The 56,765-nt window shown below is 69.5% G+C and carries 48 protein-coding genes, 5 tRNA genes and 8 pseudogenes (2 of these 61 cut by a window edge); 40 read left to right on the top strand and 21 right to left on the bottom strand.

The window, feature by feature from the left end; translation table 11 throughout:
• Positions 1–340 carry the end of a 3-deoxy-D-manno-octulosonic acid transferase gene (locus tag B1L07_03295; protein AUZ54304.1) on the top strand. The gene continues 956 nt to the left of window position 1, outside the view, so the window shows 340 of its 1,296 coding nt (coding positions 957–1,296); its start codon lies off the left edge, out of view; it ends in the stop codon at positions 338–340.
• A 108-nt stretch (positions 341–448) separates the two neighbouring features.
• Here the strand turns inward: B1L07_03295 and B1L07_03300 are convergent, their stop codons facing one another.
• From B1L07_03300 to B1L07_03310, 3 genes are all read right to left on the bottom strand, one after another.
• Positions 449–1,807, bottom strand: coding sequence for a hypothetical protein (locus B1L07_03300; GenBank protein AUZ54305.1), 1,359 nt, complete (start codon positions 1,805–1,807; stop codon positions 449–451).
• On the bottom strand, positions 1,804–2,478 hold the full coding sequence (locus tag B1L07_03305) for a protein-L-isoaspartate O-methyltransferase (GenBank protein AUZ54306.1): 675 nt from the start codon (positions 2,476–2,478) through the stop codon (positions 1,804–1,806). Before B1L07_03305 ends, B1L07_03300 begins: the two co-directional genes overlap by 4 nt.
• Before the next feature lie 130 nt (positions 2,479–2,608).
• On the bottom strand, positions 2,609–3,274 hold the full coding sequence (locus tag B1L07_03310; GenBank protein AUZ54307.1) for a TetR family transcriptional regulator: 666 nt from the start codon (positions 3,272–3,274) through the stop codon (positions 2,609–2,611).
• 114 nt (positions 3,275–3,388) lie between these two features.
• Here B1L07_03310 and B1L07_03315 point away from each other — a divergent pair.
• The 4 genes and pseudogenes from B1L07_03315 to B1L07_03330 all read left to right on the top strand — a co-directional run bounded on the left by B1L07_03315 (position 3,389) and on the right by B1L07_03330 (position 11,783).
• Positions 3,389–4,509, top strand: a pseudogene (locus B1L07_03315) (efflux transporter periplasmic adaptor subunit).
• Positions 4,510–4,512: 3 nt separating this feature from the next.
• Positions 4,513–7,674 (top strand): multidrug transporter AcrB, encoded by a 3,162-nt coding sequence (locus tag B1L07_03320; GenBank protein ID AUZ54308.1) that lies wholly within the window; start codon positions 4,513–4,515, stop codon positions 7,672–7,674.
• Between the two features lie 115 nt (positions 7,675–7,789).
• On the top strand, positions 7,790–10,762 hold the full coding sequence (locus tag B1L07_03325) for a hypothetical protein (GenBank protein ID AUZ54309.1): 2,973 nt from the start codon (positions 7,790–7,792) through the stop codon (positions 10,760–10,762).
• Positions 10,763–10,842: 80 nt separating this feature from the next.
• A pseudogene (locus tag B1L07_03330) lies at positions 10,843–11,783 on the top strand (prolyl aminopeptidase).
• A 41-nt stretch (positions 11,784–11,824) separates the two neighbouring features.
• Here B1L07_03330 and B1L07_03335 read toward each other — a convergent pair.
• Genes B1L07_03335 through B1L07_03350 form a run of 4 tightly spaced genes read right to left on the bottom strand, consistent with a single transcriptional unit; the run spans position 11,825 to position 14,691 of the window.
• Entirely contained in the window at positions 11,825–12,640 is an 816-nt protein-coding gene (locus B1L07_03335) for an N-formylglutamate amidohydrolase (GenBank protein ID AUZ54310.1), read from the bottom strand.
• Positions 12,637–13,131, bottom strand: a complete 495-nt coding sequence (locus B1L07_03340) for a DNA mismatch repair protein MutT (protein AUZ54311.1) — start codon at positions 13,129–13,131, stop codon at positions 12,637–12,639. Before B1L07_03340 ends, B1L07_03335 begins: the two co-directional genes overlap by 4 nt.
• Positions 13,132–13,180: 49 nt before the next feature.
• Positions 13,181–14,128, bottom strand: coding sequence for an exodeoxyribonuclease IX (locus B1L07_03345; GenBank protein AUZ54312.1), 948 nt, complete (start codon positions 14,126–14,128; stop codon positions 13,181–13,183).
• Positions 14,116–14,691, bottom strand: a complete 576-nt coding sequence (locus B1L07_03350) for a nitroreductase (GenBank protein AUZ54313.1) — start codon at positions 14,689–14,691, stop codon at positions 14,116–14,118. The genes B1L07_03345 and B1L07_03350 overlap by 13 nt, the downstream gene beginning before the upstream one ends.
• 309 nt (positions 14,692–15,000) lie before the next feature.
• Between B1L07_03350 and B1L07_03355 the strand changes: the two are divergent.
• A pseudogene (locus B1L07_03355) lies at positions 15,001–17,306 on the top strand (thymidine phosphorylase).
• 57 nt (positions 17,307–17,363) lie between these two features.
• A pseudogene (locus B1L07_03360) lies at positions 17,364–18,428 on the top strand (NAD(P) transhydrogenase subunit alpha).
• Between the two features lie 644 nt (positions 18,429–19,072).
• Here the strand turns inward: B1L07_03360 and B1L07_03365 are convergent.
• Genes B1L07_03365 through B1L07_03375 form a run of 3 tightly spaced genes read right to left on the bottom strand, consistent with a single transcriptional unit; the run spans position 19,073 to position 20,387 of the window.
• Positions 19,073–19,480: a hypothetical protein gene (locus tag B1L07_03365; GenBank protein AUZ56437.1), complete on the bottom strand. Its 408-nt coding sequence runs from the start codon at positions 19,478–19,480 to the stop codon at positions 19,073–19,075.
• Between the two features lie 5 nt (positions 19,481–19,485).
• Entirely contained in the window at positions 19,486–19,839 is a 354-nt protein-coding gene (locus B1L07_03370) for a hypothetical protein (GenBank protein ID AUZ56438.1), read from the bottom strand.
• 5 nt (positions 19,840–19,844) lie between these two features.
• A complete protein-coding gene (locus tag B1L07_03375) occupies positions 19,845–20,387 on the bottom strand; it encodes an RNA polymerase sigma factor (protein AUZ54314.1) in 543 nt (180 codons plus the stop codon).
• Positions 20,388–20,518: 131 nt separating this feature from the next.
• Between B1L07_03375 and B1L07_03380 the strand changes: the two genes are divergently transcribed.
• From B1L07_03380 to B1L07_03395, 4 genes and pseudogenes are all read left to right on the top strand, one after another.
• The gene (locus tag B1L07_03380) at positions 20,519–20,821 is read left to right on the top strand and encodes an NAD(P)(+) transhydrogenase (GenBank protein ID AUZ54315.1); all 303 of its coding nucleotides are present in this window, start codon (positions 20,519–20,521) and stop codon (positions 20,819–20,821) included.
• A 38-nt stretch (positions 20,822–20,859) separates the two neighbouring features.
• Positions 20,860–21,105 (top strand): hypothetical protein, encoded by a 246-nt coding sequence (locus tag B1L07_03385; protein AUZ54316.1) that lies wholly within the window; start codon positions 20,860–20,862, stop codon positions 21,103–21,105.
• Entirely contained in the window at positions 21,090–21,314 is a 225-nt protein-coding gene (locus B1L07_03390; protein ID AUZ54317.1) for a hypothetical protein, read from the top strand. The genes B1L07_03385 and B1L07_03390 overlap by 16 nt, the downstream gene beginning before the upstream one ends.
• Positions 21,311–22,749, top strand: a pseudogene (locus B1L07_03395) (NAD(P) transhydrogenase subunit beta). Before B1L07_03390 ends, B1L07_03395 begins: the two are co-directional and overlap by 4 nt.
• Positions 22,750–23,157: 408 nt before the next feature.
• Here the strand turns inward: B1L07_03395 and B1L07_03400 are convergent.
• Positions 23,158–23,580 (bottom strand): hypothetical protein, encoded by a 423-nt coding sequence (locus tag B1L07_03400; protein AUZ54318.1) that lies wholly within the window; start codon positions 23,578–23,580, stop codon positions 23,158–23,160.
• A 107-nt stretch (positions 23,581–23,687) separates the two neighbouring features.
• On the opposite strand from B1L07_03400, the pseudogene B1L07_03405 reads away from it, so the two are divergent.
• Positions 23,688–24,238: pseudogene (locus tag B1L07_03405) on the top strand (putative Fe-S cluster assembly protein SufT).
• Between the two features lie 66 nt (positions 24,239–24,304).
• Positions 24,305–25,402 carry a branched chain amino acid aminotransferase gene (locus B1L07_03410; GenBank protein ID AUZ54319.1) on the top strand — a complete coding sequence of 366 codons (1,098 nt, stop codon included), beginning with the start codon at positions 24,305–24,307 and terminating at the stop codon, positions 25,400–25,402.
• 210 nt (positions 25,403–25,612) lie between these two features.
• Here B1L07_03410 and B1L07_03415 read toward each other — a convergent pair whose 3' ends face one another.
• From B1L07_03415 to B1L07_03430, 4 genes are all read right to left on the bottom strand, one after another.
• The gene (locus tag B1L07_03415) at positions 25,613–26,089 is read right to left on the bottom strand and encodes an aminoacyl-tRNA deacylase (protein AUZ54320.1); all 477 of its coding nucleotides are present in this window, start codon (positions 26,087–26,089) and stop codon (positions 25,613–25,615) included.
• Positions 26,090–26,575 (bottom strand): asparaginase, encoded by a 486-nt coding sequence (locus B1L07_03420; protein ID AUZ56440.1) that lies wholly within the window; start codon positions 26,573–26,575, stop codon positions 26,090–26,092.
• 110 nt (positions 26,576–26,685) lie between these two features.
• On the bottom strand, positions 26,686–27,030 hold the full coding sequence (locus tag B1L07_03425; protein AUZ54321.1) for a hypothetical protein: 345 nt from the start codon (positions 27,028–27,030) through the stop codon (positions 26,686–26,688).
• On the bottom strand, positions 27,027–27,620 hold the full coding sequence (locus B1L07_03430; protein AUZ56439.1) for an NAD(P)H:quinone oxidoreductase, type IV: 594 nt from the start codon (positions 27,618–27,620) through the stop codon (positions 27,027–27,029). The genes B1L07_03425 and B1L07_03430 overlap by 4 nt, the downstream gene beginning before the upstream one ends.
• A gap of 77 nt (positions 27,621–27,697) precedes the next feature.
• Between B1L07_03430 and B1L07_03435 the strand changes: the two genes are divergently transcribed.
• Together B1L07_03435 and B1L07_03440 are read left to right on the top strand one after the other, a co-directional pair.
• The gene (locus tag B1L07_03435; protein AUZ54322.1) at positions 27,698–28,972 is read left to right on the top strand and encodes a hypothetical protein; all 1,275 of its coding nucleotides are present in this window, start codon (positions 27,698–27,700) and stop codon (positions 28,970–28,972) included.
• Complete coding sequence (locus B1L07_03440) at positions 28,969–29,559, top strand: thioredoxin (GenBank protein AUZ54323.1); 591 nt, start codon at positions 28,969–28,971, stop codon at positions 29,557–29,559. The genes B1L07_03435 and B1L07_03440 overlap by 4 nt, the downstream gene beginning before the upstream one ends.
• Positions 29,560–29,977: 418 nt before the next feature.
• Here B1L07_03440 and B1L07_03445 read toward each other — a convergent pair whose 3' ends face one another.
• Positions 29,978–30,757, bottom strand: a complete 780-nt coding sequence (locus B1L07_03445) for a polyphosphate kinase 2 (protein ID AUZ54324.1) — start codon at positions 30,755–30,757, stop codon at positions 29,978–29,980.
• Between the two features lie 211 nt (positions 30,758–30,968).
• Here B1L07_03445 and B1L07_03450 point away from each other — a divergent pair, with 211 nt between their 5' ends.
• Genes B1L07_03450 through B1L07_03460 form a run of 3 tightly spaced genes read left to right on the top strand, consistent with a single transcriptional unit; the run spans position 30,969 to position 33,724 of the window.
• A complete protein-coding gene (locus tag B1L07_03450) occupies positions 30,969–32,108 on the top strand; it encodes a virion core protein (lumpy skin disease virus) (GenBank protein ID AUZ54325.1) in 1,140 nt (379 codons plus the stop codon).
• Positions 32,109–32,129: 21 nt separating this feature from the next.
• Entirely contained in the window at positions 32,130–33,479 is a 1,350-nt protein-coding gene (locus B1L07_03455) for a hypothetical protein (GenBank protein AUZ54326.1), read from the top strand.
• The gene (locus B1L07_03460) at positions 33,476–33,724 is read left to right on the top strand and encodes a hypothetical protein (protein AUZ54327.1); all 249 of its coding nucleotides are present in this window, start codon (positions 33,476–33,478) and stop codon (positions 33,722–33,724) included. Before B1L07_03455 ends, B1L07_03460 begins: the two co-directional genes overlap by 4 nt.
• A 123-nt stretch (positions 33,725–33,847) precedes the next feature.
• Here the strand turns inward: B1L07_03460 and B1L07_03465 are convergent, their stop codons facing one another.
• The 3 genes from B1L07_03465 to B1L07_03475 form a co-directional block, all read right to left on the bottom strand.
• Entirely contained in the window at positions 33,848–35,551 is a 1,704-nt protein-coding gene (locus B1L07_03465; GenBank protein AUZ54328.1) for a UDP-N-acetylglucosamine-peptide N-acetylglucosaminyltransferase, read from the bottom strand.
• A 92-nt stretch (positions 35,552–35,643) separates the two neighbouring features.
• Positions 35,644–36,729, bottom strand: coding sequence for a peptide chain release factor 1 (locus B1L07_03470; protein AUZ54329.1), 1,086 nt, complete (start codon positions 36,727–36,729; stop codon positions 35,644–35,646).
• The gene (locus B1L07_03475) at positions 36,707–37,990 is read right to left on the bottom strand and encodes a glutamyl-tRNA reductase (protein AUZ54330.1); all 1,284 of its coding nucleotides are present in this window, start codon (positions 37,988–37,990) and stop codon (positions 36,707–36,709) included. The genes B1L07_03470 and B1L07_03475 overlap by 23 nt, the downstream gene beginning before the upstream one ends.
• Positions 37,991–38,058: 68 nt before the next feature.
• Here B1L07_03475 and B1L07_03480 point away from each other — a divergent pair.
• The 8 genes and pseudogenes from B1L07_03480 (at position 38,059) to B1L07_03515 (ending at position 44,952) form a co-directional block, all read left to right on the top strand.
• Positions 38,059–39,743, top strand: a pseudogene (locus B1L07_03480) (hypothetical protein).
• Positions 39,740–40,390 (top strand): outer membrane lipoprotein LolB, encoded by a 651-nt coding sequence (locus B1L07_03485; GenBank protein AUZ54331.1) that lies wholly within the window; start codon positions 39,740–39,742, stop codon positions 40,388–40,390. The pseudogene B1L07_03480 and the gene B1L07_03485 overlap by 4 nt, the downstream one beginning before the upstream one ends.
• Complete coding sequence (locus tag B1L07_03490) at positions 40,387–41,268, top strand: 4-(cytidine 5'-diphospho)-2-C-methyl-D-erythritol kinase (protein AUZ54332.1); 882 nt, start codon at positions 40,387–40,389, stop codon at positions 41,266–41,268. Before B1L07_03485 ends, B1L07_03490 begins: the two co-directional genes overlap by 4 nt.
• A gap of 3 nt (positions 41,269–41,271) precedes the next feature.
• Positions 41,272–41,348, top strand: a tRNA-Gln gene (locus B1L07_03495).
• Positions 41,349–41,481: 133 nt separating this feature from the next.
• The gene (locus tag B1L07_03500) at positions 41,482–42,441 is read left to right on the top strand and encodes a ribose-phosphate pyrophosphokinase (protein ID AUZ54333.1); all 960 of its coding nucleotides are present in this window, start codon (positions 41,482–41,484) and stop codon (positions 42,439–42,441) included.
• Positions 42,442–42,548: 107 nt separating this feature from the next.
• The gene (locus B1L07_03505) at positions 42,549–43,151 is read left to right on the top strand and encodes a 50S ribosomal protein L25/general stress protein Ctc (GenBank protein AUZ54334.1); all 603 of its coding nucleotides are present in this window, start codon (positions 42,549–42,551) and stop codon (positions 43,149–43,151) included.
• A gap of 51 nt (positions 43,152–43,202) precedes the next feature.
• Positions 43,203–43,784 carry an aminoacyl-tRNA hydrolase gene (locus B1L07_03510; GenBank protein AUZ54335.1) on the top strand — a complete coding sequence of 194 codons (582 nt, stop codon included), beginning with the start codon at positions 43,203–43,205 and terminating at the stop codon, positions 43,782–43,784.
• Positions 43,785–43,860: 76 nt separating this feature from the next.
• A complete protein-coding gene (locus B1L07_03515; protein AUZ54336.1) occupies positions 43,861–44,952 on the top strand; it encodes a redox-regulated ATPase YchF in 1,092 nt (363 codons plus the stop codon).
• Between the two features lie 297 nt (positions 44,953–45,249).
• Here B1L07_03515 and B1L07_03520 read toward each other — a convergent pair whose 3' ends face one another.
• Positions 45,250–48,045: a TonB-dependent receptor gene (locus B1L07_03520; GenBank protein AUZ54337.1), complete on the bottom strand. Its 2,796-nt coding sequence runs from the start codon at positions 48,043–48,045 to the stop codon at positions 45,250–45,252.
• Positions 48,046–48,224: 179 nt separating this feature from the next.
• On the opposite strand from B1L07_03520, the pseudogene B1L07_03525 reads away from it, so the two are divergent.
• The 11 genes and pseudogenes from B1L07_03525 (at position 48,225) to B1L07_03575 (ending at position 54,637) form a co-directional block, all read left to right on the top strand.
• A pseudogene (locus B1L07_03525) lies at positions 48,225–49,246 on the top strand (peptidase).
• Positions 49,247–49,400: 154 nt separating this feature from the next.
• Complete coding sequence (locus tag B1L07_03530) at positions 49,401–50,420, top strand: isoaspartyl peptidase/L-asparaginase (GenBank protein AUZ54338.1); 1,020 nt, start codon at positions 49,401–49,403, stop codon at positions 50,418–50,420.
• 137 nt (positions 50,421–50,557) lie between these two features.
• A tRNA-Tyr gene (locus tag B1L07_03535) sits at positions 50,558–50,643 on the top strand.
• Positions 50,644–50,670: 27 nt separating this feature from the next.
• Positions 50,671–50,744, top strand: a tRNA-Gly gene (locus B1L07_03540).
• Positions 50,745–50,781: 37 nt separating this feature from the next.
• Positions 50,782–50,857: transfer RNA gene (locus B1L07_03545), tRNA-Thr, on the top strand.
• Positions 50,858–50,904: 47 nt separating this feature from the next.
• Entirely contained in the window at positions 50,905–52,095 is a 1,191-nt protein-coding gene (locus tag B1L07_03550; protein AUZ54339.1) for a translation elongation factor Tu, read from the top strand.
• 107 nt (positions 52,096–52,202) lie between these two features.
• A tRNA-Trp gene (locus B1L07_03555) sits at positions 52,203–52,278 on the top strand.
• A 47-nt stretch (positions 52,279–52,325) separates the two neighbouring features.
• Entirely contained in the window at positions 52,326–52,733 is a 408-nt protein-coding gene (locus B1L07_03560) for a preprotein translocase subunit SecE (GenBank protein ID AUZ54340.1), read from the top strand.
• Positions 52,734–52,743: 10 nt separating this feature from the next.
• Positions 52,744–53,304, top strand: a complete 561-nt coding sequence (gene nusG / locus B1L07_03565) for a transcription termination/antitermination protein NusG (GenBank protein AUZ54341.1) — start codon at positions 52,744–52,746, stop codon at positions 53,302–53,304.
• Positions 53,305–53,505: 201 nt separating this feature from the next.
• Positions 53,506–53,934: a 50S ribosomal protein L11 gene (locus B1L07_03570; GenBank protein AUZ54342.1), complete on the top strand. Its 429-nt coding sequence runs from the start codon at positions 53,506–53,508 to the stop codon at positions 53,932–53,934.
• Positions 53,935–53,938: 4 nt separating this feature from the next.
• Entirely contained in the window at positions 53,939–54,637 is a 699-nt protein-coding gene (locus B1L07_03575) for a 50S ribosomal protein L1 (protein ID AUZ54343.1), read from the top strand.
• Positions 54,638–54,827: 190 nt separating this feature from the next.
• Here B1L07_03575 and B1L07_03580 read toward each other — a convergent pair whose 3' ends face one another.
• Positions 54,828–55,031 (bottom strand): hypothetical protein, encoded by a 204-nt coding sequence (locus tag B1L07_03580; protein ID AUZ56441.1) that lies wholly within the window; start codon positions 55,029–55,031, stop codon positions 54,828–54,830.
• Between B1L07_03580 and B1L07_03585 the strand changes: the two genes are divergently transcribed.
• The 3 genes from B1L07_03585 to B1L07_03595 form a co-directional block, all read left to right on the top strand.
• Positions 55,021–55,554 (top strand): 50S ribosomal protein L10, encoded by a 534-nt coding sequence (locus B1L07_03585; GenBank protein ID AUZ54344.1) that lies wholly within the window; start codon positions 55,021–55,023, stop codon positions 55,552–55,554. The genes B1L07_03580 and B1L07_03585 overlap by 11 nt on opposite strands.
• 63 nt (positions 55,555–55,617) lie before the next feature.
• Positions 55,618–55,986: a 50S ribosomal protein L7/L12 gene (locus B1L07_03590; protein AUZ54345.1), complete on the top strand. Its 369-nt coding sequence runs from the start codon at positions 55,618–55,620 to the stop codon at positions 55,984–55,986.
• 308 nt (positions 55,987–56,294) lie between these two features.
• On the top strand, positions 56,295–56,765 hold the 5' end (the start) of the coding sequence (locus B1L07_03595; GenBank protein AUZ54346.1) for a DNA-directed RNA polymerase subunit beta. The gene runs 3,723 nt beyond the window's last position; 471 of the gene's 4,194 nt are visible here — the first part of the coding sequence; its start codon is at positions 56,295–56,297; its stop codon lies beyond the right edge, outside the window.

Consider the following 56,765-nt stretch of genomic DNA (forward strand, 5'->3'; position numbering starts at 1 on the left):
GATGCCGTTCTTCGCCTGCGCGCAGGTGGCTTTCGTCGGGGGCAGCCTGCAGGCGATCGGCGGGCACAACCTGCTGGAGCCGGCGGCGATGGGCACGGCGGTGATCACCGGCCCGCACCTGCACAACTTCGCGGAGATCTCGCGGCGCATGAGCGAAGCCGGGGCGCTGAGCATCCGCGACGATGTCGCCCAGCTCGGCGACGAACTGCTGCGCCTGCTGGGCGACGCGGCGGCGCGCCAGCAGATGGTGCAGGCCGGTGCGGCGCTGGTGGCCAATGGCCGCGGCGCGCTGGAGCGGACCCTGGAACTGATCGGGCCGCGGCTGCCGGCACCGGAGTAGGGCGCCGGCAGAACCCCGGCCACCGCTACGGGCGGTGGCCCATGCAGGAACGCGAAAGGCGGGCCGGGGCCCGCCTTTCGCACATCCACGCCGGTACAGCGGCGGGGCTTACTGCATGCTGCCCGGCGCCAGCTGCGCCTCGGCATCCTGGGTCAGCAGGCGGTTGATGTCCTGCACCTCGGCCACGTCCAGCGCGCCGATGGCCTGGCTGAGCTGCAGCCGGCTGAGCAGGAAGGTGTAGCGGGCCTGCGCATAGTCCAGCTTGGCCTGGAACAGGGTGCGCTGGTTCTGCACCACGTCCAGCACGGTGCGGGTACCGACTTCCAGCCCCACCTGCGAGGCGTCGTACGCGCTCTGCGCCGACACCACGGCCAGGCGCCGTGCCTCGACCTCGCTGATGCCGGCCACCACGGCCTGGTAGGCATTGCGGGTGTTGCGGTCCAGCGCGCGCTTCTGCTGCTCGTAGCCATCCTGGGCGATGTCGCGCTGGGCCAGGGCCTGGCGCACGTAGGACTGGGTGGCACCACCGGAGAAGATCGGCACGTTCAGGGTCAGGCCGATCGAGTTGGTGGTCGCGTCCGGGCCGAACGAGGAGCCGCCGACGCTGTCGCCCCAACTGGCGCTCTTGCCCCAGGTGCCGCCCAGCGACAGGGTCGGGTAGTGCCCGCCGCGGGCGGCCGAGACGCTGGCCACGGCGGCGTTGACCTTCAGCTCCTGCGCCTTCAGCGCCGGGTTCTGCGCGATCGCATCGGCCACCAGCTTGTCGACGTCGCCACGGTTGGCCGGCAGCGCCGGGCGGAAATCCTCCGGCAGGCTGCGCAGGCCCTGCACCGGCTGCCCGGTCAGTTCGCTCAGCGCCTGGTAGGCATCGGCCAGGGTGTTGCGGGCGAGAATGGTATTGGCGCGCGCCTGGTCGTACTGGGCGCGCGCTTCGTGCACGTCGGTGATCGGGGCCAGGCCGACTTCCAGGCGCTTGTCGGCATAGTCGAACTGCTTCTTGGCGGCCGCCTCGTTGGTCTGCGCGGCGCTGAGCGATTCGATCGCCACCAGCACGTTGAAGTAGGTGGTGGCGGTGCGCACGATCAGGTCGTCGTTCGCCGATTCCAGGTCGAAGTCGGCTGCCTTGCTGATTTCGCGCTGCGCGCGCAGGTTGGCGAACTGGGTCCAGTTGAACAGGGTCTGCTCACCGCTGATGCCGTACTTGCGCGAGGTGGCGGTGGTCGAGCCGCTGACCCCGTCCTGCGAGGTGCGGGTGCGGTTCAGCGATGCCGAGCCGCCCAGCGAGGGCAGCAGGGCCGCGCGGGCCTGCACCTGGCCTTCCTTGGTGTACAGCCGGCTGGACTCTGCGGAGGCCAGCTGCGGATCGCCGTTGCGGGCCATTTCGTAGACCTGCAGCAGGTCGGCGGCGTTGGCCGCCAGCGGCGAGAGGGCGACAGCCAGCGCAAGGGCGAGGGATCGGCGGATCATTGCGGCTTCCTTGGATGTAGCGGATCAGAGTTGGAACTGCGGGCCGGGGCGGCGCCCTGCAGATAATCGATGTCGGTTTCGAACAGGGACTGCACGCTGCCGTCGGCCTTCACCAGCACCGCTTCCATCACCGGCGAGCGGCCCTGGATCACGAACAGGCGGCCGCCGGGGCGCAGCCACTTGAGGATGTGCGCCGGCACGGTGTCCACCGCGCCGGTGATGCAGATGGCGTCGAAGTGGCGCTGGGTCTGCCAGTGCAGCGCATCGGCGACTTCGATGCGCACGTTGGAGCCGAGCTTGGCCGCGTCCAGGCTGGCGCGCGCGCGCTCGGCCAGTTCCGGCTGGATCTCCAGGCTCAGTACTTCGCGGGCCAGTTCGCCCAGGCAGGCGCTGATGAAGCCGCTGCCGGTGCCGATCTCCAGCACCTCGTCGCCCGGCTGCAGGTCCAGCGCCTGCAGCATGCGGCCTTCGACCACCGGCTTCATCATCTTCTGGCCATGGCCCAGCGGCAGCTCGATGTCGGCATAGGCCAGCGCCTTGTGCGATTCGGCCACGAAGGCCTCGCGCGGCAGCCGCGCCAGGACGTCCAGCACGCGCAGGTCCAGCACGTCCCAGGGACGTACCTGCTGTTCGACCATCAGTTCGCGGGCGTGGGAGTAATCGATCGTCATGGTGTCTCGTCAATCCGGCGCAGTGGGCCGGCCATTTTACCGGTTGGCGCGGGCAGTGCGGGGCAAGCATCGCCGTGCCCGCGGCAGGTCCGCAGTGCCGGAAGTCACCACGACCTCCGGTTCGTTCAGGTTAAGGGCGGGGCGCATAGGCGCGGATGAAGAAGTCGACCGTGGTGGCGATGTGGGCCTCGGCGTCGGGCTGCTCCGGGGCCGCGCACAGCCCGCACATCATGTGCGCGTGCAACTCGCCCTTGATCAGGCAGAAGAACTGGCGCGCGGCCAGGCGCGGGTCGTCGATCGCCAGCTCGCCACGTGCCGCGCGGGCCTCCAGGAACTCGGCCAGCGCGCTTTCGGTGCGCTTGGGGCCGGCCTGCCAGAACATCTCGCGGATCCGGTCGTCGGTTTCCGGGGTCATCATCATGCGTTGGGTGGCGATGGCCTCGTCACTGCTGATCAGGGCGAAGAAGGCGTGGCCGATGCCGCGCAGCTGTTCGCGCAGCGGGCCTTCGCTGTCGGTCACGAACAGGTCGTCGGGCATCATTTCCACGCACTTGGCCTGGATCGCCTCGAAAAACAGCGTCTCCTTGTCGCCGAAATGGCTGTAGACGGTGAGTTTGGAAACGCCGGCGCCGGCGGCGATGCCGTCCATGCTCACGCCGTTGAAACCCAGTTCGATGAACATTTCCTTGGCCGTTTCCAGGATCGCGGCACGCTTGCCCAGGTCCTTGGGGCGGCCGGGACCGGCGCCGCGCGGAGTCGGCTTGCCGGTGGGTGGGGAAGGATGATGCGCGGACATTCGACAATACTAGACCAGCTGGTTCGATATTTATACTATACCGGCTCGTTCAGTAATGGCGCTGAACCGCCAACCTTCCCCCCTCATCTCTTTCCTCACCTGCGATCCTCACCCATGAACATTGCCCGATGGATTGGCGGTTCCCTGCTGGTGGCCGTGCTGGCTGCCTGCGGTAAATCCGAACCTGCTCCCGCACTTGCCGTACCGGTTCTGGTCGTCCACCCCAGGACGGCGGCCAGGCCATCAGCGCGTACCCCGGCGAAGTGCGGGCGCGCGAGGAAACCGTGCTGTCGTTCCGGGTGGGCGGCAACCTGCTGCGGCGCGAGGTCGATGCCGGCCAGCGGGTGCGCGAGGGCCAGCTGCTGGCCGAACTGGACGTGGCCGACTACGCGTTGCAGGCGCGGGCGGCGCAGGCGCAGTACGCCGCCGCCGAGGCCGATCTGGTGCGCGCGCGCGACGAGCACAAGCGCTATGCCGCGCTGGCCGCGCAGCAGCTGGTCAGCCGCTCGGCGCTGGATGCGCAGACCGCCGCGCTGAAGGCGGCGCAGGGCCAGGCCGATGCGGCCCGTTCCAACCTGGACGTGGCCCGCAACCAGGCGGCCTACGCGCAGCTGCGCGCCCCCGCCGATGGCGTGATCGCCAGCCGCCAGGCCGAGGCCGGGCAGGTGGTCGCCGCCGGCCAGGCCATTTATACGCTGGCCGCCGACGGCGCCCGCGAGGTCGCCATCGCCCTGCCGGAGAGCGGGATCCGCGATTTCGCGGTGGGCCAGGCGGTGGAAGTGGAACTGTGGAACCGTCCCGGCAAGCGCTGGCCCGGCACCATCCGCGAGATCGCCCCGGCCGCCGATGCCCAGGCGCGCACCTATGCCACGCGCGTGAGCCTGGCGGCCGAAGCGCTGGATGCGGTGGAACTGGGGCAGAGCGCGCGCGTCTACGTGGCCCACGCCAAGGGCGGCGCGCTGAGCGTGCCGCTGGCCGCGGTGCAGCCGGGCAAGACGCAGCAGCAGGCCGGTGTGTGGGTGGTGGACCCGGCCAAGGGCACGCTGCAGCTGCGACCGGTGACGCTGGGCGCCTACGGCGCGGAGCGCGTGCCGGTGCTGGCGGGCCTGAAGCGCGAAGACTGGGTGGTCGCCGCGGGCGGCCACCTGCTGCGCGAGGGCCAGCCGGTGACCGCGGTGGACCGGGCCAACAAGCCGGTACTCGCCGCGCCCGCGTCCGCCAAGCGGGAGGACTGAGGCGTGCGCCGCTTCAATCTTTCCGAGTGGGCCCTGGGCAACCGCGCGCTGGTGCTGTTCATGATGATCGCGCTGGCGGTCATCGGCGCCTGGTCCTACAAGCACCTCGGCCAGTCCGAGGATCCGCCGTTCACGTTCAAGGCGATGGTGGTGCAGACCGCGTGGCCGGGCGCCACCGCCGAGCAGGTCTCGCGGCAGGTGACCGAGCCGATCGAGAAGGCGCTGATGAACACCGGGCAGTTCGAGTTCATCCAGTCGTACTCGCGGCCGGGCGAATCGCAGGTGATCTTCATGGCGCGCGATTCGATGCGCTCCAAGGATGTGCCCGAGCTGTTCTACCAGGTGCGCAAGAAGGTCGGCGACATCCGTTCGCAGCTGCCGGCCGAGGTGGTCGGGCCGTTCTTCAACGATGAGTTCGGCGACACCTTCGGCAACATCTATGCGCTGACCGGCAAAGGCTTCGACTACGCGCTGATGCGCGACTACGCCGACCGCATCCAGCTGGAGCTGCAGCGCGTGGCCGACGTCGGCAAGGTCGACCTGCTCGGCCTGCAGGACGAAAAGGTGTGGATCGAACTGTCCAACACCAAGCTGGCCACGCTGGGCGTGTCGCTGCAGCAGGTGCAGCAGGCGCTGGCCGACCAGAACGCGGTGACCCCGGCCAGCTGGTTCGAGACCGGCAGCGACCGCGTGCAGCTGCGCGTCACCGGCCAGTTCCAGTCGGTCGAGGACATCGCCGCGTTCCCGATCCGCGCCGGCGACCGCACCGTGCGCCTGGGCGACATCGCCCAGGTCAAGCGCGGTTTCGCCGACCCGGCCTCGCCGAAGATGCGCTTCATGGGCGAGGACGCCATCGGCATCGCGGTGGCGATGAAGGACGGCGGCGACATCCTCAAGCTCGGCAAGACCCTGGACGACGCGTTCGCGCGGCTGCAGAAGACGCTGCCGGCGGGCATGGAGCTGCGCAAGGTCTCCGACCAGCCGCACGCGGTCGAGGATTCGGTGGGCGAGTTCGTCAAGGTACTGACCGAGGCGGTGGTGATCGTGCTGCTGGTGAGCTTCTTCTCGCTGGGCTGGCGCACCGGGCTGGTGGTGGCGGTGTCGATCCCGCTGGTGCTGGCGATGACCTTCTTCGTCATGCACCAGTTCGACATCGGCCTGCACAAGATCTCACTGGGCGCGCTGGTGCTGGCGCTGGGCCTGCTGGTGGACGATGCGATCATCGCGGTGGAGATGATGGCCACCAAGATGGAACAGGGCTACGACCGCCTGCGCGCGGCCAGCTTCGCCTGGGAGTCGACCGCGTTCCCGATGCTGACCGGCACGCTGATCACCGCCGCCGGCTTCCTGCCCATCGCCACCGCCGCCTCCAGCACCGGCGAGTACACCCGCTCGCTGTTCCAGGTGGTGACCATCGCCCTGGTGGTGTCGTGGATCGCCGCGGTGCTGTTCATCCCGTACCTGGGCGACAAGATGCTGCCGGACCTGCACAACCCGCAGCCGCCACGGCCGGGCAGTCTGGCCGGCCGCTGGCATGCGCTGCGGCTGCGCTGGGCCGACCGCAACCCGGCGCTGGCCAACCTGATCCGGCCGCGGCAGCTGGAACACGACCACGACCCCTACAAGAGCGCGTTCTACCAGCGCTTCCGGCGTTTCCTCGATGCCTGCCTGCGCCGCCGCTGGCTGGTGATCTTCGCCACCATCGGCCTGTTCGTGTTCTCGCTGGCCATGTTCCGCTTCGTGCCGCAGCAGTTCTTCCCGGACTCGACCCGGCCGGAGCTGATGGTGGACATCGAGCTGGCCGAAGGCGCGTCGCTGGCCGCCACCCAGGCGCAGGCGCACAAGCTGGAGGCGTTGCTCAAGCAGCGCCAGGACATCGCCAACTACGTCGGTTACGTGGGCAGCGGTTCGCCGCGCTTCTACCTGCCGCTGGACCAGCAGCTGCCGGCGACCAATTTCGCCCAGTTCGTGGTGCTGGCGCAGGACATCCACGCCCGCGAAGCGGTGCGCGACTGGCTGCTGAAGGAGGTGGTGCCGCGCTTCACCGACGTGCAGCTGCGCGTGACCCGGCTGGAGAACGGGCCGCCGGTGGGCTACCCGGTGCAGTTCCGCGTGTCCGGCGAGCACATCGACCGGGTGCAGGCCATCGCCCGCGAGGTCGCCGCCAAGGTGCGGCAGAACCCGCACGTGGCCAACGTCAACCTCAACTGGTCCGAGCCGAGCAAGGTGGTGCGGCTGGTGGTGGACCAGGAGCGCGCGCGCGCGCTGGGGGTGAGCAGCGCGCAGATCGCGCACTTCCTGAGCAGCTCGCTGTCGGGCATGCAGGTGAGCACCTACCGCGAGGGCAACCGCCAGATCGGCATGCTGCTGCGCGGCCCGGACGACGAGCGCGCGCGGCTGGACATGCTCGCCAGCCTGGCCATTCCCACGCCCAGCGGCACCGCGGTACCGCTGGCGCAGGTGGCCCGGCTCGAGTACGTGTTCGAGGACGGCATCATCTGGCACCGCAACCGCCTGCCCACGGTCACCGTGCGTGCCGACATCGCCGACGGCCTGCTGCCGCCGGAGGTCACCGGGCAGATCCTGCCGACCCTGGACGGCATCCGCGCCGCCCTGCCTGACGGCTACCTGCTGGAAGTCGGCGGCACGGTGGAGGATTCGGCGCGCGGGCAGAACTCGATCAAGGCCGGCATGCCGCTGTTCCTGATCGTGGTGGTGACCCTGCTGATGCTGCAGCTGCGCAGCTTCTCGCGTGCGGCGATGGTGCTGGTCACCGCACCGCTGGGCATCATCGGCGCGACCCTGTTCCTGCTGATCTTCCGGGTGCCGTTCGGCTTCGTCGCGCTGCTGGGCACCATCGCCCTGGCGGGCATGATCATGCGCAACTCGGTGATCCTGGTGGACCAGATCCAGCAGGACATCGACGCCGGGCATGACCGCTGGCACGCCATCATCGATGCCACCGTGCGCCGCTTCCGGCCGATCGTGCTGACCGCGCTGGCCGCGGTGCTGGCGATGATCCCGCTGTCGCGCAGCGCCTTCTATGGCTCCATGGCGATCTCGATCATGGGCGGGCTGATCGTCGGCACGGTACTGACCCTGGTGTTCCTGCCGGCGCTGTACGCGGCCTGGTTCCGGGTGCGGCCGGACGAAGCGGCAAGCTGAACCGCTCAGCCGCCGGCGCTGCCGGCGGATGGCCGCGCCCCGGCGGTGGTAGATTGGTCTGGCGCGGCGGGCCTGGGTGGCCGGCCGCGCCAGACCGCGAAGGGGGGCGGTTCCGTTGGCCCGTAGTATCGACATCGCCCGGGGCACCGTTTCCCGCGAGCGCAGCGCATGGCCGCCGTCCTGGTGCTGGTACGCGGTCCTGGTACTTGCCTGCCTGGCCTGGCTGCCGGCGGCGCGGGCGGCGGACGGCCGCCACTACATGGTCAGCGACTGGACCATGGCCGACGGACTGCCGCACAACCTGGTGCATGCGCTGGCGCAGGACCGCGACGGCTTCATCTGGGCCGGAACCTGGGAGGGCGTGGTCCGCTTCAACGGGCGCCACTTCACCGTGTTCGACCGCCAGAACACCCCGGGCGCGGAGCTGTCCGGCGTGTTCTGCATCCTTGCCGAGGCCGATGGCGGGGTGCTGTTCGGGACCGCCGCCGATGGCGTGTTCCGCTACCACCGCGGGCGCTGGCAGCACCTGGGCGAGCCCGGCGCGCGCCGCCTGCCGGTGACCGCGCTGCTGCGCGAAGCCGGCGGCGACCTGTGGATCGCCTCGGCCAACCGCCTGCTGCGGATGGACGCCCATGGCCGGATCCACGCCGCCGGTGCCGCGGCCGGCCTGCCCGCGGTGCGCGTCAACGCGCTGGCGCACGGCGACGCGGGCGCGGTACTGGTGGCCACCGACGCCGGTGCCTACCGGTTGCAGGGGCGCCATGCCGTGGCCTGGGCGGAGTGGGCCGGGCGGCATGCCGTGCGCGGGATCGCGGCCGACGGCGCCGGCGGTTGGCTGCTGGCCACCGACAATGGCGTGTACTGGCGCGATGCCGCCGGCAAGGTCACCCACCTGCAGCCCGGCCGGCGGGTGGACGCGGTCCTGCGCGACCGGCTCGGGGCGATCTGGATGAGCCTGTCCAGCAGCAGCGGCGAGCTGCTGCGGCATGCCGGCGACGGCGACGAGCGGCTGCCCACCCCCGGCCCGGTCAGCGCGGCGCTGCTCGCCGACCGCGAGGGCCTGGTATGGAGTGGCAGCACCCATGGCCTGCACCGCGTGGCGGAAGTGGCGGCGGTCGGTTTCACCCGCGCCGATGGCCTGCGCAGCGATTACGTGCGCGTGGTCCTGCAGAGCGGGGACCGCGCGCTGTGGATCGGCCACGCCGAGGGGCTGGACCGCTGGTACCAGCGGCGCATGCACCCGGTGCGGTTGGCCGCGGGAAGCGGCCGCGACCCGTCGGTGCTGGCGCTGGCCTGGCGTGACGACACGCTGTGGGCGGGGACCTTCGACCAGGGGGTGTTCGGGCTGGATGCGCAGGGCAGGGTGAAGCAGCGGATCCGCGTCGGCGGGCAGCGCGAGCCGATCGTGCGCGCGCTGCTGGCCGACCCTGACGGCGGCCTGTGGATCGGCGGTACCCACGGCCTGAGCCATTACCGCGATGGACGCCTGCAACTGCGCCTGGACAGCAGGGACCAGCCCGGGGCCACGGTGCAGGCGCTGTACCGCGACCCGGACGGCACGCTGTGGATCGGCACCACCGGCGGCATGGCCGCGCTGGGGCCCGACGACGTGCTGCGCACCTGGAGCGCCGAGGGCGACATCCCCGCGCAGTACGTGTTCGATTTCCTGCGCGACCCGGATGGCGACCTGTGGATCGCCAGCGACCGCGGCCTGCTGCGCATGCGCAACGGCAGCTTCCGGGTCTACGACCATCGCCATGGACTGCCGCGCGACAAGCTGTTCCGGATCATCGACGACCAGGCCGGCAACCTGTGGTTGCCCAGCAATATCGGCGTGTTCCGCGTCGCCCGCGCCGAACTGGACCAGATCGACGCCGGCACCCGCAGGCAGCTGGCCGTGCACGTGCTGGACCACAGCGACGGCATGCCCGGCAGCCAGGGCAACGGCGCCTCCATGCCCGCCGGCTGGCGTGTCCACAACGGCGCGCTGGCGTTCCCGACCTCGGCCGGGCTGGGCCTGATCGACCCGCGGATCGCGGGCCGCTACGACGGCAGGGCGTCGCCGGTGGTATTCGAGTCGGTATCGGTGGACGGCGTCGCCCGGGCCCCGGCGGCGCAGCTGCGGCTGGAGCCGGGCGCGCGCCGGGTGGCGGTGGCCTATGCCGCGCTCAATTTCCGCGCGCCGGACAAGATGCGCTACCGCTACCGCCTGCGGGGCTTCGATGCCGGGTGGGTGGAGGCGGGCAGCGATACCGAGGCCGTGTACACCAACCTGCCGCCCGGCCGCTACCGGCTGGAAGTGCAGGCCATGGCGTTGCCGCGGGACTGGGCACGGCAGTCCGAGGTGGGCACCGCGCAGATGGCGCTGGAGGTGGTGCCGCCGCTGTGGAAGCGCACGTCCTCGCGGGTGCTGCTTGGCCTGGCGCTGCTCGCGGCCGTGGTGCTGGGGTTCTGGCTGCGCACCGCCAGCTACCGGCGCAGCCAGCGCCGGCTCAGCCGGGTGATCGCCGCGCGCACCGAGGAGCTGAGCGACAAGAACCGCGCGCTGGAGCTGGCCGGGATCGAACGCGACCGCCTGCTGCAGCGGCTGGAGCACCAGGCCACCCACGACGTGCTGACCGGCCTGCCCAACCGGCGTGCGGCCGAGTTCCACCTGCGCCAGGCGCTCGAGCGCGCCGGCGACCGCGGCGAGCCGCTGTGCGTGGCACTGATCGACATCGACCATTTCAAGCAGATCAACGACCGCCACGGCCACCACGGCGGCGACCGGGTGCTGCGCGAAGTGGCCGAGCTGCTGCGCCAGCACCTGGACGGCGAGCAGTTCGTGTCGCGGCATGGTGGCGAGGAATTCCTGGCGGTGCTGCGCGGCCTCACCCTGGAGCAGGCGCTGCAGCGGCTGCAGGCACTGCGCCTGGCCCTGGCCCGCGCGCGCATGGACGAGGTGGACCCGGGCCTGGTGGTCACCGCCAGCATCGGCGTGGCCGAGTGCCGTCCCGGACAGGAATCGCCGCGCACGCTGCTGGCGGCGGCCGACCGCCAGCTCTATCGCGCCAAGCGCGAGGGCCGCAACCGGGTCTGCGCCGCATAGCGGGCCGCGCCCCGGGGGCGCGACCCGGCCCGGCCGCCGCGCTCTACAATCGGGCGTTCTCCCAGCCAGTGAGTCCGCGCATGCGCACGCTTTACCCCGCCATCACGCCCTACGACACCGGTACGCTCAAGGTCGACGAGCGCCACACGCTGTACTACGAACAGTGCGGCAACCCCGACGGCAAGCCGGTGGTGATGCTGCATGGCGGCCCGGGCGGCGGCTGCACCGCCAAGATGCGCCAGTTCCACGACCCGGCGAAGTACCGGATCATCCTGTTCGACCAGCGTGGCGCCGGCCGCTCCACCCCGCACGCCGACCTGGTGGACAACACCACCTGGGACCTGGTGGCCGACATCGAGAAGCTGCGCGTGCACCTGGGTGTCGACCGCTGGCAGGTATTCGGCGGCAGCTGGGGCTCGACCCTGGCGCTGGCCTATGCGCAGGCCCATCCGCAGCGCGTGACCGAGCTGGTCCTGCGCGGCATCTTCATGCTGCGCCGCTGGGAACTGGAGTGGTTCTACCAGGAAGGCGCCAGCCGCCTGTTCCCCGACGCCTGGGACCACTACGTCAACGCGATCCCGGCGGTGGAGCGGCACGACCTGATCTCGGCGTTCCACCGGCGCCTGACCAGTGACGACGAGGCGACCCGGTTGGCCGCGGCCAAGGCCTGGAGCGTGTGGGAGGGGGCCACCAGCTTCCTGCACGTGGACGACGATTTCATCAACAGCCACGAAGACCCGCGGTTCGCGCTGGCCTTTGCCCGCATCGAGAACCACTACTTCGTCAACGGCGGCTTCTTCGAGGTCGAGGACCAGCTGCTGCGCGATGCGCACCGCATCGCCGACATCCCGGGCGTGATCGTGCACGGCCGCTATGACGTGGTGTGCCCGCTGGCCAACGCCTGGGACCTGCACAAGGCCTGGCCGAAAGCGCAGCTGCACATCACCCCGGCCTCGGGCATTCGGCGTTCGAGGCAGAGAACGTCGACGCGCTGGTACGCGCCACCGACAGCTTCGCCTGAACCTGGCGGCGGTGCCGGCCGCGTGCCGGCACCGCGCCGCGCTAGCCGGCGGCGGCGTGCGCCAGCAGCGTCGGCTGCAGGGCGTGAAAGATGCGCTGCAGCCGCGCCGCCCAGGCCTGCTGGCCGGCGGCATCGGCGATCAGGTCCTGGCGGATTTCCAGCTCCACGTGCACCAGTCCGCGGCCCTCGCCGTGCACCGGCACCGCGTAGTCGCTGGTACTGCTGACCGCATACGGCTGGTTGTCGCCGACCACCAGGTCGCCTTCCTCGCGCAGCGCCTGCAGCAGCGCCTGCGCGAACCGCGCGTCGCGGTGGTAGAGCACGCCGGCATGCCATGGGCGGGCGGCGCCGTTCATCACCGGGGTGAAGCTGTGCATCATCACCAGCAGTGTCGGCATGCCGGCATCGCGGCGGCGGTCCAGTTCGGTGGCGATGCGGGCGTGATACGGCGCGTGGATGGCGCCGATGCGTTGCTGCCGTTGCGACCGGCTCAATCCAGCGTTGCCCGGGATGGCGGTGCCATCGCTGGTTTCGGGGATCAGCGTTGGCGAGGCCAGCGGCCGGTTGCAGTCGATCACCAGCCGCGAATAGGTCTGCTCGATGGCGAAGGCGTCCAGCTGCCGCGCCAGTGCCCGGGTGGTGCCGGCGATGCCGATGTCCCAGCCGATGTGCCGGTCCCGTTCGGCCGGCGCCACGCCCAGGTCGCCGAGCGCGGCGGGAACCCGTTGCCCGGCGTGGTCGGCCAGCAGCAGGAACGGCGAACGGCCGTACGGGTTGTGCACGGTGAACGGCGGCGGGTCCTGCGGGCCCAGCAGCGGCGGGGCGAGGATGTCGGCGGGGGCGTCGAGCCGGCTCATCGCGGGCGGCCATCCAGGTGGTGTTCGATCATCCACAGCCCGGCCCAGAGCTTGGCGTCCAGCTCGTAGCCCTGGCCCATTTTCTCCACCAGCCATGCCGCGGCGCGCGCGCGCGGGACGCTGTGCACGGTGATGTCCTCGCTGTCGTCGCCGCCGCCGTCGCCCACCCGGCGCAGGCCGGTGGCGCGCACGAAGGCGATCTTCTCGCTGCTGGCGCCGGAGGAGGTCGGGCCGATCATCAGCACTTCGGCATGGTCGGCGGTCCAGCCGGTTTCCTCTTCCAGTTCGCGCACCGCCGAGGCCTCGATCGATTCGCCGGCGGTGATGTCGCCGACCAGCCCGGCCGGCATTTCGATCGTGCGCGCCTGCAGCGGTACCCGGAACTGCTCGACGAACAGCACCTCGTCGTCGGGGGTGACGGCGATGATGATCGCGGCCAGGCCGCCGGCGTGGGTGCGTTCGCTGTATTCCCAGGTGCCGCGCACCACCATGCGCTGGTAGCGGCCTTCGTAGACGACGCGGGGGCTGCGGTGTTCTGGCTCATGCGGGTTCGTAGGTGGAAGGGAAGGCGGTTTCCAGGCCGGCGGCGGCCCGCAGCCGGCGCCGGGTCAACGGGCCGAAGCGCAGCGATCCGCACAGGCCGTCGAGCATGTCGGCGTCGGCCGCCAAGCGGGTGAACCCGGGCGTGGCCGGGGCCAGCGGCGCATCCACGGCGATGGTGGTCAGTTGCCGGAACAGCAGCGCCAGTTCGCGCTGCTGGCGCAGCCGCACGGCCATCTGCGCGGCGCCGCGCAGGCGCAGGAACGGGATTTCGTCGATCCGCTCCAGCAGCGCGTCGAGGCTGCCGAAGTGGGCCAGCAGCACCGCCGCCGACTTGGCGCCGATGCCGCTGATGCCGGGGATGTTGTCCACCGCGTCGCCGCACAGCGCCAGGTAGTCGGCGATCTGGTGCGCATGCACGCCGTGGCGCGCCTTGACCCCGTCCGCGCCCCAGCGCTGGTTGCGCGCGTAGTCCCACTGCTCGTCGTGATCGAGCAGCAGCTGCGACAGGTCCTTGTCGGCCGAGACGATCACCCCGCGCAGCGCCTGGCCACGGCCCGCGTGCAGCGCGCTGCCGATCAGGTCGTCGGCCTCGTAGTCGCGGTCGGCCAGCACTTCCAGCCCCAGCGCCGCGCACAGCGCCTTGCAGTGCGCGAACTGGCGGCGCAGCGCCTCCGGCGCCGGCTCGCGGTTGGCCTTGTAGGCCGGATACAGGCGGTGCCGGAAACAGCTGTCCAGCGCCTCGTCGAAGGCAATGGCGATGTGCGCCGGGCGCTCGCGTTCGAGCAGCTCCAGCAGGAAGCGGGCGAAGCCATGCACGGCGTTGCTGGGCCAGCCCTGCGCGTCCTGGAAGCTGTCGGGCATGGAGTGCCAGGCGCGGAACACGTACAGGCTGGCGTCGACCAGGTACAGCGGCCGCGGGGCCCCGGCATCGCTCACGGCTGCCAGTCCTGCAGCAGGCCGGCCGGATCCGGCCGCGCGCGCTCGGGCACCTGCAGCTTCGGCGTGCCGATATGGATGAAGCCGACGATGCGTTCGTTCGCGGCCAGCCCCAGGTGGCGTGCCACGCCTTCGTCATAGGCCATCCAGGCGGTCAGCCACTGCGCGCCGAAGCCGAAGCCCTGCGCGGCCTGCAGCAGGGCGAAGCAGACGCAGCCGGCGGTCAGCAGCTGCTCCTGCGCGGGCACCTTGGGGTTGTCCTGCAGGCGCGCGACCACTGTCAGCACCAGCGGCGCATGCGAAAAGCGCTGGCGGTCCTTCTCGATCACCGCCGGCGCGGCATCCGGGGTGCGCTCGCGGCTGCGCCGGGCCAGGTACTCGCCCAGCGCGTGGCGGGCCTCGCCCCGCACGCGGAGCACGCGGAACGGCACCAGTTTGCCGTGGTCGGGCACGCGCGTCGCGGCCGCCAGCATGGCCAGCACGGTGGCGTCGTCCGGACCCGGTTCGGCCAGTTGCAGGGACGGGACCGAGCGGCGCTGGTCCAGCGCTTGCAGGAAGCAGGAATCGGACATGGGGCATTCGTGGGAAAGACGGCCATGGATTATAGACACCGGGGTGCGCAGGGCCGTCCGGCGGGGGCGGGCGAATCTGAGCACTCGGTCGAAGCCCCCGCCTGGCGGATTTCTCGCCAATTCACCGCGGTACGCTTAGCATGGCGCGACATGCCGGGTTGCCGGTGGCGAGGTACAAAGTGCGGACTGCATCACTGGCCCTGTTCAGCTTCTCCCCCTACCATGCGTGGGCGGAGACCGGGGGCTGTCCGCTTTCTTCCATACGATCCTTACAGGAGCAGCGCCTGCGAAGGTGCGGAGCCACTGCGCATGATGTCCCAGCCGCATCCTCCAGAGCGCCCCGGCCATAACCCGGACCTGCTGGCGCTGGCGCGCGAAGCCGCGCTGCCCCCGCTTTCGGCCACGTTTGCCCGGGTATTGGCCGGGTTCGACGATGCCCTGTTCGACCGCGCCGAGACCGCGGGCGCGTCGCAGCTGGTGTTCCTCGACGGCATGCGCGAGCTGCGCCGGCGCCGCGACGACATCACCGCGCGTTTCAGCGCGCACCTGCGCCAGGCGTGGAGCGCGCTGGAGGCCGCCGCGCCGCTGTCGGCCGAGGCCGCGCTGGCGCAGGCCGGGCAGGGCGATGGCGGGCTGAGCCTGGTCTCCGAACACGACCTGGAATCACGGCTGGCGGTGCGCAATTTCGCGGCGGTGGTGCTGCGCGAATGGAAGCCGGTGCTGGCGCGGCTCGACCGCCGCCTGGCCTGGATCAGCGGCGTGGACGGGCTGGACATCGATCTCAATCCGATCGGCCCCGAACATATCGGCGTGGCGGTGCACGAGGCGTTCGGCGTGTGCGACCTGGCCGCCGAAGTGCGGCTGGTGCTGATCAAGCTGTGCGAGCGGGAATTCGCCGTGCAGGTGGGGCGCATCTACCGCGATGTCGACGAACGCCTGGCGCAGGCCGGGGTAATGCCGGGCATTTCGCAGCCGCCGCCGCGCCCGGCACCCGCCGCGCGCCCACCGCGCCCGGCCGATGCCGATCCCGGCATGGCGCAGGGCGACGACGAAGACCTCTCCGATCCCCAGCACGCGCCGGCCTGGGCGCGCCGCTTCACCGAGCGCTGGGCGCGGCACCGCAGCGAACTGCAGGCCGGCCACCCGGGGGCTATGACGGCGCCCCGTCGGCGAGCGGGCAGAACATGATCCTGGAAGCGCTGCACGAGCTGCTGGCGCAGACCCGGCATGTGCGCGAGGACGCCACCGCCGCCGCGCAGGTGGCGGTCGGCCAGCAGCGCCCGCTCAGCCAGCACGAAATGATGTCGGTGCTGTCGCTGCTGCAGGCCACGCCCACGGCGACGCTGCGCGCGGCGGTGGGCGACCAGAGCGAATCGCTGGCGCAGCGGCTCAAGAACGAAGTGATTTCAGGCGCCACCCGGCTCGGCGTCGATCCCGGGCAGGCGCGGCTGGACCCGCAGGACGAGGACGCCATCGACCTGGTCGGCATGCTGTTCGACGTGATGCTCGACGAGCGCGAGCTGGAAGGCCGCTCGCGCGAACTGATCGGCCGCCTGGTGGTGCCGTTCGTCAAGGTCGCGCTGCTGGACCGGCGCATGTTCGTGCAGAAGACCCACCCGGCGCGGCGCCTGCTCAACTCGCTGGCCGAGGCCTGCGAGGGCAACGCCGGCGAAAGCCAGGCCGAGCGCGCGCTGATGGGCAAGGTCGAGGAGATCATCGACCGGCTGATCGCCGAGTTCAACGAGAACCTGGCGATCTTCCTGACCCTGGAAGAGGAGTTCCGCGAGTTCCTCGCCCAGCACCGGCGCCGCATCGAGATCGCCGAGCGCCGCGCGACCGAGACCCAGCGCGGCCAGGAGAAGCTGGAGCTGGCCCGCAGCCGTGCGCTGGCCGAACTGGAGCGGCGGCTGCAGGGCGCGCCGCTGCCGGCGGCCATCGAAGGCTTCCTGCGCCAGCCCTGGAACCACCACCTGACCATGAGCCTGCTGCGCGAAGGCGACGACGGCGAGTCGGTGGCCGAGGCGCTGGGGCTGGCCGACGTGCTGCTGGAGGAAGTGGCCGAGGCGCGCCGGCATGTGGTCGGCAAGCCATGGCTGCAGTCCCTCCAGCCGGGGCTGCGCAAGGTGTTCGCCAGCGTCGGCCTGCATGGCGAAGGCAGCGTCGGCGCGATCGACGCGCTGCACGACACGCTGCAGGCCATCGCCGAGGCCCGCCCGGAGCTGGAACGGGCACTGCCCGAGCTGCCGCAGGTCAGCCTGCCGACGCCGCCGGCGCAGGAATCGGCGGCGCTGGACCTGGGCGCCGAGGCGCGCCCGGAGAGCGTGGACCACGCCGATGCCGCCCGCTACCGTGCCATGGATATCGGCACCTGGCTGGATTTCATCGACAAGGACGGCAAGGTGCAGGCCGGCAAGCTGTCCTGGGTCAGCCCGATCTCCTCGCGCCTGCTGTTCGTCAACCGCCGCGGCATCCGCTTCTGCGTGGCCTCGCCGGAGGAGCTGGTGGTGATGGAGCGGCTCGGCCGCCTGCGCCCGCACGTGGATGACGGCGCGTTCGACAGCGCCATGCAGGGCGTGATCGACCGGCTCGACCCGCAGACCCCCACGGTGCACTGAGGCCCGACCCGCTTTGCTACGATCCCCGGCGTATTCCACTGCGCATCGGGGACGGGCATGGCCGTTGAGGTACGGGTGTTGAAGGAAGCCGCGGCGGGCGAGCGGCGCGTGGCGGCCACGCCGGAAACGGTGAAGAAGCTGCTGGCGGCCGGGGCGAAGGTGCAGGTGCAGGCCGGTGCCGGGTTGGCCGCCGGGTTCACCGACCAGGCCTACCGCGACGCCGGCGCGCAGATCGACGAGGCCGTGGACGCCGCCGACCTGGTGCTGTGCGTGCAGGCGCCGTCGTCGCAGCTGATCGGGCAGCTCAAGCCCGGTGCGGTGCTGGTCGGCACCCTGCAGCCGCAGGCCGATGCCGCGCGTGCCGCCGCGCTGCAGGCGCGGCAGCTGCTGGCGTTCCCGCTGGAACGGCTGCCGCGCACCACCCGCGCGCAGGCCATGGACGTGCTCAGCTCGCAGGCCGGCATGGCCGGCTACAAGGCCACCCTGATCGCCGCGCAGCTGGCGCCGCGCTTCTTCCCGATGCTGACCACCGCTGCCGGCACCATCCGCCCGTCGAAGGTACTGGTGGTCGGCGCCGGCGTGGCCGGCCTGCAGGCGATCGCCACCGCCCGGCGCCTGGGCGCGCAGGTGGAGGGCTTCGACGTGCGCCCGGAAACCCGCGAACAGATCGAGTCGCTGGGTGGCAGGTTCCTGGACCTGGGGGTCAGCGCCGCCGGCGAGGGCGGCTACGCGCGCCCGCTCACCGATGCCGAGCGCGCCGAGCAGCAGCGGCGCCTGGCCGAGCACCTCAAGGGCGTGGACGTGGTGATCTGCACCGCCGCCGTGCCCGGCCGCCCGGCACCGAAGATCGTCACCGCGGCGATGGTCGCGGGGATGCGCCCGGGCAGCGTGATCGTCGACCTGGCCGCCGAAACCGGCGGCAACTGCGAGGCGACGCGGCCGGGCGAAACCCTCGACGTGGGCGGGGTGACCGTGGCCGGCCCGCTCGACCTGGCCAGCATGGGCGCCATCCACGCCAGCGAGATGTACGCGCGCAACGTGCTCAATTTCGTCTCGTTGTTCCTCAAGGATGGCGCGCTGGCCTTCGACTGGAACGACGAACTGCTGGCCAGGACCGTGTGGCCCGAGCGCCCGGCCGCGGGGAGATCCCGCCGGTATGAAGCTGCACACTGGGGTTGTCGTCGCGTGGTTGGCGGCAAGCGGCCCGGGTAGTGGGCCTGCCTTCGCCGACGAACCGTTACGGATTGCGTACCGGCACTTGGCCGAAAGCCCGGAAAAATATGCGGGCAGGCATGTGCAGGTGCCGGCCTGTGTCGCGACGGCCATGCACCATGGTGTCTATCTGTATGACTGCGATGATTCGCATGTGCGGATCATTACGCTGGCAGGCCCTCCCGTGATTCTGGAAGAGCTGTTCGGCACGCGTGACGTGTTGCGGGCGCGGCGGGCGGCGGCCACGGTTTCGGGCGTGTTCGAGTGGCGGCCCGAGGCGCCGCCGCAATGCTGTGCGGACAACCGCGTCCTGCTGCATGCCGACTCGGTATCCGGGGTGACACGGCTGCCGCCTCTGTCAAATGAATGATGGCACGCGGGTTGGGCTGAACAAGAAAGCCCGACATTGTCCTGCGGATTTCCACGGTGCCGGGCCGTGTAGCGCTCAGCCCGTCCGCGCGCTCCATCAAGCACCATGGCATGACGCGGACCTGTCCGGATGGGCGCGCGCCGGTAACCGCAGGGGCGCCGGCCGTGGTGCTTGCCGCCCCCCTTCAATCGGCCGGATTGGCCTCCAGCCACTGCCGGCGCTGTTCCGGCGTCATCCGGTGCCACTGCTCGCGCAGTTGCTGGCGCTGGGCCTTGTCCAGGGTGCGCATCTTCGCGAACAGGGCGCGGGCCTCGCGCTGCTGCTGCGGCGACATGTTCTGGAAGCGGTGCATGCCGCGGCGCGCCTGCGAGCGCTGCTCGGGGCTCATCTGCTGCCAGCCGCGGGCATGCTCGTACATGCGCTGGCGGTGCTCGGGCGAGGCGTTCCAGCGGTCGCGCATCGGCGCGATCAGGGTTTCGCGCTGGGCCGGGGTGAGCTGCTCCCACTCGGGCAGCGACGGCTGCGACGGCTGGGAGAATGCCGGCGCGGCGACGGCCAGCAACAGTGGCAGCAGGCAAAGGCGGATGTTCATGATCATCACTCCATCGCCACCGCGTCCGAACCGAGCCACAGGTACAGCTCCGGGCTTTCGTCGAACAGCAGGGCATCATCGGACAGGTCGGTGGCGGGGTCGGCCGCCACGCTGGGAGGCAGTACCGGCGCGGTGCGGTTGAACTGCACCGCCACCGTCACCGCCAGTACCGCCGAGCAGGCGGTGGCCAGCCACCAGCCGCGGCGACGCCACGGCGAGGCGCCGGCGTCGGCGCCGGCGGTGGCGTGCCGGCGCGCCTGGCGCAGGCGTGCCAGCGTAGCGGCGGAAACCGCGCCTTCGGCATGCTGTTGCAGCTGCCGCAGCGAGCGGTCGAAGTCGTCGTTGCGGGATGTGGGCAGGCGGTTCACCGCGTGGCCTCCAGTTGTTTCTGCAATGCGTCGCGCGCGCGCGACAGATGGGTTTTCACCGAACCTTCCGAGCAGCCCATGATCCGGGCGGTGGTCGCCACGTCCAGCTCCTGCAGCACGCGCAGGCCGAACGCCTCGCGCTGGCGTGCCGGCAATTGCCGCAATGCCTGCACCAGCCGCGCGTAATCCTCGCGCTGCTCATGTTCCTGCGCCGGCCCCGGGCGGTCGTCGGCCCAGTCGATCGGGCCGTCCTCGTCCTGCGCCGGCGCCCAGAACTTCAGCCGGAAGCCGCGTCGGCGCTGCAGGTCGATGATGCGCCGGCGCAGTATGCTCCAGAACAGCGGCGTCCATTCCTCGGCCGGGTGGTCGCGGTAGCCGAGCATCCGTTCCATCGCGTCCTGCACCGCGTCCAGCGCATCGTCGCGCTGGCGCAGGCCGGCCTCGGCGAAGCGGAACGCACGCGGCCCGACGCCGGCCAGGAAGGCGTCCAGCGAGGCGGGGGCGGCAACGGGCGTCAGCGGCGGCGGGGTCACCAGCACAGGGTAGCGTTCCGGGGGTTCTGGCATCGATAACGCGCGGCGGGCGGATCGGTTGACGGCAACGGTCGCGCCGGCGTTCATCGCATGGTTATGATGCGGGACGGGCAGTTCCGGCCTCGGAGAGGGCAGCAATGAACGACGGGTTCGTGGCGTTGTACATCTTCATGCTGGCGGCCATCGCCGGCCACGTGATCATCTCGCGGGTGCCGGTGATCCTGCACACCCCGCTGATGTCCGGTTCCAACTTCATCCACGGCATCGTGCTGATCGGGGCGATGGTGGTGCTGGGCCATGCCGATACCACGCTGGAGAAGGCCATCGGCTTCATCGCCGTCGCCCTGGGCGCGGGCAACGCCGCCGGCGGCTACGTCGTCACCGAGCGCATGCTGGAGATGTTCAAGAGCTCCAGGGCGGCGCAAGGGCCGGGCAAGTGAGCGCACGGGTAGCCCCGCCGCCGGCGCGGCGGATCGAGGTGCGGCAGCTGTTCCAGTGGCTCAGCTACCTGCAGTATCCGGCGCTGCTGGTCGCGCTCGGCCATGCCGCGCTGCCCCTGTTCAGGGGCCTGGATGGCCTGCTCGATGCCTTCAACAACGCCCTGCTGTATGCCGGCGTCGGCATCGGCCTGTCTTCGCTGCAGGACCCGACCCGCACCAGAACCGGCTCTCGCGCCGGGTCTGGGAGGACCCGCGCAAGGGCGGCTGGATGCTCTGGCTGCTGACCGCCGAGGCGCTGCTGCCGATCGTGCTGGGGCTGGTGGGCGCGGCGCTGGCGGACACCGCGGCGTTGTCGCAGCTGTCGCTGGGGCTGGTGGCGTTCGGGCTGGGCATGATCGGGCTGCTGAAGACCGCGATCGAGATGCGCGAGCATCACCGCCGCGATCGTCACGCCGGCATTGTGGAAACCCGGGTTCAGGAGGAAGCGGCATGAGCATGGCGTTGCTGGTCAAGGCGAGTTACCTGGTGGCCGCCACCTTGTTCCTGCTGGGCCTGCAGCGCATGGCCTCGCCCAGGACCGCGCGCAGCGGCATCCACTGGGCGGGCGTGGGCATGCTGCTGGCCACCGTCGCCACGTTCTTCCTGCCGGGGCTGCACAACATCGCGCTGATCCTGGTGGCGCTGGTGCTGGGCACCGCGCTGGCCTGGGTGTCGGCCAGGAAGGTCGCCATCACCGACATGCCGCAGATGGTGGCGCTGTACAACGGCATGGGCGGCGGCTCGGCCGCGGCCATCGGCGCGGTGGAACTGCTGCGTTTCGCCGACGTCGCCGGCCGCGACACCAGCCACTGGAGCGCGGAAGCCATCGCCGCGCTCGCGGCACGGCAGCCGTCGGCCACGGTGCTGGCCCTGGCGGTGGTCGGCGCGGCCATCGGCGCGGTGTCGCTGTCCGGTTCGGTCATCGCCTGGGCCAAGCTCGACGGCCGCCTGGACAAGCGCGTCACCTTCCCCGGGCAGCAGGCGTTCAACCTGCTGGTGGCCGTGGCGATGGTGGCGCTGGGGTGTGGGCGGCGCTGAGCCTGCAGCCGCTGGCGATCATCGCCTTCTTCGTGGCGGCGCTGGCGCTGGGCGTGCTGATGACCCTGCCCATCGGCGGCGCCGACATGCCGGTGGTGATCTCGCTGTACAACGCCTTCACCGGGCTGGCGGTGTCCTTCGAAGGCTACGTGCTGGGCAACGAGGCGCTGATCATCGCCGGCATGATGGTCGGCGCGGCCGGCATCCTGCTGACGCGGCTGATGGCCAAGGCGATGAACCGGCCGATCAGCGGCGTGCTGTTCTCCAACTTCGGCGGTGGCGGGCAGGGCGCGGCGGAAATCAGCGGCAGCCAGAAGCCGATCGAGGCCGCCGACGTGGCGGCGATGATGGCCTTCGCCGAGCGGGTGGTGATCGTGCCCGGCTACGGCATGGCGGTGGCCCAGGCCCAGCACAAGATATGGGAGCTGGCGCAGCGGCTGATCGAACGCGGGGTCAAGGTGAAGTTCGCCATCCACCCGGTCGCCGGGCGCATGCCCGGGCACATGAACGTGCTGCTGGCCGAGGCCGGCGTGCCCTACGACCTGATCGCGGACATGGACGACATCAATCCCGAGTTCGCCAGCACCGATGTATCGCTGGTGATCGGCGCCAACGACGTGGTCAACCCGGTGGCGAAGACCGACCCGTCCAGCCCGATCTACGGCATGCCGATCCTGGACGTGGTCAGCAGCCGCAACACCATCGTCATCAAGCGCGGCAAGGGCACCGGCTTCGCCGGCATCGAGAACGCGCTGTTCTATGCCGACAACACGCGCATGCTGTACGGCGATGGCGCCGAGATGGCGGGCGCGCTGGTCAGTGAGCTCAAGGCGCTGGACGGCGGGCATTGAGGCAGTGCCGGCCGCTAGCCGGCAATCTCGCATATCTGGAACCCCGTAGATGCGGGGCTTGCCCCGCATGAAGTCTTGCCGATGAAGCCCCGTGCCGGGCAAGCCCGGCACCTACGGCGCGATCCGAATCCGGCAAACCCGCGTTTCTGTAGATGCGGGGCATGCCCCGCATGAATCCTTGCCGGTGAAGCCGCGTGCCGGGCAAGCCCGGCACCTACGGCGTGATCCGGCAACCCCCGCGCTTCCGTAGATGCGGGGCTTGCCCCGCATGAATCCTGCCCGGTGAAGCCCCGTGCCGGGCAAGCCCGGCACCTACGGACGCGATCCGGCAACCCCGCGTTTCTGTAGATGCGGGGCTTGCCCCGCATGAATCCTGCCCGGCACCTGCGCGGCACCGGGCAGTTCAATTCAGCGCGCCAGCCACCATGCCACCGCCAACCCGGCCAGCAGCCACAGGATCTCGGTGGTGCCGTTGGCCAGTCCGATCAGGGTCCAGGCCAGGTGCGGGCCCAGGCGCAGCGCCGATTCCCAGGGCGCCAGGCCCATCGGGCCGCCGATATAGGCCGCGGCGATGCCCCAGTTGGCGGCCAGCGCGATCAACAGCGTGGCCAGCATCGCCAGCGCGATCCGGGTCCTGCCGGCGGCCAGCGTGCCCAGGCGCAACATCCAGGCGGCCTCTGCGGCCGCGGCGACCGCCATCCAGCCGGCCTGCGAGCCGGTGGCCAGTGCGACCATCAGCCAGGCGATGGCCAGGGTGGCGCTGCCCAGCAGCAACAGCAGGGGCCAGAGCCAATGCTGGGGGCGGCCGGGCGGGCGTGGGGCAGGTGGCATGGGCATTTCCGAAAAGGTCACGCAGCATAGCCCTTCAGCGGCCGGCGCGCCCAGTCGGCTAAAATGGCCGTCTTGCGGGTAGCGTCCGCGTCCCCATATCGATCCACATGTACTCCCGCAGCAGCGAACCCGTCCATTTCGAACGCGATTGCCCGGCCGTCATGGTGCCCCAGGGCGACAGCGTGACCCTGCCGGCCGGCAGCTACGGCTACATCACCCAGGCGCTGGGGGCAGCTACACCGTGTTCGTCGAAGGCAACCTGTTCCGCATCGCCGGCAAGGACGGTGATGCCATCGGCAAGGAGCCGCCGCCGGGGCTGGAACTGCCCGAGGGCGCCGGCGACGAGGACGTGGAAAAGCTGGTATGGGAGCAGCTGCGGACCTGTTTCGACCCGGAAATCCCGTTCAACATCGTCGATCTCGGGCTCATCTACGAGGTCGACATCAAGCACCTGGACGCTGGCCGGCGCGAAGTGGACGTGCGCATGACCCTCACCGCGCCCGGCTGCGGCATGGGCGAGATCCTGGTCGACGACGTGCGCAGCAAGCTGGAGATGATCCCGACCGTGGCCGCCGCCGACGTCGAACTGGTGTTCGACCCGCCGTGGGGCAAGCACATGATGTCCGAGGCGGCACGGCTCGAAACGGGCATGCTGTAAGGTGTCCCACGCGCTGGCCCGGGTGCGGGCCGGCTTCAAAACCCGCAATCTGGAAGGAAACATCCGGTGTCCCAGTCTCTGAGCTTCCACGTCACCCGTTCGGACCACCCGCGCAGCGCCGCCGAGCGCGCCAAGATCCTGGAGAAGCCGGGTTTCGGCCTGCACTTCACCGACCACATGGTGGCCGTGCGCTGGGACAAGGACACCGGCTGGCATGACGCGGCGGTGATGCCGTACGGCCCGATCGCGCTGGATCCGGCCGCGGCGGTGCTGCACTACGGGCAGGAGATCTTCGAGGGCATCAAGGCCTACCGCCATGCCGACGGGTCGGTGTGGACGTTCCGTCCCGAGGCCAACGGCCGCCGCCTGCAGCGGTCGGCCGCGCGCCTGGCGCTGCCCGAGCTGCCGGTGGAAATCTTCGTCGAGTCGCTGAAGCAGATGATCGCGGTGGACAAGGACTGGGTGTCCGGCGCCGACGAGGCCAGCCTGTACTTCCGCCCGTTCATGATCGGCGACGAGGCGTTCCTTGGCGTGCGCGGCGCGCACAAGGCCAGCTACTACGTGATCGCCAGCCCGGCCGGCCCGTACTTCGCCAAGGGCGTGGCGCCGGTGGCGATCTGGCTGTCCACCGACTACGCGCGTGCGGCCAAGGGCGGCACCGGCGCGGCCAAGTGCGGCGGCAACTACGCCGCGTCGCTGCTGCCGCAGCAGCAGGCACAGGCGCAGGGCTGCTCGCAGGTGCTGTTCCTCGACCCGGTCGAGGGCAAGTACCTGGAAGAGCTGGGTGGCATGAACGTGTTCCTGGTCTACGGCAAGGAAAACAGGCTGGTCACCCCGGCGCTGTCGGGCTCGATCCTGGAAGGCATCACCCGCGAATCCATCCTGCAGCTGGCGCGCGACCGCGGCATGACCGTGGAAGAGCGCAAGGTGTCCATCGATGAGTGGAAGCAGGGCGTGGCGTCGGGTGACATCACCGAGGTGTTCGCCTGCGGCACCGCCGCGGTCATCACCCCGATCGGCCAGCTCAAGGGCGAGGGCTTCACCGTCGGCAACCTGGACGCGCCGGCCGGCGAGGTGACCATGTCGCTGCGCAAGGAGCTGACCGACATCCAGTACGGCCGCCTGCCCGACCGCCACGGCTGGCTGGTGCGCCTGGACGGCTGAGTCCCCGGGCCAGGCCGCAGACGGAAAGCCCCGCGCAAGCGGGGCTTTTCATATTAAGTGGCCACCGTTCCTGCCGCGCCGGCTGCCTGGCGTGGCGGTGCCGTTGCCCGCGCGCGTCCGGCAGGTGTTGCGGGGGGGGGGCGCCGTCGTGTGTGCGGTTGCGGGTTCAGGCGGGCCGCCGCGGGTGCCGCGCCCGCGGCAGCGGCGCGGTCATTCTTCGCACAGGTCGGCGCAGCGTGCCTGCAGCACGCGCTGCGCGTCGTCCGGGGCGATGTCCAGCAGCAGTCCGCGCTGGCCGGCGTTGATCCAGATGCGGGCGTGCCGCAGCGCGGCGCTGGCGAACAGCACGACGGCCGGGCGCTGCTGCGCGAACGGGCTGATGCCGCCGACCTTGTAGCCGCTGCGGCGCTCGGCCTCGGCCACTTCCATCATCTGCGCGTGCTTGCCGCCACAGGCGGCGGCAAGCTTCTTCAGCGACAACCGCTGGTCGCACGGGATCACCGCGACCACCGGCTGCCTGTCCACCCACGCCATCAGCGTCTTGAACACCAGTTCCGGCGCGATGCCCAGCGCCTGCGCGGCGGCCATGCCCTTGCTGTCCACCTCGGCGGCGTAATCGTAGGCATGCAGTCCGTGGGCGACCCCGGCCTTGTCCAGCGCGGCGGTGGCGCGGGTACCGCGGGCCACTCAGAGCGACTCGAAACGGTTGGCCTCGACGTTCTTGCGCACCTTGTCCGGGTTCCAGACGCGGCCGTTCATGGCGATGTAGACGCCTTCGGGCAGCGACTGCACCGCGCCGATCGCGCAGCCGATGTTGAACTCGGCGTCCGAGCCGCGGAAGCGCGCCGGGCTGAGCGCGCCGGTCATCACGATGGTCTTGCCGGGGATGGTCTTGAGCACCTTGCCGGTGGCCACCATCGAATCGGTGCCGTGGGTGACCAGCACGTGGCGGGTGGGCTGGGCGGCGATGGTGGCGCGGATCAGTTCGCGGTCGGCGTCGGTGATGTGCAGCGAATCCTTGCGCAGGATCGGGATGACGTTGAAGCGGAAGGTCACGCCCAGTTCGCGCAGGATCATGCCGATCTGCGGATCGCCGATCTGGTAGTCGGACTTGTCGTCGAAATAGATCTTGTCGATCGTGCCACCGGTGGTGACGATCAGGAGGTCTTCCATCATGGCGGTGAATCCAAACGGTGATGGTGCAAATGATAAGCCGCGCCGCGGACCGGGTCCGCCCGCATGGGGTTTTTGCCGGCAGTCCCCGTGCGGGGCGGGCCCCGCCTTTACGGGCGCTTCCTGGCGAAGCGCGCGCGCAGGCCCGGCAGGCTGGCCAGTGTGATCACCAGCAGCGACAGCGCGATTTCCAGCCACGCCAGCGGCGCGGTCTCCGGGTGGCTCCAGGCGCTCATCACGCCATGGCTGAACCAGCCCAGCGCGAACACGCCCGACCAGAACGGCGCCAGCCGCCAGCCAAGGCGCAGGGCGATGGCCAGCAGCAGCGGCGGCCCGGTGAACACCAACTGCGTCGCCAGCCAGTGCTTGTCGTCCAGGAACCACCAGGTGTAGAGCGCGGCCAGCGCGATCAGCGCCAGCAGCAGGGTCGGGTGCCGTCGTGTCGCCGTGCTCATCGCGCCAGCCTCCGCGCGATGTCGGCCACGCGCCGGCCGAGCACGCGCGCCAGGTGGGCTTCGTCGTCGCTCGGCTGCGGGTCGTCTTGGGCGCCGGCCACATGGCTGGCGCCGTATGGCGTGCCGCCGCTGGTGGTGTGGCTCAGCGCCGGTTCGGTGAACGGAATGCCGACGATCAGGCAGCCGTGGTGCAGCAGCGGCAGCTGCATCGACAGCAGGGTCGATTCCTGCCCGCCGTGCATCGACGCGGTGGAGGTGAACACCGCCGCCGGCTTGCCGGACAGGGTGCCGTTGACCCACTCCGCGCCGAGGCCGTCGAGGAAATGCTTGACCGGCGCGGCCATGTTGCCGAAGCGGGTCGGGCTGCCGAGCACGATGCCCGCGCATTCGGCCAGGTCGGCGATCTCGACATAGGGGGCGCCGTCTTCCGGCACCGGCGGCGCGCTGGTCTGGGTGACGGCGGCGACCGGCGGCACCGTGCGCAGGCGCGCGCCCATGCCCGGCACCTCGCCGATGCCGCGGGCGATCTGCCGCGCCAGCCGCGCCACCGAGCCGCCGCGGCTGTAGTACAGCACCAGGATTTCCGCCATCGCACCATCCACTCATCACACGGGAGGCGGCAGTATCGGCGATGCGGGCCGCGCTTTGCATCGGGTACCCTTGCCGAATGGAACCCCTGGATTCGCTCAATCTATGGATGGAACGGGTCCGTGACAGCGGGCGCCGGGCCAGTTTCGCCCGTTTCCTGTGGCACCGTTTCCTCGACGACCGCCTGTTCGAGGCGGCCGGCGCGCTGGCCTACACCACCGTGTTCGCGCTGGTGCCGCTGGCGATCGTGGTGTTCGGGGTGCTGTCGGCGTTCCCCATGTTCGACCGCTGGAGCGAGGCGCTCAGCGATTACGTGTTCTCCAATTTCGTGCCCTCGGCCGCGCGCGCGGCCGAGGGCTACCTGCGGCAGTTCTCGGCCAGCGTCGGCCAGCTCACCGCGGCCGGCTTCATCGCGCTGGTGGCGTCGCTGCTGATCACCCTCAACAGCATCGAGCAGATCTTCAACCGCATCTGGCGGGTGGCCTCGGCGCGGCCGCGGTTGACCCGCTTCCTGGTGTACTGGACCGTGCTGACCCTGGGCGCGATGCTCGCGGCGGCCTCGCTGGCGGTGTCGGCCAAGGTGTTCGCGCTGCCGCTGTTCGGCACTGTCGAGGGCCGCTGGCTGGCCGACCTGGCGCTGCGCCTGGCGCCGGTGCTGATCGAGTTCGCCTGCGTGATGCTGGTCTACCGGGTGGTCCCGCACCACACCGTGAAGTGGCGCCATGCCATCCCCGGCGCCCTGCTGGCGGTGGTGATGCTGGAACTGGTGAAGTGGGGCATGGGCCTGTACCTGGGCAGCTTCCAGTCCTACCAGAAGCTGTACGGCACGGTGGCGTTCGTGCCGATCCTGCTGCTGTGGATCTACCTGGGCTGGGTGTCGGTGCTGCTGGGCGCCTCGCTGGCGTCGTCGATCGCCGCGTTCCGCTACCAGCCGGTCGCCCTGCGCCTGCCGCAGGGCTGCGAGCTGTACGGCCTGCTGCGCCTGCTCGGGCGCTTCCGCGAGGCGCGCGCGCAGGGGCGTGGGCTGGACGAAGAGGAACTGCTGGCGCTGGAGCCGATGCTCACCGATTCGCTGCTGCAGGAACTGCTGTGCCAGATGGAGGCGATCAACCTGCTGCGGCGCGACGAACGCGGCCAGTGGCTGCTGGCGCGCGACCTGGACGGCATCACTCTGCGCGAGCTGTACGAGAGCTCGCAGCTGCGCATTCCGATCGCCGAGGAATACCTGCCGTTCCGCGAGGACGCGCTGGGCCAGGCGGCCTGCCGCGCGCTGGACGAACTGCGCGTGCCGCTGCGCGAGCTGCTCAAGCGCCGCGTCGGCGACATCTATGCCATTACCGGAGACGAACGATGACCCGATTGCTTCCCTTCGCGCTGCTGGCGCTGGCATTGGCCGGCTGCAGCGCGCCCGACGCCGGTGCGCCCGCCGGGGCCGGGACCCAGAGCCAGCCCGCGGCCGCGCCTGCGTCGAAGCCGGCCGAAGCGCCTGCCGCCGGCGCCAACCCGGGCGTGGTGGCACAGACCGCGGCACTGCCGCGGCTGCAGGCCAGGACCGTGGCCGGCGAGGACTACGACCTGGCCGGCCATCGCGGGAAATGGGTGGTGGTCAACTTCTGGGCGACCTGGTGCGCGCCGTGCCTGCAGGAAATGCCGGAACTGTCGGCGCTGCACGCCATGCGCGACAACGTCGAGGTGGTCGGCCTGGCCTACGAGGACATCGAGCCGGACGACATGCGCGCCTTCTTGGAGAAGCACCCGGTGGCCTATCCGATCGTCATCCTCGACCCGTACGACCCGCCGCAGGACTTCGCCACGCCGCGCGGTCTGCCCATGACCTACCTGATCGCGCCCGATGGCAAGGTCGCCCACCAGTTCCTGGGCCCGGTCGATGCCGGCAAGATCGAGCAGGCCATCGTCGAGGCTGGCGGCAAGGTGGGCTGAAACCCCGCCGCCTGCCGCGCGGCGCATGCCCGGCGTGACCCCCATGCGGGGCAAGCCCCGCATCTACGGAAAGCGGTTGCGGACCATGTAGGTGCCGGGCTCGCCCGGCACAGCCTTCCCCGACGCCCCCCATGCGGAGCAAGCCCCGCATCCACGCAAGGCGGTTGCGGGCCATGTAGGTGCCGGGCTCGCCCGGCACACGCTTTCCCGCCACGCCTCAATACGGGGCAAGCCCCGCATCCACCCAAGGCGGCTGCGGACCATGTAGGTGCCGGGCTCGCCCGGCACACGCTTTCCCGCCACGCCCCCATGCGGGGCAAGCCCCGCATCCACCCAAGGCGGCTGCGGACCATGTAGGTGCCGGGCTCGCCCGGCACACGCTTTCCCGCCACGCCCCCATGCGGGGCAAGCCCCGCATCTACGTCGCGGGGTAGGGCGGCAGCGGCTTCACCATGCCGTACTTTTCCTTCTTCGGCTCGTCCGGCAGCGGCGGCAGGTCGATCAGCGCCTCGTCCAGGCGTGTTTCCGGCAGGCGGTCGAGCAGGTCGCGGATCAGGGTCAGGCGGCCGCGCTTCTGGTCGTTGAAATCCACCAGCGTCCACGGCGCATGGTGGGTATGGGTCGCCTCGAGCATGGCTTCGCGGGCATGGGTGTAGGCGTCGTACTCCACCCGCGAGCGGAGGTCCACCGGCGACAGCTTCCAGCCCTTGAGCGGGTTCTCGCGACGCTCGGCGAAGCGCTTTTCCTGCTGCGCCTGGTCCACGCACAGCCAGTACTTGAACAGCAGGATGCCGTCATCCACCAGCAGCCGCTCGAACACCGGTGCCTGGGTGAGGAACGCCTGGTACTGGGCGTCGGTGCAATAGCCCATGACCTTTTCCACGCCGGCGCGGTTGTACCAGCTGCGGTCCATCAGCACGATCTCGCCAGCCGCCGGCAGATGCGCCACATGGCGCTGGAAGTACCACTGCGTGCGCTCGCGGTCGGTCGGCTTGGGCAGGGCGACGACGCGGCACTGGCGCGGGTTCAGGTGGCGCGCGATGTCCTGGATGGCGCCGCCCTTGCCGGCGGTGTCGCGGCCCTCGAACAGCACCAGCAGGCGCTGGCCCGAGTGCTGCACCCAGCGCGCCATCGCGGTCAGTTCCAGTTGCATGGGCTCCAGCAACTGTTCGTACTGCTTGCGCTTGAGCTTGTCCACGGCGGTCTCCCTGTCCCGAAGCGCGAGCCTAGCGCAGCCGGGGCACGGTGAACCAGTCGGGCGGTCCTCGCGGCAACGACGGGTTGCCGGGCCCGCGGCGGAGCGCCCGGTGCCTTCCGGCCGCCGACCGGCTTTTCCCCGCGCATCGGTTTTCATGTAGTTTTGCCGCAGCGCCGGGCGTGGTGCCCGGCAATGGATCAGGAGCGGTGCGATGGGGCTTGTCCAGGCAGCAAAGGGTGCGATCGGCGGCGTGCTGGCCGACCAGTGGAAGGACTTTTTCACGGTGCCGGACGGCCTGCCGGCGACGGCGGCGCTGTTCGCCGCGGTGCCGCGCGGGACCAATGCCGGCCGTGGTTCCAACACCGGCGCCTCGTCCAACATCATCAGCAACGGCTCGAAGATCGTCGTGCCCGAGGGCTACGGCCTGCTGCTGTTCCAGGACGGCGCCATCACCGGCTTCGTCGCCGAGCCGGGCGGTTACGAGTGGCGTTCGGACGATCCGAACTCGCAGTCGATCTTCGCCGGCGACGGCCTGGTCAGCACCTTCATCAAGCAGAGCTGGGAGCGCTTCAAGTTCGGCGGCCAGCCGGGTGCGCAGCAGGCGGCGTTCTTCGTCTCGCTCAAGGAACTGCCGGACAACCGCTTCGGCACCCAGTCCGAGATCTACTGGGACGACGGCTTCCTCAACACCCAGGTCGGCGCGGTCACGCGCGGCTCGTACACGCTGAAGATCGTCGACCCGATCCTGTTCGTGAAGAACTTCGTGCCGGCCAGTTACCTGCGCCCCGGCCAGGTGTTCGATTTCACTGACCTGGACAACGCCGCCGCCAGCCAGCTGTTCAACGAAGTGGTCGGCTCGCTCGCGCCGGCGTTCAGCCTGTACACGAACGATCCGGCCAAGGGCAACCGCATCACCAAACTGCAGCAGGACTCGATCGGCTTCGCGCAGAGCCTGTCGGCGGCGGTCGAGCAGGCTTACCACTGGCAGTCCGACCGCGGCCTGGCCATCGTCAAGACCGCCATCGTCTCGATCGAGTACGACGCCAACACCCGCGAGCTGCTCAAGACCGTGCAGCGCGCCGACGCGCTGTCCGGCGCGCGCGGCAATTCCAACCTGCAGGCCAGCGTCGCCCAGGGCATCCAGGCGGCCGGCGAGAACGGCGGTGCGGCCGGCCTGGTCGGCGTCGGCATGGCCTCGGGCATGTTCGGCGTCGGCGGCATGCAGCAGCCGGTTGGGCCGGCGGCCGACGATCCGGTGGCCAGGCTGAAGAAGGCCAAGGAAATGCTGGATCTGGGGCTGATCACCCAGGCCGACTACGACGCGCTGAAAGCCAAGGCGCTGGGCCTGTAACCGGCAGGACCCACGACGCCCATGTCCGATCCCCGTAACGGCCCACCGCCGCTGCCCGGGTCCGCCGCCGCGCCGCCGCCCTTGCCGGCGGCGACGCTGGACGGGCCCGGCTCGCCGCGTGACGTGCCGCCGCCGCCCGGCGGTTTCCCGCTGGAGACCGCCGATCTGCCCCAGGCCATCCGCGACGAGGTCGAGGCGCCCGATCCGCTGGCCATCGATACCTCCGCCACCGAGCTGAAGGACGGCCTCAACCGCTGCCCCAAATGCGGTGCCACCGACATCCGCCCGCGGGCCGGCAGCGACGTGCTGGTGTGCCTGTACTGCCGCCACGAGTGGCATGGCGCGCGGGTGGAAGAGGCGTTCGGGCTGGGCGAGGCCATCGACCAGCTGCGCGGTACCGTCATCGCCTCCGGTGCGCGCGACATCGACGCCGATGCCGCGGTATTGATGACCTTCAAATGCAGCGGCTGCGGCGCCGAGGTCACCGTCAACACCCAGAGCAGCATGACTGCGCGCTGCCACTGGTGCCGGCATGTGTTCGGCGTCAACGAGCAGATCGCCAACGGCGCGGTGCCCGACGCGCTGCTGCCGTTCCACATAAGGAAGGACGACGCGGTCGCGCGCATCCGCCAGTTCGTGGACAAGCGCCGCCTGTTCGCGCTCAAGGCGTTCAAGGAGCAGTTCACCCCGGAGAACGTGGTCGGCGTCTACCTGCCGTACATGATCGTCGACGGCAATGTCAGCGCGGCGGTGGCCGGCAGGGGCGAGATCAAGACCCGCGAGTACACCCGCGGCACCGAGAAGAACCGGCAGACCTATTACGACGCCGACGTCTACCAGGTGGAGCGGCAGGTGGATTTCACCGTCGACGACCTGCCGCTGGAATCGTCCGCCGGGCGCGGCAACCTGGACACGCGCACCAATACCAACAACATCATCAACGCCATCCTGCCGTTCGACACCAAGAACGCGCTGAAGTGGAATGCCTCCTACCTGGCCGGCTACACCTCGGAAAAGCGCGACCTGGACGTGGAGAAGCTGCGCCCGCGGCTGGAGGACCAGCTGCTGTCGATCGCGCGTGCGCAGGTGCACCGCTCGGTAGCGCGCTACGACCGCGGCGTGCGCTGGGAGCAGGAGCAGCTGGAGGTCCACGGCACCCGCTGGGTATCGATGTACCTGCCGGTGTGGCTGTACTCCTACCACCAGCCCGGCAGCAACGGCGGCATGCTGCACTACATCGCGGTCAACGGCCGCACCGGCGAGACCATGGGCAGCGTGCCCGTGCAGCAGTGGAAACTGCTGCTGGCCGCGCTCACCGCCGGCACGATCATCGAAGCCCTCGCAATCGCATTCCTGGTGGCTGCCTCATGAGCGACGACAGTGGACTCTGGTTGCTGGCCGCAGGCCCGGCCGGCGCGACCGCGTTGTACTGGGCCCTGTACCGGTACTACCGCAATACCGACAAATCGCATGGCTTCGAGCACGAGACCGAGATCGTGGCCAAGCCGGTGACCGGCTCGGAGCGCAAGGTCGGCGAGGTGAAGGGCACCCAGCAGCGCCGTATCGACGGCGACAACGTCGGCGATTACCGGCGCCGGGTGAAACGCCTGCGCTGAGCCTCCGCGCGTGGGTGCGGGGCCCGCATGGCGCATCGCCTGCGCTGGATCCCCACCCGTAGGTGCAGGGCTTGCCCTGCACGGGCTCTCGCGGCCATGCCCCGTGCGGGGCAAGCCCCGCACCTACGGGCGTTGTCGCAGATCCTTCAACAGCGCGGCGAAATCACGCGCGAAGCCGGCCATGTCGAACAGGCCGGCATCGCGGCGGGCCGCGGCCAGGCGTTGGCGCAGGCCGGCCAGCGCGGCCGGGTCGTTGCCCAGCCGGATCGCAGTGGCGACGAAGGCCGCATCGTCGGCGGCGTTCATCTCGTCCAGCCCAAGGTGGTGGTTGAGGCTGCCGGCCACGCGCGCGGCGAAGGTGTGGCCGGGCGTGGTCAACACCGGGCAACCGGCCCACAGCGCGTCGGAGGCGGTGGTGTGGGCGTTGTAGGGATGGGTGTCGAGGAACAGGTCGGCATGCCGGTAGCGTGCCAGGTAGTGCGGGTGCGGCAGCTTGGGCATGAACACCAGGCGCGACGGATCGATGCCCTGCCGCTGCGCGACCTCGCGCAGGCGCTGGTCGGCCAGGCCCGGCCCCGACAGCAGCCACAGCACGCTGCCGGGGACCCCACGCAGCACCTCCAGCAGGCGCGCGACGCTGCGCGGGTTGAGCTTGTAGCTGTTGTTGAAGCAGCAGAACACGACGCCGCCGCCGTTGCCGTCGCGCCCGGGCAGGCCGCAGTCGCCGCGCGGCGGTGGCGCCTCGACCACGCGGGTGTTGTCCGAGGGCTGGAACGCGCGCGGCAGCCGCAGCACCTTTTCGCTGAACGCCGGCTCCAGTGCCGGCGGCAACACGAACGCGTCGGCCAGCACGTAATCGATCCACGGCGCGCCCGAGGTGCCGGGGTAGGCCAGCCAGTTGACCTGCAGCGGCGCCGGCCGCATCGCCAGCACTTCCGGGGTGCCGCCGCCACCCCAGCCGCGCAGGTCGAACAGCACGTCGATGCCGGCCTCGCGGATACGCGCGGCGATGGCCGCGTGCGGCATGCCATCGACCGCGTGCAGGGTGTGGGCCGCCGCCAGCAGGCGCTGGCGGATGCGGCTGCCGTCGTCGCCGTTGAGCGCGAACAGATGTACCTGCAGCCCGGCGTCGGTGCGCAGCTGCTCGAACAGCGCCACGGTCAGCAGCCCGGTGGGGTGCGCGCCGAAGCCATTGGAAAGGAAGCCCACCCGCAGCGGGCCGTCGGTGCGCAACTGCGCCGGTGGCAGCCGCGGGGTGGACGCGGCGATCACCTGTGCGCGCTGGCGGGCACAGGCCAGCTGCTCGGCGGCGCTGGCGTCCTCGCTGAGGAAGGCGAACGGCTCCACCGCCGGGTTGCCCTGCGCCACCGCGCCGCGCACCTGCTGCGACAGCGCCTCCAGCCCGCGCCAGTCGCACAGCCGCCGTTGCCAGTTCAGGCGCTGCGCGGCCACATAGGGCTCGTCCGGGAGCAGTGCATGGGCGCGGCGATAGGCATCGGCGGCGGCCTCGGGCTGGCCGGCGTCCTCCAGCGCATGGCCCAGCCACAGCGCGATGCCGGGGTGCCCGGGAACCTGTCGCGAGGCGTGGCGCAGCAGGTTGGCCGCCTCCTCGTGGCGGCCCTGCATCCAGCGCGCGCGTCCCAGCCGGGCCAATGCTTCGGGGTGGTCATGGCGCAACTGCAGCGCGCGCTGCGCGGCGCGTTCGCCGGCGGCCACGTCGCCGGCGCCCAGCTCGGCGTCGGCCAGCATCACCCAGGCGATGAAGTCGGCCGGCTGGCGCTGTACCGCGCTGCGCAGGTGCTGGCGTTCGTCGTGCGGGACATTCATGCGGTGGCGGAACCCTCTGCTGCGATGTGCCGATTGTGCGGGCGTGGTCGTGCATCTGCCGCGGGACGGCCGACAGTGACGACGCGCGGACCTCAGGTGCCCTCGGACAGGCGCGCCAGTTCGTCCACCTGGTGCTCGTGCAGCAGGCGGCCGACCAGCGCGTCCAGGTCGCCTTCGATCACGTTGGGCAGGTCGTACAGGGTCAGGCCCTCGACCCGGTGGTCGGTGATCCGGCCCTGCGGGAAGTTGTAGGTGCGGATGCGCTGGCTGCGGTCGCCGCTGCCGACCTGCAGGCGCCGCGATTCGGCCTGCGCGGCCGCCTGCCGGCTGCGCTCGGCGTCCAGCAGCTGCGCCTTGAGCCGCTTCATCGCCTTGTCGCGGTTGGCGTGCTGGCTGCGCTCGGTCTGGCACTCGACCACCACCCCGGTCGGCACGTGGGTGATGCGGATCGCCGATTCGGTCTTGTTGACGTGCTGGCCGCCGGCGCCGGACGAGCGGAAGGTGTCCACCTTCAGGTCGGCCGGATTGATGGCGATGTCCTCGACGTCGTCGGCCTCGGGAATGATCGCCACGGTGGCCGCGGAGGTGTGGATGCGCCCCTGCGACTCGGTGGCCGGCACGCGCTGCACGCGGTGGGTGCCGGATTCGAACTTCAGCTTCGAGTACGCGCCGCGGCCGACCACGCGGGCCACGATCTCCTTGTAGCCGCCATGTTCGCCGGGGTTGTCCGATTCGATCTCGACCTTCCAGCCCTGGCGTTCGGCATAGCGGGCGTACATGCGGAACAGGTCGCCGGCGAAGATCGCCGCCTCGTCGCCGCCGGTGCCGGCGCGCACCTCCAGGAACAGGTTGCCTTCGTCGCGCGGGTCGCGCGGCACCAGCAGCAGCGCCAGTTCCTCGTCCAGCGCCTGCAGGCGCGCCTGCGCCGCGGCGATCTCCTCTTCGGCCAGCTCGCGCAGTTCGGGGTCGGCGCGCATCGCCTCAGCCGAGGCCAGGTCGGCGCGGGCGCGGCTTTCGGCGGCCAGCGCACTGGCCACCGGCTCGAGCTGGGCGAATTCGCGCGAGAGATCGCGGAAGCGCGTGTTGTCGGCGACCACGTCCGGGTCGGCAAGCAGGCGTTCCAGTTCTTCACGGCGCTCGGCCAGGGCCAGCAGCTTACGGCGCAGGGTCGGCGTCATCGGTCCTCGCAATGGGGTGTCGATACCCGGGCACGGCCGGGAACAGGCGCTCGGCGGCACGGGTCAGGTCGGCGTCGCCTTCCAGCGCGGCCTGCCGCAGCGCGGCGGTAGGGGGGTGCAGCAGGCGGTTGGTCAGCCCGTGCGCGAGCTGCTCGAGCACCTCGTCGGCGGACTTGCCGTGGGCCAGTTGCTGCCGTGCCTTGTCCAGCAGTTCGGCGCGGGTGGCCTCGCCGAACGCGCGCAGCTGCTTGAGCGGCGCCTGCAGGTGGGTGGCGCGCAGGTTCTCCATGTAGCGGGAGACCTGCAGGTCGATGATCGCCTCCGCCTCGGCGGCGGCCTCGCGGCGGCTGCGGCGGTTCTCCTCCACGGCGCGCTCCATGTCGTCGACCGTGTACAGGTAGGCGTCGGCCAGCTCGCCCACGCCGGGTTCGATGTCGCGCGGCACCGCCAGGTCGAACAACAACATCGGCTTGTGCCTGCGCGCGCGCAGCGCGGCGGCAACCTGCCGCTGCAGGATCACCGGTTCGCGTGCGGCGGTGGCCGAAAACACCACGTCGGCCTCGGCCAGGTGGCGTTCCAGTTCGGTCAGCGGCAGCGCCACGCCGCCATGGCGGCTGGCCAGCTCCTGCGCGTGGGCGAGGGTACGGTTGGCGATCAGCAGCCGCTTCACCCGCGCTTCGCCCAGATGCTTGGCGGCCAGCTCGATGGTCTCGCCGGCACCGACCAGCAGCACCACCGAGTCCTCCAGCCGGGCAAACGAATCCTGCGCCAGCCGCACCGCGGTCGACGCCACTGAAATGGGGTTGGCGCCGACCCGGGTGTCGGTGCGGGCGCGCTTGGCCACCGAGAACGTCTGCTGGAACAGCCGGTCCAGGTGCTGGCCGATGGCGCCGTTGTCGCGCGCCAGCGCCCAGGCGTCCTTCACCTGGCCCAGGATCTGCGGCTCGCCCAGCACCATCGAATCCAGCCCGGTGGCGACGCGGAACAGGTGGCGCACGGCGGCGTCGTCGCGGTGCTCGTACAGATACCCCTGCAGGTCGCCGGCATGGCTTTCCAGCCAGTGCGACAGGTGCCGGCCGTCATCGGCCACGGCATACAGTTCGGTGCGGTTGCAGGTGGACAGCAGCACCGCCTCGGCCAGTTGCGGCGATTGCCGCAGCGACGCCATCGCGCGCGCCAGCGCATCGCCGCCGAAGGCCGCGCGTTCGCGCAGCTCCACCGGCGCGGTCTGATGGTTCAGTCCGAGCACCCACAGGGTCATTCTGTTCAGTTGCTTGCGATAAGCTGCTGGCTGTTGATGGCCGCCATTTTACGGCCCGATTGCCGCAGATGCCCATTTCCAGACCAACCCGGCTCACCCGTATAGGCAGCGTTGCGCTGCTGCTCCTGTCGTCGGCGCCCCTGCTGGCGGCCCCGCCACCGGCGGACCGTGCCCAGGCCGCGTCGCTGACGCCGGTGCTGGCGGGGAGTTCTCCCTGCAGGCGGGCAAGCTTGCCGACGCCGCGCGCTGGTACCTGCAGGCCGCGCGTGAGCACGCCGGCGATGTCGGCCTGGCCGAACGCGCCACCCGCATCGCCATGCTCGCCGACGACGAGGCCGGCGCCGCCGAAGCGCTGGCGCTGTGGGCGCAGCGCGCCCCCGGCGCGCTGGCGGTACGCGGTACCCGGGCGTCGCTGGCGCTGCGCCAGGGCGACACCCGGCTGGCGCGCAAGGAACTGCTGGCGGTGCTGCGTTCGCGCGAACCGCGGGCATGGCGGTATGCGGTATTGGCGCTGGCCACGGGCGGCCGCGACCCGGCGGCGCCGGCGACGGTGCTGGACCAACTGGTCGACGCCAACGCCATTCCCGACGATCTCGAGGCCTGGCAGGAGTTCGGCCGCCTGGCGCTGCGGATGGACCGCCCGGAGCTGGCGCGGCGCATGGTCGGCGAGGTGGTCAGGCGCTTCCCCGACGAACCGCGGGTGGCCCTGCTGCATGCGTCCCAGCTCAACCAGGCCGGCAGGAAGGACGAGGCGCTGGCGCTGTTGAAGGGCGTCGAGCCCAAGGCCGCCGGCGACGACGAGCTGCGCAACGCGCTGGCCTTCGCCTACGACGCCTTCGGCGAGCCCGGCGCGGCCGAACGGGTGCTCTCCGCCGGCACCCAGGACGTGCAGACCTGGGGCATGCGCGCCTCGCTGCTGGCCAAGCAGAAAGACGATGCCGCGCTGCTGGCGCTGTACCAGGACATCGCCGCCAGGGCCGGCAAGCCGGATCCGGACCAGCGCCTGCTGCTGGGCCGGATCGCCGAGTACCTCAAGCGCTATCGCGAAGCCGTGGACTGGTACCACGGCGTGCCCGGTGGCCCGCAGCGCAGCGAGGCGCGGCTGCGTGCGGTCAATGCGCTGCACGAGCTGGGCGAGAAGGCGCAGGCGGCCGACGAGGTCCATGCCATCCAGGCCGATGCCTCGGTGGACGACGACGTGCGCCGCGATGCCTACCTGCTCGAAGCCGAGCTGCAGCAGCGCGACGAACGCAACGACGCCGAGGTCGGCATCCTCACCCGCGGCCTTGCCGCCTACCCGGACGACAGCGCGCTGCTGTATGCGCGGGCACTGGCCTGGGAGCGGCGCGACGACATTCCGCGCGCCGAGGCTGACCTGCGCAAGATCCTGGTCGCCGAGCCGGAGAACGTGGCCGCGCTCAATGCGCTGGGCTACACCCTGGCCGACCGCACCGGGCGCTACCAGGAGGCGTTGGAGCTGATCGACCGCGCACGCGTGGCCGAGCCGGACAACGCGGCCATCGTCGACAGCTATGGCTGGGTCCTGTACCGGCTGGGGCGCAGGGAGGAGGCGCTGGTGCAGCTGCGCCGGGCATGGAGCCTGAACAAGGACCCGGAGATCGCCGCGCACGTCGGCGAGGTGCTGTGGGTGCTCGGGCAGAAGGACGAGGCGCGGCGCTTCTTCGACGAGGCGCGCAGGCTGGATCCGGACAACCGCGCACTGCAGCGCGCGGTCGAGGCGCTTGGCGTATGACGGCAATGACGTGGCGCTGGATGGTGGTGCCGTTGCTGGCCGGCGCGCTGGCCGGCTGCGGGTCGCTGGCGACGCGGCAGCCGGCGCCGTCCACGCCGGTGCATTCGACCATCGAGCCGGCCGTGGAAACGGCGCGGCTGGCCGTGCTCGATACCGTCCCGGCGTGGTCGTTCCAGGGCCGGGTCGCGATCAGCAAGGGTCGCAACGGCGGCAACGGCCGCATCGACTGGCAGCAGCGCGGCGACGCCTACCAGGTGAGCCTGGCCGCGCCGGTGACGCGCCAGAGCTGGCAGCTGAGCGGCGGTGCCGGGCAGGTGGTGCGGCTGGACGGGCTGGAGGGCGGTCCGCGCAGTGGTGCCGAGGCCGGCGAGCTGCTGCGGCAGGCCACCGGCTGGGACATCCCGGTGGCGCAGCTGGCGGCCTGGGTGCGCGGCATGCGCGCCGCCGACGCCGCGGCACCCACCTACCTGGGCTACGACGCCGCGGGATTGCCGCGGGTCCTGGAGCAGGGTGGCTGGCGGATCGATTATCTCGACTGGTACCCGCAGGACGCCGGGCGGCCGGCGCTGCCGCGCCGCATCGAGGCGGTCAATGGCGACGCCAAGGTGCGGCTGATCGTGGATGAATGGAGCATGGGCGGGCAATGAACACGGTTGTCGACGCGGCCGGCTGGTCGTACTGGCCGGCGCCGGCCAAGCTGAACCTGTTCCTGCGGATCACCGGCCGCCGGCCAGACGGCTATCACGAACTGCAGACCGTGTTCCGCCTGCTGGACTGGGGCGATCGCATCGGTCTGCGCCTGCGCGGCGACGGCCAGGTCCGCCGCGAGGGAGGCTCCGTTCCCGGCGTGGCCGAGGCCGACGACCTGGTGGTGCGTGCCGCGATTGCGCTGAAAGAGGCCGCCAACTGCGCCCAAGGCGTTGATATCAGCGTCGAAAAGCACATTCCGGCCGGTGGTGGCTTCGGCGGTGGCTCGTCCGACGCGGCGACCGTGCTGGTCGTACTCAACGCGTTGTGGGGCACCGGCCTGGGCGAGGAGGCGCTGGCGGCGCTGGGGCTGCGCCTGGGTGCGGACGTGCCGGTGTTCGTGCGTGGGCGCAACGCCTGGGCCGAAGGCGTCGGCGAGCGGCTGCGGCCGCTGGACCTGCCTCCGGCCTGGTACCTGCTGGTCGACCCGGGCGTGCATGTGCCCACCGCCGACCTGTTCCGTTCACCGGATTTGACGCGGGATGCCGCGCCCGCGAAAATAGCGGACTTCGCTTCCGGGACCGACCTCGGGAATGCGTTCGAGCCGGTGCTGCGATGCCGGGAGCCCGCCGTCGATGCGGTGTTCCAGGCGCTTTCGCGCGTCGGCCGGGCACGGCTCACGGGGTCGGGAAGCGGTTGTTTCGTCGAGTTCGCCACGCGCGCTGCCGCCGAGCACGCCCGGGCGGAGTTGCCGGAGCGGCTGCGGGCATGGGTGGTTGCGGGCGCAGCGCGCTCGCCACTGCTCGATGCACTGGAAGCGATAGCAGTGAAGGATTGATGCAGGGGCGTCGCCAAGAGGCCCAAGGCACCAGGTTTTGATCCTGGCATTCGTAGGTTCGAATCCTACCGCCCCTGCCACTGCCCGGGTTTTCCCGTGGCAGCCCGCACGTTGCCGTGCGGGGAAGCAAAGCGCTGGCCGCGGATGCCGGACGCTGCCGCCACAGGATGTTCCCCCGCTCCCGCTCTTTCGCCGCCGCCCGAGAAAGCCCACATGCAAGACGCCCAGAACCTGCTGGTTTTTTCCGGCAATGCCAACAAACCCCTTGCGCAGAGCATCTGCAAGGAGCTGGGCGTGCAGCCGGGCAAGGCGCTGGTCTCCAAGTTCTCCGACGGCGAAGTGCAGGTCGAGATCCAGGAGAACGTGCGCAAGCAGGACGTGTTCGTGGTGCAGCCGACCTGCGCGCCGAGCGCCGAGAACCTGATGGAGCTGCTGGTGATCATCGACGCGCTCAAGCGCGCGAGCGCCGCCTCCGTCACTGCGGTGGTGCCGTACTTCGGCTACGCCCGCCAGGATCGCCGCATGCGCTCCTCGCGCGTGCCGATCACCGCCAAGGTCGCCGCCAAGATGTTCTCGGCCGTGCATACCGACCAGATCCTCACGGTCGACCTGCACGCCGACCAGATCCAGGGCTTCTTCGACATGCCCGTGGACAACGTGTACGCCTCGCCGCTGCTGCTGGCCGACATCTGGCGCGCCTACGGCACCGACAACCTGATCGTGGTCAGCCCGGACGTCGGCGGCGTGGTGCGCGCTCGCGCGGTGGCCAAGCGCCTGGACGACGCCGACCTGGCGATCATCGACAAGCGCCGGCCGCGCGCCAACGTCGCCACGGTGATGAACATCATCGGCGACGTCGAAGGCAAGACCTGCGTGATGGTCGACGACATCGTCGACACCGCCGGCACCCTGTGCGCCGCCGCCGCCGCGCTGAAGGCGCGCGGCGCGGTCAAGGTCGCCGCGTACTGCACCCACGCCGTGCTCTCGGGCCCGGCGGTGGACAACCTGAACAACTCCCAGCTCGACGAGCTGGTGGTGACCGACACCATCCCGTTGTCCGACGTGGCCCGTGTCTGCACCAAGATCCGCCAGATCAGCGTGGCCGAGATGCTGGCCGAGACGATGCGCCGCATCGCCTTCGGCGAATCGGTCAGCTCGATGTACGTGGATTGAAGCATCCCGGTTCCCGGCGCCGTGCCGGGACCGGCAGCGGCATCCCTGGTCGCGGGGGTGCCTTCATTACGCACCGCATGCGGTGCAACAACCAAGAGTAGTCAACAATGGCAAAGTCCCACGAAATCAAAGTCGCCCGTCGCGACGTGCAGGGCAAGGGTGCGAGCCGCCGCCTGCGTCACGCCGGCCTGGTGCCGGGCATCGTCTATGGCGGTGACCGCGAGCCGGCGATGGTCGAGTTCAACCACAACGAAATCTGGCTGGCCCAGCAGAACGAGTGGTTCTACTCCTCGATCATCGACCTGAACCTCGATGGCAGCATCTACAAGGTGCTGCTGCGCGACATGCAGCGCCACCCGTACAAGCAGCTGGTCATGCACCTGGACTTCCAGCGCGTGAACGAGAATGAAGTGCTCAACGCCACCGTGCCGCTGCACTTCATCAACGAGGAGATCTCCCCGGCCGGCAAGACCGCCGACGTGCTGGTCACCCACGAGCTGAAGGAAGTGCACATCGCCTGCCTGCCGAAGGACCTGCCGCAGTCGATCGAAGTCGACCTGGCGAACCTGACCGCCGGCGACATCATCTACCTGTCGCAGCTGAAGCTGCCGGCGGGCGTGGAAATCCCGGCGCTGAAGCTGGGCAAGGACCACGACGACGCCGTGGTCATCGCCAAGGCGCCGAGCGCTGCCGAGGAAGCCGCCGAGTAATCGGCCGGCTGCGTCCGCCCGCAACGGGCGGACGCAGCCAACGGTGGACGCATGACTGGCTTGCGCTTGATCGTCGGTCTGGGCAATCCCGGAACCGAACACGCCCGGACCCGGCACAACGCCGGGTTTCATTTCGTTGAGGCCCTGGCCGAACGGGCGGGCGCGCGCTGGGCGCTCGACGCCAAGCTGTTCGGCGAAGTGGCCAGGGTCGACATCGGCGGCCAGCCGGTATGGCTGCTCAAGCCCGCCACCTTCATGAACCTGTCCGGCAAGTCGGTGACGGCCGCGCAGCGGTTCTGGAAGATCGAGCCGGAACAGACCCTGCTCGCGCACGACGAGCTGGACCTGCCGCCGGGCACGGCGCGCCTGAAGTTCGATGGCGGCCACGGTGGCCAGAACGGCCTGCGCGACACCATCCGCCTGCTCGGGCATGGCCGGTTCCACCGCCTGCGCGTCGGCATCGGCCACCCGGGCCACAAGGACCGCGTGGTGCCGTGGGTGCTGGGCCGTCCGTCGAAGGACGACGAAGTGCTGATCGCGCGCGCCATCGACGACGCCATCGACGTGCTGCCGCTGGCGGTCGCCGGCGACTTCAACGAGGCCATGAAGCGCCTGCACACGGGCAAGCCGTGATTGCGGCCTGCGCTTTCGCGGACCCCGGCGTCCGTGGAGAGCGCAGGCCGGAATCCCGAATCCTGGAGTTTGTTGCATGGGTATCAAATGCGGCATCGTCGGCCTGCCCAACGTCGGCAAGTCGACCCTGTTCAATGCGCTGACCAAGGCGGGCATCGCCGCGGCCAATTTCCCGTTCTGCACGATCGAGCCGAACACCGGCATCGTGCCGGTGCCGGATCCGCGGCTCGAGGCGCTGGCGGCCATCGTCAAGCCGGAGCGGGTGATCCCCACCACTATGGAGTTCGTGGACATCGCCGGGCTGGTCGCCGGCGCATCCAAGGGTGAGGGTCTGGGCAACAAGTTCCTGGCCCACATCCGCGAGACCGACGCCATCGCCCACGTGGTGCGCTGCTTCGAGGACGGCAACGTCATCCACGTCGCCAACAAGGTCGACCCGATCGCCGATATCGAAACCATCGATACCGAGCTGGCGCTGGCCGACCTGGAATCGGTGCTGAAGGCGCTGGACCGCGCCAACCGCGCGGCCAAGGCCAACGACAAGGAAGCGCTGGCGCGCAAGCCGGTGCTCGAGAAGCTGGCCGCGGCGCTCGACCAGGGCCGCTCGGCGCGCTCGGCCGGGCTCGATGCCGAGGAGAAGGCGCTGGTCCGCGACATGTTCCTGATCACGCTCAAGCCGCTGATGTACATCGCCAACGTCGCCGAGGACGGGTTCGAGAACAACCCGCACCTGGACGCGGTGCGCGCCCGTGCCGAGGCCGAGGGCGCCGAGGTGGTGCCGGTATGTGCGGCGATCGAGGAAGAACTGGCGCAGCTGGACGACGCCGACCGCGACGAGTTCCTCAAGGACCTCGGCCTGGAAGAGCCGGGCCTGAACCGGGTGATCCGCGCCGGTTACAAACTGCTGGGCCTGCAGACCTATTTCACCGCCGGCGTGAAGGAAGTCCGCGCCTGGCAGCTGCGCGCCGGCTCCACCGCGCCGCAGGCCGCCGGCGTGATCCATACCGATTTCGAGCGTGGCTTCATCCGCGCCGAGACCATCGGCTACGACGACTTCATCACCCTCAAGGGCGAGCAGGGCGCCAAGGAAGCCGGCCGGCTGCGCCTGGAAGGCAAGGACTACATCGTCAAGGAAGGCGATGTGCTGCACTTCCGCTTCAACGTCTGATCCGCGGCGCACCGCCCGGAACGCGAAGGCCCCGCAATGCGGGGCCTTCGCATATGTGGCCCGCGCCGGACGTCGTCACGGCGCCCGCCGCCCTGGACAAAAATGCGCCAGAGTGCGCGCCGTCCTTGCAGCACCGGCGCGCGTCAGGGTTTTCCACAGGCTTTTCCCTGCCTTCTGCACATGCGCTGTGGAGAACCCGGCAGGGCCCGGGTGGCATCGACGGGGCGGGGTGCCCAGGCGCGGAAAACGACAAGGCCCGCGATGCGGGCCTTGTCGTTGTTGCGAGGAGCGGGCGTATTACAGCGGCTTGCCGCCCAGCTTCCAGGTGACCTGCACGAAGTAGCTGCGGCCCGTGCTGTCGAACCAGGCGGTGTCGTAGTACGGGTAGTTGGCCCAGGTCGGGTCCTTCGGCGGCATCTTGTCGAACAGGTTGTTGACCGACAGCGACACCCGCAGATGATCGCTGATGTCGTAGCGCGCGCCGGCGTTGAAGCGCCAGGTGGCCTGGGTCCAGGCGTCGTCGTCGTAGTTCGGGACGCGGCCCAGATAGTTGCCGAACAGGCTGGCGCCCCACGCCCCCTTGTCCCAGTTCACGCCCACGTTCGCCTTGGCCCGCGGCAGCGCGGGGCTGAAGGTCTCGTAGTGCAGCATGTCCTCGGACGCGTCGCCCGGGTAGCGCTGGAAGGTGTGGTCCTTGACCCAGGTGTAGTTGCCGTTGATGCGGAAATCGCCGGCCCGGGTCTGCAGCCGGTAGCTGGCGGCGACGTCGATGCCGGAGGTTTCCTCCTTGGCGATGTTGATCGGCGCGAAGCGCACGCTGCTGATGTCGCCATCGGCATCGCGGATCACCCGGGCAAGCGCGTCCTGGCAGGTCGGCGAATTGATGTCCACGGCCACGCCGGCGTCGGTCTTGCCGAGGCGGCAGTTGGCCTCGGTGATGCGCAGCCGCTCGCGGTCCTGCACCTGGACCTGGTTCATGACCTTGATCTGGTAGTAGTCCACCGCCAGGTCGAGGCCGTCCAGCGGTGACCAGACGAAGCCGGCCGAGAACGACTTGCTGGTCTCCACGCCCAGCTCGATGTTGCCCTTGTAGACGTCGAAGGTGCTCACGTCCCAGCTGCCATCGTCGTAGCAGTCACCGTCGCTGAAGCCCGGCTCCTCGCTGCGGCACTGGTAGTAGTCGGTGGCGTAGCGGGTGCGGTAGTAGTCGTCGCCGGCGAACAGGTAGTGCATGTCCGGCGCGCGGAAGCCGGTGCCATAGGAGCTGCGCACCAGCAGGGTGTCGAGCGGGCGCCATTCCAGGCCCGCGCTGTAGGTGAACTTGCCCGGGTGCTTGCCGCCGTAGCTGTAGCGGTCGTAGCGTCCGGCCAGGCTGGCCTGCAGGGTGGACAGCACCGGGATGCGCAGTTCGCCCGCGGCACTCCAGTGGTTGCGGCTGCCGCTGCCGTCGCCGTAGCGCGGACCGGTGTAGGCGTCCTCGGTCAGGGCCAGCGGATCGGGGTTGATGCGGTAGGACTGGCGGCCATACTCGATCGCACCGGCAAAGCCCACGTCGCCGGCCGGCAGCGAGAACAGCGCGGTGTTGTCGGCGGTGAAGCTGACGTTGTCGTTCTTGGCCACCGGGCGGAACGTGGACATGGCCGCGATGGAGGCGAACTCGGCCGGCGTCAGCGGGGTGAACAGGCGCGTCGGGTCCGGGTTGTAGATCGCGTAGCCGCTGTCGGTGTAGCCCAGTCGCTCGCCCAGGAAGAAACGGTTGGCGGCGTCGGCCTTGATCCGCGGCATCTCTACGTCGGCCTTGTACTGCGAATGGTTCCAGGCCGCTTCCCAGTTCCACGCCTCGGCGAAGATGCCCTTGAGGCCGGTGGTCACCGCCAGCGTCTTCTGGGTGGTGGTGTTCATGCGGTTGCGCAGCCCGCCGATCTCTTCCGGCGAGAACTGCCGCGACCAGATCTCGCGGCTGTCGGTGGCGGCGTTGTAGAACACCTTGTTGCGGTAGTTGTTGGTCGACGCCGGGTCGTGGAACTCCCAGCCCATGACGTCGCTGACGACGTCGTTGCCGTTGGTGCCGGTCAGCAGGCGCACCGTCTGGTGGCCGGCCTGCAGGTCGGCGAACCACGACAGCTCGTCGTTGAAGCGGTATTCGAACGAACCGTAGGCGTTGATGCCCTTGCGCTCGTTCTGGATCGTGCGGTACGCGATGGCCCGCTCACTGCCGCAGTAGGGCTCGCCGAAGCGGTCCTCGGCCAGGTGGGTGGTGCCGTCGTTCAGCCCCGACAGCGCCTTGCAGCCATCGGCGGGCGCGATGTTGACGTCGTCTTCCCAGTTGGTGATCTGGGCGATCAGGCGCGGCAGGCGGCGGCGCTCGGTCGGCGCGTCCAGGGTGGAATCCTGCACGTTGCGCTGGGTACCCCACAGCGGGCGCTTGTTGAGCAGCTCCATGCCGACGATGCCGCTGAAATTGCCATGCTCGAAGCCGGTGGTGAGGGTCAGGTCATGCGATTCGCCACCGCCGCGGCTGGTGTCGCCATAGCGGTAATCGATGGTGGTGCCGTCGGTGGACTTCTTCAGGATGAAGTTGATCACGCCGGCCATCGCGTCCGAGCCGTAGACCGCCGATGCGCTGCCGGTCAGCACCTCGATGCGGTCGATCATGCCCAGCGGGATGTTGCCGATGTCGGTGAAGTTGCTCCTGCCGTTGAGCGGCAGCGGGAAATCGGCGATGCGGCGGCCGTTGATCAGCACCAGGGTGTGGTTGGGGCCGAGGCCGCGCAGGTCGACCGCCTGCGCGCCGGGCGTCGACTGTGCGCCGGTGGTGTTCTGCTGGCCCTGCACGGTGCCGCTGTTCTGGCTGAGCGAACGCAGGACGTCGGGGACGGAGGTGAAACCGGCCGACTGGATCTGCTCGGCGGTCACCACGGTGACCGGGGCGGGGCCTTCCACCTGCGCGCGCGGGATGCGCGAACCGGTGACCTGCACGGTATCCAGTTGCTTGGTTTGATCGTTGTCGGTGCTCTGGGCCAAGGCCGTTGCGGAGGCGGCCATGCCAAGCAGGGCCAACTGGATCGAACACACCATTGCGTGTTTGCGCATGAATCAGGTCTCTGCTGAAAGTGTTCCGGAAAGTGTCTGGCCGGCCCGCGCAAGCGCCGGGAGCCCCGGCAAACGTGAATGGGGCGTGATCATCTAACACCTTTTTTACACGCTTGACCACTGCCGGAAAGTCTGGCATTACGGTATGGAAGCGATTACATGATGGTCTGGAGGGCGGTATGAGGCGGATGGTGTCCCGATGCGGGCGGTTGGCCCTGGTGCTGGTGGCGCTCGGCATGGCCGGCGGCGCGGTTGCCGCGGGGAGCAGGGGGCTGTCGGATCCGGGCTACCGCTATTACGAAGTGGGCGACCTGGACGCCGAGCGGCCCGGCCAGACCCAGGCGGCGATGATGCTGATGGGCGGCGGCGACTGGGTTCCCGAAGCCTTCCACTGGTGGGTCGAGCGCGCCGGCAACGGCCGCGTGGTGATCCTGCGCGCCTCCGGCGACGACAACCTGCAGAACGAGCTGTACTACGACATCGGCGGGGTCACCTCGGTGCAGACCCTGGTGTTCGACAGCCGCAAGGCCGCCGACGACCCGGCGGTGCTGCGGGTGGTGCGCGGCGCCGACGCCATCTTCATCGCCGGCGGCGACCAGTCCCGCTACATCCGCTTCTGGAAGGGGACCGAGCTGAACCAGGCCCTCAACGAGCACGTCGCCGCGGGCAAGCCGATCGGTGGCACCAGCGCCGGGCTGGCGATCCTCGGGGGTACAGCTATGGCGCGCTGGACGGTGGCAGCGTCAACTCGCCCACCGCGCTGAGCGACCCGATGGGCAGCAAGGTCACCATGGACCAGGACTTCCTGACCATGCCCTATCTTTCCAACGTGGTCACCGACACCCATTTCGCCAAGCGCGAGCGCCTGGGCCGGCTGATCGTGTTCGTCGCCCGCGCCGCCCAGGAGAAGGGGCAGGACGACATCGTCGGCATCGGCGTGGATGAAGACACCGCGCTGTGCGTCGAGGCCGATGGCCGCGGCCGCGTCTACTCGCTCGACGACGGCTATGCCTGGCTGGTGATGCCGCACCGCACCGCCGACCGCCTGAGCAGCGGCGAATCGCTGGAATTCAGCTCCATCCCGGTGACCGGGGTGGGCGCCGGCAGCCGCCTGCACCTGGACGGGTTCACCGTCGACAACCCGGCCTTCACCGCCGTCGCCAACGTGGTCGATGGCGAACTGGAGCTGCAGCCGGACTGATGCCTGCGCGCGCAGCCCGGATGGACGTGGAAGGGGCTTCGGCCCCTTCCCGCGTTTCAGGGGGGGGCGTGGATGGCAGCGGCCGTGGCGACAGCGTCTGTTCAGACCCATGAAGGCGTGCCTAGAATCGGGCACCTTTCCTGAGTGAAGAAACATGAAGCTGACTTCCGCGGTATTGCTGGGCCTGGCGTCGTTGTCTTCCGTGTCGGCGGTGGCCGCGCCGGCCTCCCCCCTGCTGGTGATCCACGGTGGCGCCGGCGTGGAGCGCCAGGACCTCAACCCGGAGGAAGTGCGCGCGGCGCGCGCCGCGCTGGAGGCGGCGCTGCGCAAGGGGCACGAGGCGCTGGCGGCCGGCAAGCCGGCGATGGATGCGGTCACCGCCGCGATCACCGTGCTGGAGAACGACCCGACCTTCAATGCCGGTCGTGGCGCGGTCTTCACCCATGACGGCAAGAACGAGCTCGATGCCTCGCTGATGGACGGCGCCACCCTGCGCGCGGGCGCGGTGGCGGGCGTGCACACCGTCAAGAACCCGATCCTGCTGGCGCGCGCGGTGATGGAGCATTCGCCGCACGTCATGATGATCGGGCAGGGCGCGGAGATGTTCGCCGCCGAGCAGAAGATCGAGCAGGTGGATCCGTCCTACTTCCGCACCGAGAAGCGCTGGCAGCAGCTGCAGCGCGCGCTGAAGGAAGAGGCCGCCGGGCAGGCGCACGCCGACCTGGAGACGGCCAAGCATTTCGGTACCGTCGGCGCGGTCGCGCTCGACGCGCAGGGCAAGCTGGCCGCGGGCACCTCCACCGGCGGCATGACCAACAAGCGCTACGGGCGCGTGGGCGACTCCCCGATCATCGGCGCCGGCACCTATGCCAGCGACAGCTGCGCGGTGTCGGGTACCGGCTGGGGCGAGTTCTACATCCGCCTGGCCGCGGCCCACGAGATCTGCTCGCGCATGAAGTACCTCGGCGAAACCCCGGCCCAGGCCGGCGACGAGGTCATCGTCAAGCGCCTGCCGGCGATGGGCGGCGATGGTGGCGCGATCGTGCTGTCGGCCGACGGCAAGGCGGCTACGCCGTTCAACACCGAGGGCATGTACCGCGGCTGGATCGGTGCCGACGGCGTGCCGCACGTGGCGATTTTCGCCGACGAGAAGCTGAAGATGCCGGGCGAGTGAGCGGGTCGCGCTGCCGGTGACGGAAATTTTCGCGGAATGTGAAAATTTCTGTTGACAGCATCGCGGGCCATCACCAGAATAGCGGGCTCTCCCACCCCTGACCGGTTAGGCCAAGGTCATCAGAAAAGGGGTGGAGCGGAGGGATACCCAAGCGGCCAACGGGGGCAGACTGTAAATCTGCTGGCTTACGCCTTCGGTGGTTCGAATCCACCTCCCTCCACCAGTTTCATGTTGTGGCTGTTTTCCCGGTGCGGGAGTAGTTCAATGGTAGAACCTCAGCCTTCCAAGCTGATGGTGCGGGTTCGATTCCCGTCTCCCGCTCCATTGAACGAAATTGAAAACATGTCATAATACAAAACTCGCTCACGTAGCTCAGTCGGTAGAGCACCTCCTTGGTAAGGAGGAGGTCGAAGGTTCGATTCCTTTCGTGAGCACCATCTTGCTCAAAGCGCCATAACCAACCAGTTACCGAGAAGAAGCAGCCATGTCCAAGGGTAAGTTCGAGCGTACCAAGCCGCACGTCAACGTCGGCACCATCGGCCACGTCGACCATGGCAAGACCACGCTGACCGCCGCGCTGACCAAGATCGGTGCCGAGCGTTTCGGTGGCGAGTTCAAGGACTACTCCTCGATCGACGCCGCGCCGGAAGAGAAGGCGCGTGGCATCACGATCTCGACCGCGCACGTCGAGTATGAATCCGCGACCCGCCACTACGCCCACGTGGACTGCCCGGGCCACGCCGACTACGTGAAGAACATGATCACCGGTGCGGCGCAGATGGACGGCGCGATCCTGGTGTGCTCGGCCGCCGACGGCCCGATGCCGCAGACCCGCGAGCACATCCTGCTGTCGCGCCAGGTTGGCGTGCCGTACATCGTCGTGTTCCTGAACAAGGCCGACATGGTGGACGACGCCGAGCTGCTGGAACTGGTCGAGATGGAAGTGCGCGAGCTGCTGAGCAAGTACGACTTCCCGGGCGATGACACCCCGATCGTGCACGGTTCGGCCCGTCTGGCGCTGGAAGGCGACCAGAGCGACATCGGCGTGCCGGCGATCCTGAAGCTGGTCGATGCCCTCGACAGCTGGATCCCGACCCCGGAGCGCGACATCGACAAGCCGTTCCTGATGCCGGTGGAAGACGTGTTCTCGATCTCGGGCCGCGGCACCGTGGTGACCGGCCGTATCGAGCGCGGCATCATCAAGGTGGGTGACGAAATCGAAATCGTCGGCATCCGTCCGACCCAGAAGACCACCGTCACCGGCGTGGAAATGTTCCGCAAGCTGCTGGACCAGGGCCAGGCGGGCGACAACGCGGGCCTGCTGCTGCGCGGCACCAAGCGTGACGACGTGGAGCGCGGCCAGGTGCTGGCCAAGCCGGGTTCGATCACCCCGCACACCGAGTTCGAAGCCGAGGTGTACGTGCTGTCCAAGGACGAAGGTGGCCGTCACACCCCGTTCTTCAAGGGCTACCGTCCGCAGTTCTACTTCCGTACCACCGACATCACCGGCGCCGTGCAGCTGCCGGAAGGCGTCGAGATGGTGATGCCGGGCGACAACGTGAAGATGTCGGTCACGCTGATCAACCCGGTGGCGATGGACGAAGGCCTGCGCTTCGCCATCCGCGAAGGCGGCCGCACCGTCGGTGCTGGCGTCGTCGCCAAGATCACCAAGTAAGCCTGCAGTACCCGGCGGTAGTTGAGTCTGCCGCTGGTACGCGAATGGCGGGCCGGGAACCTCGGTCCGCCTTCGCCGTCTAAGGGACGTGAAACAAGCCAAGTCATACGCCAGTAGCTCAATTGGCAGAGCAGCGGTCTCCAAAACCGCAGGTTGGGGGTTCGAGTCCCTCCTGGCGTGCCACTTGCCACCTATCCAGTGACCTTGGTCGCGCCCGCAGCAAGAGTCGGATGAACAGCAAGATCGAGCATTCCAAGAGCGCCGCCTCCGGTGGCGATATGGTCAAGTACGTTGGCGCCGCCCTGCTGGTGCTGGCGGGCTTGTTCGTCTGGTTCTGGTTCTCCACTCCGGCGCGCGCGGTGCAGCTCGGTGCCTGGTCGGGTCAGCTGCGTGCGCTGGCCGTGGTCGTCGGCCTGGTCGCCGGCGGCGCGTTGTTCATGCTCACCGCCAAGGGCCACCAGGTCCGCGAATTCCTTTCCGAGTCCCGGTTCGAGCTGCGCAAGGTCGTATGGCCGACCCGCCAGGAAGCCATCCGCATGACCTGGGTGGTGATCGTGGTCGTGATCGTGCTGAGCCTGCTGCTGGGTGGCTTCGACTTCGTGATCCAGAAGCTGACCCAGTGGTTCCTGGGGCGTTGAGGAGATAACAGTGAAACGTTGGTACGTCGTCCATGCCTATTCGGGCTTCGAGAAGTCGGTTGCCCAGGCTCTGCGTGACCGCATCGCCCGCGAGGGCATGGAGGAGCGTTTCGGCGACGTCCTGGTTCCGACCGAGGAAGTGGTGGAAATGCGCTCCGGCCAGAAGCGCCGTTCCGAGCGCAAGTTCTTCCCGGGTTACGTGCTGGTCCAGATCGAGACCCACGAGGAAGCCGGCATTCCGCGCATCGACAACGAAAGCTGGCACCTGGTCAAGGAAACCCCGAAGGTGCTGGGCTTCATCGGCGGCACCGCCGACCGCCCGCTGCCGATCCGTGACGACGAAGCCGCTGCCATCCTGGATCGCGTCCAGGAAGGCGTCGAGAAGCCGCGCCCGAAGGTGCTGTTCGAACCGGGCCAGATGGTCCGTGTCATCGACGGTCCGTTCAACGACTTCAATGGCGTGGTCGAGGAAGTCAACTACGAGAAGAGCCGCCTGCGCGTGTCGGTGCTGATCTTTGGTCGCGCCACCCCGGTCGAGCTCGAGTTCGGCCAGGTCGAAAAGGCGGTCTGAACCGTGCCGCCAGCCTGTTCAGGTTGGCGGCATAAAAACTGCTAGAATTGCCGGCTCCCTGAAAGGGGCTGAGATCAAAGGCCGCCGCGAGGTGGCCTTTGCCGCGATTCCAAGATTTCAAAACGCGATGCCGGGACGCGTGATTCCCGGTCCGATGGGGAGCCTGTTGTCGCAAGGCGCTAGCACCCGGAGAGCACTCAAATGGCAAAGAAAGTTGTCGGTTACATCAAGCTGCAGGTGAAGGCCGGTCAGGCCAACCCCTCGCCGCCGGTCGGTCCTGCGCTGGGTCAGCGCGGCCTGAACATCATGGAGTTCTGCAAGGCGTTCAATGCCGCCACGCAGAAGCTGGAGCCGGGTATCCCGGTGCCGGTGATCATCACGGCCTACTCGGACCGTACCTTCACCTTCATCACCAAGAGCACCCCGGCCACCGTGCTGCTCAAGAAGGCGGCGGGCATCACCTCCGGCTCCAAGCGCCCGAACACCGACAAGGTGGGCAAGGTCACCCGCAAGCAGCTTGAAGAAATCTGCAAGGCGAAGGAGCCGGACCTGACGGCTGCCGACCTGGACGCCGCCGTGCGTACGATCGCGGGCTCGGCCCGTTCCATGGGCCTGGTGGTGGAGGGTTAATCAGATGGCACAGACCAAGCGTGAGAAGGCCATCAAGGCCGCCGTCGTCCCGGGCAAGAGCTACGCCTTCGAGGACGCGATCAACATCCTGAAGACCGCCACCAAGGCCAAGTTCGTCGAGTCGATCGACGTCGCCGTGCGCCTGGGCGTGGACGCGAAGAAGTCCGACCAGCAGGTGCGCGGTTCGACCGTGCTGCCGGCCGGTACCGGCAAGTCGGTGCGCGTGGCGGTGTTCGCCCCGGCCGGTGCCAAGGCTGACGAAGCCCTGGCCGCTGGCGCCGAAGCCGTCGGCATGGACGACCTGGCCGAGAAGATGCAGGCCGGCGACCTGAATTACGACGTGGTCATCGCGACCCCGGACGCCATGCGCGTCGTCGGCAAGCTGGGCACCGTGCTGGGCCCGCGCGGCCTGATGCCGAACCCGAAGGTCGGCACCGTTTCCCCGAACCCGGGCGAAGCCGTGAAGAACGCCAAGTCGGGCCAGGTGCGTTACCGCACCGACAAGGCCGGCATCATCCACTGCACCATCGGCAAGGCCAGCTTCGACAACGCCGCGCTGCAGTCGAACCTGCAGGCGCTGCTGCTGGACCTGATCAAGGCCAAGCCGGCCACCTCGAAGGGCACCTACCTGCAGAAGGTTTCGGTCAGCTCGACGATGGGCCCGGGCGTCACCGTCGACCAGTCGTCGCTGACTCTGAAGTAATCGTTTCAAGCGGCCGCGGCGCCTCGGTGCCGTGGCCGTGACATTTGAAGGCATCGCGGGCAGTGCATCGTCCGCGGTAGCCGTCAAAGACCGCAGGCGCGGTCAGCGCATACCGGCGACGGGCAGGGAAGCTCGATCTGGCAAGGAGTCGCCGCCGGCATAGCGGGATCGCTTAATCGATTCCCCGGAATCACCCTGCGTAGATGGTGCCCTTCTGGAGTTTTTCTGGTTCACGCACGTCTGGGTTTCCCAGGTTGGCCCACTCCAGGTCTAGAACGGCCCACCCCCGGAGCATCATCCCGATGTTCCCGGCGTCCAGGACGGATGCCGCACAGGACCGCACACGGCAGGAGCCGTAAGCGGAGTTCAATTGGAGGAGTGCAATGGCTCTCAATCTGTCCCAGAAGCAAGAAGTAGTCGCCGAACTGGCAGACGTCGCCGCCAAGGCCCACTCCTTGATCGCAGCCGAATACGCTGGCACCACGGTCGCCCAGATGACCGCGATGCGCAAGCAGGCCCGCGAAACCGGCGTTTTCTTGAAGGTTGTCAAGAACACGCTGGCCGCGCGCGCCGTCGAAGGCACCGATTTCGCAGTCGCTAAGGACCAGATGGTCGGTCCGCTGCTGTATGCGTTTTCGCTCGAGGAGCCCGGCGCCGCCGGTCGCCTGATCAAGGAAGCAGCCAAGGGCAACGACAAGCTGAAGGCGAAGGTCGTGGCGATCGGTGGGGAAATCTTCCCGGCCAGCCACGTCGACGTGCTGGCATCGCTGCCGACCCGTGATCAGGCCCTGGCCATGCTGGCCCGCGTCCTGACCGAGCCGGTCACCATGTTCGCGCGCGCCGTCAAGGCTGTTGGTGAGAAGCAGAACGGTGGTGCGGCTGTCGAAGCTGCCGAGCCGGCCGCTGAAACCGCCTGAGTTCGACGTTTCCGTGGTTCTGAATAGAACCTCAATCCAGAATATTTTCCAAAGGTAATCAAAATGTCCCTTACCAACGAACAGATCGTCGACGCCATCGCCGAGAAGTCCCTGATGGAAGTGATGGAGCTGGTCAAGGCCATCGAAGACAAGTTCGGCGTTTCCGCCGCCGCCCCGGTCATGGCCGTCGCCGCTGCCGGCCCGGCCGCTGCCGTCGAAGAGCAGACCGAGTTCAACGTCATCCTGAAGGATGCCGGCGCCAAGAAGGTCGAAGTCATCAAGGCCGTGCGCGCCATCACCGGCCTGGGCCTGAAGGAAGCGAAGGATCTGGCCGAGGCCGGTGGCGTCGTGAAGGAAGGCGCTTCGAAGGAAGACGCCGAGAAGTTCAAGAAGGAACTGGAAGCCGCCGGCGCCACCGTCGAGCTGAAGTAAGCAGTTCCCTTGCGTCGCCATCGAATCACGGCGATGCAGCCAGGGCTGGGGGCCTAAAGCCCCCGGCCTTTGGTCGTTGTAGAGCCGGGCATGCCCGGTGCGGTGAAAAGCCCAACACGGGCTGCGTTCCAACCCCGGCCGGCCCGCGCATCGCGCGGCGGGCAGGGCGGCAGGCAGACGAGTTGGCAGTTGGAAGTAGCGGGAGAAGGCGTGCTGGTGCCGGCAATACCAGCGACTTCCAACTGACAATTTAAAAGTTCCCTTCCGGGTCGTGGACGCACGGCCCGCACAACAAGGTGGAAGATCCCATGACGTCCTATTCGTACACCGAAAAAAAGCGCATCCGCAAGGATTTCGGCAAGCAGCGCTCGATCCTCGAGGTGCCGTTCCTGCTCGCCATCCAGGTCGACTCGTACCGCGAGTTCCTGCAGGAGAACGTTGACCCGGCCAAGCGCTCCGACCACGGCCTGCACGCCGCGCTGAAGTCGGTGTTCCCGATCTCCAGCTACAGCGGCAATGCCGCCCTGGAGTACGTGGGCTACAAGCTGGGCGAGCCGGTGTTCGACGAGCGCGAGTGCCGCCAGCGCGGCATGAGCTACGGCGCGCCGCTGCGCGTGACCGTGCGCCTGGTCATCTACGACAAGGAATCGTCCACCAAGGCGATCAAGTACGTGAAGGAGCAGGAGGTCTACCTCGGCGAAATCCCGCTGATGACCGACAACGGCACCTTCATCGTCAACGGTACCGAGCGCGTCATCGTGTCGCAGCTGCACCGTTCG

Source organism: Stenotrophomonas acidaminiphila (assembly GCA_002951995.1).
GTDB lineage: Bacteria > Pseudomonadota > Gammaproteobacteria > Xanthomonadales > Xanthomonadaceae > Stenotrophomonas > Stenotrophomonas acidaminiphila_A.

Coding starts and splice junctions, on each gene's coding strand:
- B1L07_03300 (AUZ54305.1), bottom strand. CDS start 1,807: ATGATCCGCCGATCCCTCGCCCTTGCGCTGGCTGTCGCCCTCTCGCCG.
- B1L07_03305 (AUZ54306.1), bottom strand. CDS start 2,478: ATGACGATCGATTACTCCCACGCCCGCGAACTGATGGTCGAACAGCAG.
- B1L07_03310 (AUZ54307.1), bottom strand. CDS start 3,274: ATGTCCGCGCATCATCCTTCCCCACCCACCGGCAAGCCGACTCCGCGC.
- B1L07_03335 (AUZ54310.1), bottom strand. CDS start 12,640: ATGAGCCGGCTCGACGCCCCCGCCGACATCCTCGCCCCGCCGCTGCTG.
- B1L07_03340 (AUZ54311.1), bottom strand. CDS start 13,131: ATGGTGGTGCGCGGCACCTGGGAATACAGCGAACGCACCCACGCCGGC.
- B1L07_03350 (AUZ54313.1), bottom strand. CDS start 14,691: ATGTCCGATTCCTGCTTCCTGCAAGCGCTGGACCAGCGCCGCTCGGTC.
- B1L07_03365 (AUZ56437.1), bottom strand. CDS start 19,480: ATGAACATCCGCCTTTGCCTGCTGCCACTGTTGCTGGCCGTCGCCGCG.
- B1L07_03380 (AUZ54315.1), top strand. CDS start 20,519: ATGAACGACGGGTTCGTGGCGTTGTACATCTTCATGCTGGCGGCCATC.
- B1L07_03390 (AUZ54317.1), top strand. CDS start 21,090: ATGCTCTGGCTGCTGACCGCCGAGGCGCTGCTGCCGATCGTGCTGGGG.
- B1L07_03400 (AUZ54318.1), bottom strand. CDS start 23,580: ATGCCACCTGCCCCACGCCCGCCCGGCCGCCCCCAGCATTGGCTCTGG.
- B1L07_03420 (AUZ56440.1), bottom strand. CDS start 26,575: ATGGAAGACCTCCTGATCGTCACCACCGGTGGCACGATCGACAAGATC.
- B1L07_03425 (AUZ54321.1), bottom strand. CDS start 27,030: ATGAGCACGGCGACACGACGGCACCCGACCCTGCTGCTGGCGCTGATC.
- B1L07_03430 (AUZ56439.1), bottom strand. CDS start 27,620: ATGGCGGAAATCCTGGTGCTGTACTACAGCCGCGGCGGCTCGGTGGCG.
- B1L07_03435 (AUZ54322.1), top strand. CDS start 27,698: ATGGAACCCCTGGATTCGCTCAATCTATGGATGGAACGGGTCCGTGAC.
- B1L07_03440 (AUZ54323.1), top strand. CDS start 28,969: ATGACCCGATTGCTTCCCTTCGCGCTGCTGGCGCTGGCATTGGCCGGC.
- B1L07_03450 (AUZ54325.1), top strand. CDS start 30,969: ATGGGGCTTGTCCAGGCAGCAAAGGGTGCGATCGGCGGCGTGCTGGCC.
- B1L07_03455 (AUZ54326.1), top strand. CDS start 32,130: ATGTCCGATCCCCGTAACGGCCCACCGCCGCTGCCCGGGTCCGCCGCC.
- B1L07_03460 (AUZ54327.1), top strand. CDS start 33,476: ATGAGCGACGACAGTGGACTCTGGTTGCTGGCCGCAGGCCCGGCCGGC.
- B1L07_03465 (AUZ54328.1), bottom strand. CDS start 35,551: ATGAATGTCCCGCACGACGAACGCCAGCACCTGCGCAGCGCGGTACAG.
- B1L07_03470 (AUZ54329.1), bottom strand. CDS start 36,729: ATGACGCCGACCCTGCGCCGTAAGCTGCTGGCCCTGGCCGAGCGCCGT.
- B1L07_03475 (AUZ54330.1), bottom strand. CDS start 37,990: ATGACCCTGTGGGTGCTCGGACTGAACCATCAGACCGCGCCGGTGGAG.
- B1L07_03485 (AUZ54331.1), top strand. CDS start 39,740: ATGACGGCAATGACGTGGCGCTGGATGGTGGTGCCGTTGCTGGCCGGC.
- B1L07_03490 (AUZ54332.1), top strand. CDS start 40,387: ATGAACACGGTTGTCGACGCGGCCGGCTGGTCGTACTGGCCGGCGCCG.
- B1L07_03500 (AUZ54333.1), top strand. CDS start 41,482: ATGCAAGACGCCCAGAACCTGCTGGTTTTTTCCGGCAATGCCAACAAA.
- B1L07_03505 (AUZ54334.1), top strand. CDS start 42,549: ATGGCAAAGTCCCACGAAATCAAAGTCGCCCGTCGCGACGTGCAGGGC.
- B1L07_03510 (AUZ54335.1), top strand. CDS start 43,203: ATGACTGGCTTGCGCTTGATCGTCGGTCTGGGCAATCCCGGAACCGAA.
- B1L07_03515 (AUZ54336.1), top strand. CDS start 43,861: ATGGGTATCAAATGCGGCATCGTCGGCCTGCCCAACGTCGGCAAGTCG.
- B1L07_03520 (AUZ54337.1), bottom strand. CDS start 48,045: ATGCGCAAACACGCAATGGTGTGTTCGATCCAGTTGGCCCTGCTTGGC.
- B1L07_03530 (AUZ54338.1), top strand. CDS start 49,401: ATGAAGCTGACTTCCGCGGTATTGCTGGGCCTGGCGTCGTTGTCTTCC.
- B1L07_03550 (AUZ54339.1), top strand. CDS start 50,905: ATGTCCAAGGGTAAGTTCGAGCGTACCAAGCCGCACGTCAACGTCGGC.
- B1L07_03560 (AUZ54340.1), top strand. CDS start 52,326: ATGAACAGCAAGATCGAGCATTCCAAGAGCGCCGCCTCCGGTGGCGAT.
- B1L07_03570 (AUZ54342.1), top strand. CDS start 53,506: ATGGCAAAGAAAGTTGTCGGTTACATCAAGCTGCAGGTGAAGGCCGGT.
- B1L07_03575 (AUZ54343.1), top strand. CDS start 53,939: ATGGCACAGACCAAGCGTGAGAAGGCCATCAAGGCCGCCGTCGTCCCG.
- B1L07_03585 (AUZ54344.1), top strand. CDS start 55,021: ATGGCTCTCAATCTGTCCCAGAAGCAAGAAGTAGTCGCCGAACTGGCA.
- B1L07_03590 (AUZ54345.1), top strand. CDS start 55,618: ATGTCCCTTACCAACGAACAGATCGTCGACGCCATCGCCGAGAAGTCC.